Here is a 47,281-nt window from a genome sequence, read left to right on the forward strand (position 1 = left end):
GGCATCCAGCTCCAGAACATGCTCCAGCTGGGCTACGTGCTGCCGCTCGACCACTCCAAGCTGCCGAACTTCGCGGCCAACGCCGGGCAGAAGTACAAGGAACGTTCCTACGACCCGGGCAACAAGTACACGATCCCGTACACGTCCGGCGTGACCGGGATCGCGTACAACACCGAGCACGTCAAGGAAGACATCACCAGCATTCAGTCGTTGTTCGATCCCAAGTACAAGGGGCGGGTCGGCATGATGGCCGACGCCCAGGAGATCGGGAACTTCGGGATGTTCGCGCTGGGCATCGACCCGGAGAAGTCGACCGAGGCGGACTGGCGCAAGGCCGGGGACAAGCTCAAGGAGCAGCGCGACGCCGGAATTGTCCGGAAATATTACGACCAGAGCTATATCGATGCCGTGTCCAAGGGCGACGTCTGGCTGACCATGGCCTGGTCGGGCGACGTCTTCCAGCGCCAGCTCGCCGGTGAGCCCGTCAAGTTCGTGGTGCCCGAGGAGGGCGGCACGATCTGGACCGACAACATGCTCATCCCCAAGGGCGCCGCCAACCCGGTGGACGCGCTCATGCTCATGGATTACCTCTACCAGCCGGCCGTGGCCGCCGAGCTGGACGAGTTCATCCAGTACGTCACCCCGGTCCCGGCGGTGCAGGACCTGCTCAGGGAGAAGGCCACGACGGCCAAGGGCGAGGACAAGAAGGCGCTGGAGGACATGGTCGACAGCCCGCTCATGTTCCCGAGCGAGGCCGACTACGCCAAGCTGCGCGGTTACACGCCGCTGACCAACCAGACGCAGCAGGTCTTCAACCCGATCTTCCAGTCCATCACGCAGGCGTAGCGGATGCGGCGGCTCACCCCCTACCTGCTGGCGTTGCCGAGCTGGATGTGGCTGGCGATCTTCCTGGTCGTGCCCATGGTGGCGATGGCGTCGGTGTCGTTGCAGACCGGCAACGCCATCGACGGCTTCGCCATGACGTTCAGCTTCTCCAACTACGGCGACGCCATCGGCAGGTACAGCACCCAGCTGGTCCGCTCGCTGTTCTACGGCGGGATGGCGACGGCGGCCATGCTGGTCATCGGGTATCCGGTGGCGTACTGGATCGCGTTCAAGGGCGGCCGGCGCAAGTCGATCTACCTGTTCCTGATCCTGCTGCCGTTCTTCGTGTCGTTCGTGCTGCGGACGATCTCGTGGAACTTCCTTCTGGCCGACAACGGCATCCTGTTCGGCACGCTGAAGGGCTGGGGGTTGCTGCCCGACGACTTCCACGTACTGGCCACGACGTTGGCGGTGGTGGGCGGACTGACGTACAACTTCCTGCCGTTCATGATCCTGCCGATCTACGTGTCGCTCGAACGCGTGGACCCGCGGGTGGTGGAGGCGGCACAGGATCTGTATGCGACCCGCGTGGGGGCGTTCCGGCGGGTGGTGCTGCCGCTGTCGCTGCCCGGGGTCTTCGCTGGGGTGTTGATGACGTTCGTGCCCGCCACGGCCGACCCGATCAACGCGGCCATTCTCGGCGGCACCGGCAACACGATGATCGGCAATATCATCCAGACCGAATACCTGACCAACCTGAACTACCCGACCGCTTCGGCGCTGTCGTTCACGTTGATGGCGGTGCTGCTCGTGGGCATCTTCATCTACGCCAGAGCGCTCGGCACCGAGAACGTCCTCGAGGCGGCGGCCCGATGAGGACCAAGCTCGGGGACAAGCTTCTCCACGCCTACACGTGGCTGGTCATCGTCTGGCTGTCGTCGCCGATCGCCGTGATGATCCTGTTCGGGTTCAACGACAAGAAGAGCAAGTCCAACACCACGTGGCAGGGCTTCACGCTGCGCTGGTACGCCGAGCTCTTCGACATCTCCGACCTGACCGTGGCCCTGCGGAACTCGCTGGTCATCGCCGCCGTCAGCACGATCATCACGGTGGTGATCGGCACCATGCTCGGGCTGGCCCTGGGCCGGCACCGCTTCCGCGGCAAGGGGGTGACGAACTTCCTGGTCTTCGCCGCGATCTCCACGCCCGAGCTGGTCATGGGGGCGTCGCTGCTGTCGCTCTTCGTGTCGGGGAACGTGCCGCGAGACGCGAACACGATCATCATCTCGCACGTGTTGTTCTCGCTGTCGTTCGTGGTGGTGACCGTGCGGGCGCGGATCGTCACGCTCGACCCGTCGCTGGAGGAGGCCGCAAGGGACCTCGGGGCCACGGCATGGGGGACGTTCCGGCAGGTGACACTGCCGTCGATCATGCCGGGTGTGCTGGCGGGGGCCATGTTGTCGTTCGCGTTGTCCATCGACGACTACGTGGTCACCAGCTTCGTCAACGGCTCGACGATCACGTTCCCGTTGTGGATCGTCGGCGCCGTGAAGACGGGAATCCCGCCGCAGGTGAACGTCATGGGTACGCTGATCTTCGGCATCGGGGTGCTGATCGCGATCGGCAACGCGGTCGCGGCGAGGCGCCGTACCTAACATTTTCTGTAGGGATGTGGGATTTGTGGATCCGCTGAAGGCGCTTGCTGACGCGGAGCGCAAGCCGTACTGGCTGGAGAGCCCGGCCAGACCCGAGCCGCAGCCGCGGCTCGACCAGAACACCAGCGCCGACCTGGTCGTCGTCGGCGGAGGCTTCTCGGGGCTGTGGACCGCCCTGATGGCCAAGGAACGCGACCCCTCGCTGGACGTGGTCCTGCTCGAAGGGCGCAGGATCGGCTGGGCGGCCACCGGCCGCAACGGCGGGTTCTGCATGGCGACCCTCACCCACGGCCTGGCCAACGGGCTGGAGCGGTGGCCGGACGAGATCGACCGGCTGGAACGCATGGGCGTGGACAACCTCGACGAGATCGAGCGCACGCTGGAGCGCTACGGCGTCGACTGCTCCTTCGAGCGCACCGGCGAGCTGCACGTGGCCACCGAGCCGTGGCAACTCGACGGGCTCAACGAGCACCTCGACCTGATCTCCGAGCTGGGGCTCGACTACGTGCCGCTCGACCAGGACCAGGTGCGGGCCGAGATCGACTCGCCGACCTACCTGGGCGGGCTCTGGGAGCGCAGCGGCTGCGCCATGCTCGACCCGGCGCGGCTGGCGTGGGGGCTGCGGGCGGCGTGCCTGCGGCTCGGCGTCCGCGTACACGAGCGCAGCCCGGTCCGCTCCCTGCACGACGACGGCACGAGGATCACGCTGCGCACCCCGCACGGCGCGGTCACCGCGCCGAAGGTCGCACTGGGCACCGGCGTGTTCCCGCCGCTGCTGCGACGGCTCAAGCACTTCGTGGTCCCCGTGTACGACTACGCGCTCATGACCGAGCCGCTGACCGACGCGCAGCTCGCCCAGGTGGGCTGGCGGAACCGGCAGGGCGTCGGCGACTCGGCCAACCGGTTCCACTACTACCGGCTCACCGACGACAACCGCGTCCTGTGGGGCGGCTACGACGCCGTTTACTACAACGGCGGCCTGGTCAAGCCGGAGTACGACCAGCGCGACGAGACGTTCGTCACGCTCGCGCGGCACTTCTACGACACGTTTCCACAGCTCGCCGAGGTGCGCTTCACCCACCGATGGGGCGGCGTGATCGACACCTGCAGCCGGTTCAGCGCCTTCTACGGCCAAGCGCATGGCGGTCGGCTGGTCTACGCCGTCGGCTACACCGGCATGGGCGTCGGGGCCACGCGGTTCGGCGCGAACGTCATGCTCGACCTGCTGGCGGGTGAGCGTACCGAGCGGACGGAACTGCGGATGGTCAAGGAGAAGCCGATCCCCTTCCCGCCCGAGCCGGTGCGGTCGGGGGTCATCCAGTTCACCCGATGGTCGATCGCCCAGGCCGACCAGCACCAGGGCAAGCGCAACCTGTGGCTGCGCGCGCTCGACCGGATGGGGCTGGGATTCGACTCGTGACCTGAGGGCAGGATGCTGCCGACCCCCGATGAGAGCACGGGGGTTTGCAGATGCGTGCGAAATGGGTGGCCTGGGCCGGGGTGGCGCTGGTGACGGGGTGCGGGACCGCGCGGGCGCCGATCGTGCCTGCCGCGGTGAAGGCTCCGGTCAAGGTGGCGCGCTGTGTCCTGAGATTTCCGGATGTGCGTGCGGGCGCCGCCGCCCGCACCCGGCTCCTCCGCGACATCTCCCGCTACCTGCGCGGACGCCCGGGACGGATCGTCTACGCGGCGCACGACCTCGTCACCGGCGTCTCGCTGGGACAGGGAGCGCACGCGCACGACATGATCACCGCCAGCGGGGCCAAGGTGGACATCGTGATGGCGTTGCTGGCGGGCCGTACCGGCGGGATGGACGAGGGCGAGCGCGACCTCGCCGCCCGCATGATCACAGAGAGCGACAACGGCGCCGCGGACGCGATGTGGTCGCGGGTCGGCGGGAGCGGCGGCATGAGCGCCTTCTACAACCGGGTGGGGCTGCGGGAGACCACGCCGGGGCCGAGCCGCTTCTGGGGCGGCACCAACACCAGTCCGGCCGACCGTATCCGCCTGCTGAAGGTGCTGGTCCGGGGCGGCAAGGGGCTGGGCGCCGCCGACCGGCGGCTGGTGCTCGGGCTGATGGGCCAAGTGCTGAAGGATCAGGCGTGGGGCGTCAGCGCCGCGGCCCGGCCGGGTGACCGGGTGGCGCTGAAGAACGGGTGGACGCCGCGGCCGTTCATCCACAACACATGGGCCGTCACCAGCTACGGCCGTGTCGTGGGGCCCGGGCGGGACCTGCTGTTGTCGGTGCAGACGGATCGGCAGCCGGGGGAGGGGACGGGCATCCAGACCATCGAAGGGGTGGCCAGGATGATCGGCGCCCGCCTCGACGCCCTCGCTCCGACCACCGCTCGTCCCTGCCCGGCCAACCCCAGCGCCTGACCGCGCCACCGTCCCCGCCGGCCCAACCCCAGCGCCTGACCGCGCCGTCACGCGCGGGCCAGGACCTCCTCGGGGATCTCCTTCGGCACGCCGCGCAGCCCCACCAGCGCCAGCAACGCGACCAGGGCCAGCAGCACCCCCGTGACCAGCGCAGTAACGTGCAGCCCTTCGATGAAGGCCGTCTGCGCGGCCCGCATGAGCTGCCCGGCCTGCTCGGCAGGCAGCTCCGCCGCCGTGCTCACCGCCCCGGCGATCGACTCCCTGGCGCCCTCGCCGGGAACCCCGGCAGGCAAGTCCAGGTTGGTGCGGTAGGCGCTGTTCAGTACGGTGCCCAGGATCGCGATGCCGAGCGCCCCGCCCAGCTCGAACGCCGTCTCCGATACCGCGGCCGCCGCCCCCGCGCGCTCCCTGGGCGCGGTCGCCAGCACGTTGTCGTTGTTGACCGTGAAGGCGAACCCGATGCCGATGCCGCCGATCACCATGACGGGCAGCAACGTCAGGTAGTTCAGCTCGATGCCGAGGGTGCTGTAGTAGAGGAACGCGCCCGAGTTCATGGCCAGCCCCAGAGCGACCACGCCGTTCCTGCCGATGCGGGGGATCAGCCGGGCGGCCAGGACCCCGCCGACCGCGCCGCTGAGGCCGCCGGGCAGCTGGGCCAGCCCCGCCTGGAGCGGCGTCCAGCCGAGCACGAGCTGCAGGTACCAGGCGAACATCAACATCATGGCCGACATCGCGAAGATCGCCAGCAGGTTCGTGACAATGGACGCGGTGAACGCCCTGCGGGCGAAGAGCCGCACGTCGATCAGCGGCTCGGCCAGCCGCGTCTGCCGCCAGGCGAACAATGCCAGCAGCGCCAGCCCGCCCGCACCGGTCACCAGCACATCGGCGTGCTCGATGCCCTTGTGCGCGGCCTCCTTGATCGCGTAGACGACCGACACCACGCCGGCGAACGACAGGACGACGCTGACCAGGTCCAGCCGGCCCGCCTCCGGGTTGAGGGACTCCGGCAGCACCAGGACGCCGCCCACGAGCACCAGCAGCATGATCGGCACGTTGATCAGGAACACCGAGCCCCACCAGAAGTGGTCGAGCAGCAGCCCGCCGACCACCGGGCCGACGGCGAAGCCCGCGGCGCTCATGCCGCTCCAGATCCCGACGGCCGTGGTGCGCTCGCCGGGCTCGGTGAACACGTTCCTGATGATCGACAGGGTGGACGGCATGATCGTGGCGCCGGCCACGCCGAGCAGCGCTCTGGCCGCGATCAGGAGCTCGGCGTTGGGCGCGTACGCGGTCACGGCCGAGGCCACGCCGAACGCGACCGCGCCGATCAGCAGCAGGCGCTTGCGGCCGATGCGGTCGCCGAGGTTGCCCATGGTGACGAGCAGACCGGCGAGCGCGAAACCGTAGATGTCGCCGATCCAGAGCAGCTGCGTGGAGCTCGCGCCGAGGTCGGTCACCAGCCTGGGCAGGGCCAGATGCAGGACGGTGATGTCGAGCGAGAGCAGGAGGGTTGCCAGGCATGCGATCGCCAGGCAGGACCATTTGTTCCTCATGGCACCCACTGTCCGGCGGGCGCCTGACCGCCCGCCTACCGTTCGCTGACCATCCTGCTGACCTCGGTCAGCGCGGCGTCGATGCGGACGCGGGTGTCCGCGGCGCTGTACCAGCCCTCCGGGCACTCCTCGCGAGCCTGGGTCAGCACGGTACGCGCCTCCTCCAGGTCCCCGCGGCCCAGCGCCACCTCGCCCAGGCCGAGATGCGCCCACGCGGCGGTCTCCATGGAGCCGTTCCTGCGCGACAGGTCGGCGGCGACGGCGTAGTCGGTCCGCGCTCCGTCCGGGTCGCCCAGGCACTGCAGGGCGTCGCCGCGCCGGCAGAGGGCCTCGGCGATCTCGCTCTTGGCGCCCAGCTCGCGTGCCATCGTCAGCGACTCGTCGGCCAGCGCGTACGCCGTCGGGTAGTCGTGTTGCTCCTGGTACAGGGAGCCGAGCCCGGACAACACCAGCACGATGCCCCAGCGGTCGCCGATGGCCTTGAACGCGGCCAGGCCGCGCTGGAAGTGGTCCAGGGTCTCCTCCACCCGGCCGAGCGATTGCAGCACGAACGCCGTACCGGCGTAGGACAGCGCCTCCGGCCAGGGCGGGAGCACGGTGCGGGTGCGGACGATCGTCTCGTAGGCCGTGCTGAAGTCGTCGGGCGGCCCCGTGTACATCGACAGCAGCATCATGAGGAACTCCACCCGCTTCGGCAGATAGTTCCATTGCAGCAGTCCTCTGGCCGCCTCTATCAGGTCGCGCAGCTCCTCGCTGATCCCGCCATGCCAGTGGGTGACGAGCAGGCACATGACGTATTCCTCGTCCATGCCCTCGGGAGGGGCGGAGTCGAGCTTGGCAAGCAGCGCGGCGGCCAGGTGGGCGCTGGTGGCGCGGTCGCCGCGCAAATACCAGTAGCAGGCGGCGTGCGCCAGCAGCCGCAGCGCCGTCTCCACCCGTCCCGACTCGGTGGCCCAGCGCAGCGCGGCGTTGAGGTCGTCGCTCTCCTCGTCCAGTCTGGCCAGCCACTCCATCTGGGCGTGGGTACGCAGCCGCGCGTCGGCGGCCAGGACGAGGTCCAGGTAGTACGCGGTGTGCGCGTCGCGCATCGTTTCCACTTCGCCGGACTCGGCCAGCCGTTCCGCGCAGTAGGCCCGGATCGTCTCCAGCATGCGGTAACGCCCGCCGACGACCTCCACCAGCGACTTCTCCGCCAGCGAGAACAGCACGTCCTCCGGCAGCCCGCACACCCGCTCGGCCGCCTCCGGCCGCGCGCCGCCCACGAACACGCTCAGCCGCCTGGCCAGCCGCTGCTCGCTCTCGTCCAGCAGGTCCCAGCTCCAGGCCACGACCGCGCGCAGCGTCTGGTGGCGCGGCAGCGCCGTACGGCTGCCCCGCGCCAGCAGCCGGAACCGGTCGTCCAACCGCGCCGCCACCTCCGCCACCGGCAGCGTACGCAGCCGCGCCGCGGCCAGCTCGATGGCCAGCGGCAGCCCGTCGAGCGCCCGGCAGATGCGCACCACCTGCGCGGCGTTGTCCGCGTGCACGGCGAAGCCCGGCTGGACGGCGGCGGCCCGGTCGGCGAACAGCCGGACGGCCGGGTAGTCCAGCGGGTCGTCCACATCGGGCGGCGGCAGCCGCAGCGGCGCCAGGGGCAGGATGGACTCGCCCGTGATGCCGAGCGCCTCCCGCCCGGTCGCCAGCACCCGCAGCCCGGGGCAGGAGGCGAGCAGCAGGTCGGTCAGCTCCGCGGTGGCCGCGATGAGGTGCTCGCAGTTGTCCAGCACGAGCAGCAGCTTGCGGTCGGCCAGCGCGGTGACCAGCCGGGTGACCGGGTCCATGGCGGGGCGGTCGGTCGTGTGCAGCAGGGGGTCGCGGACGTCGAGTGCGGCCAGCACGGCCATGGGCACGTCCGCGTCGTCGGACACCGGCGCGAGCGGCACGAAGCAGACGTCGCCGGGCTCCTGCTCGGCCGCTTCGATCGCGAGTCTGGTCTTGCCGGCGCCACCCGGGCCGATCAAGGTGACGAGCCGGCCGATCTTTAACCTCTCGCCGACGTGCGCCAGCTCCTCGGCGCGGCCGACGAAGCTGGTGAGCTGGGCGCGCAGCCCCTGCCGCTGGGCGGCCGTCCTGGCCGCGGGGGCGCCGAGCGCCGGATCGGCCCGGAGCACGGCCAGGTGTGCGGCGGCCAGCTCCGCCCCCGGCTCGACGCCCAGCTCCTCGTCCAGGATCTTCCTGGCCTCGTCGTAGACGGTCAGCGCCTCGGCCTGCCGGCCGCTGCCGTACAGGGCGCGCATGAGCTGGGCCCGCAGCCGCTCGCGCAGCGGGTGGGCGGCGATGAGCTGGCTCAGCTCGGCGACCAGCTCCCGGTGCCTGCCCAGGTCGAGATCGGCCTGCACCCGGTCTTCCGTGGCGGCAAGCCGCAGCTCCTCCAGCGCGGTCGCGGCGGCCTCGGCGTAGGGGGCGTCGGCCAGCGGAGCGCCCCGCCACAATTCCAGCGCTTCGCGCAGCAGCGCCGCCGCGCGTGCCGGGTCGCCGCCCTCCAGCGCCTGCCTGCCCGCCTGCGCGAGCTGCTCGAACCGCCGCGCGTCCACGTCCTGCGGGTCGGCGACCAGCCGGTATCCGGCCGGGTGGAACTCCACCAGGTCCTTGCCCAGCGCCCGGCGCAGCCTGGACACCTGCGACTGCAGCGCGTTGGCCACGCCCTCGGGGGGACGGGCGCCGTACATGCCGTCCACGAGCTGCTCCGCGCCGACGATGCGTCCGGCATGCAGGGCGAGCAGCGTGAGCAGAGCACGTACCCGGGGCCCGCCGAGTGCGACGGGCTCCCCGTCCTCGCCCAGCACGGCGGTGGGCCCGAGGATCTGGAAGCGCATGCGTCGATTATCGCGGCTGGGGCAAGAACGCGGTCACTTCCGCGTATGTCGGCATCTGAGGTGCGGGCTCGCCGCGGATGCCCAGCACCGTCGCCAGCGCTCCCTGGAGGGCCGCACGGTACAGCAGAGACCCGGTGCTCACCCGGGCCACACCGGCCTCGGCGAGCTGGGCCAGGGTGGGACCACCCGGCTGGTAGAGCACATTGAGCGGCAGGGGCGTGTCCGCCGCCACCTCCGCGATCGCTGCGAGGTCGCTCAGCCCCGGCACGAAGATCCCGTCGGCGTGGCCGTACGCCCGGACCCGCTCGCGGGTGTCGCCGGTCCGCAGCCAGCACGTGTCGGTACGGGCGTTGACGAACACGCCGTGCCCCTTGGCCGCTTCGATGATGCGCTGGTGCAGGTCGATCGGGCGCAGCGTGCCGTCGGGGCGGCCGTCCTCCAGGTTGACGCCGGCCACGCCGAGCGCGGCCAGGCTCGCCACCAGGTCGGACACCTCGGCCGGGTCGTCGCTGAAGCCGCCTTCGATGTCCACGGTGACCAGGACGCCGAGGTCCTTGATCGACTCCGCCAGCTCGATCGTCTCGGCCCTGGTGGCGCCGGCCGCGTCCGGCTTGCCGTACACGGCGGACACGCCGAGGCTGGTCGTGCCGATCGCCGGGAACCCTTGCGCGGCCAGGACGGCGGCCGAGCCGTAGTCCCATGCGTTGGGCAGCAGCAGCGGGTGGCCGGGGCGGTGCAGGTCACGGAACCTCGCAGGCCCTCCTTCGTCGGGCCTGCGAGCCAACCTGCTGTGTCTATTGGTTCGCTCCCTTCGGTCGCTCACAGCAGTCCCTCCAGGACGCCGGCGGCCAGGGCGAGCGCGTGGTCGGGGGCGGGGCAGGGGCGGATGCCGTAGCCGAACGTCAGGTGCGGGGTCCGGCCGCGTGACGGGTCGAACCGGTCGGGGTCGGCGAACACGCCGGGGTCGCGGTTGGCGGCCACCAGGTCGATCGTCACCTCGTCGCCGGTGCGGGTGTCGAGCCTGCGGCTGGCCTTGAGCGGCGGGTCGTGCCTGAGCGTCTCGTGCAGCAGTGCCTCGACGTCGACGCTGGTGGCGGCGTGCTTGAGCGTGTTCTCGATGAGTCCCTCCGTGGCGGCGTATGCCTGCAGCAGCAGCGTAACGGTCGGCAGGTCGGCCTGGTCGAGCAGCGTGGCTACGGCGGCGTCGGCCTCCGGGCTTCCCTCGCCCGACAGGTAGCCGCTCGCCGCGACCGGGACGGCGGCGGTGTCCTTGACGCCGAGCGCGGCCCCGAGCACCTCCGTGGGCACGCGCCGCCACTCGCCGCCCCGCTCCAGGGTCATGGCCCTGGCGGCGGATCGGAGCTCGGCGGGGTCCAGCGAGGCCAGCCGTTCGACGACCGCGCGGCGCCGCCGGTCGTGCGGGTCGCCGGTGCTGAAGCGCGACACGTGCGCCCGCAGCCAGGCGAGCGTCCCCTCCCGGCCGTCCTGGGGTACGGGAGGCGGCACGTATCTGGGGTCGTCGAGGACCGTCCGGGCTTCGGCATGGCGGGTGATGAGCATGGAACCCACGCTAGAAGGCGGTTCTTTCGGCGGGGGTCGAAGTGTGCTCGCCCGCGGTCAGGCGGCGAGACGCTCCTCCTCCGGCCCGGTGGTCTCGGAGGCGGGCTTCGCGGGCGCGGTCTGGTTCGTCATCGCCGGCCGTTCGGCGGCGGCCGCCAGCGCCATCACCATGATGAGCACCATCTCGGCCAGCACCACGGCGCGTTCGAGCGGCCCGTAGTACGCCACGCCGTTGATCAGCGGTGAGGTGATGGTGGCAGGGTGCGCCGCCAGATACGCCGCCAGCGTCAGGGCGGAGGTCATGCTCATGGCCCGGACCGCGTTCCAGCGGGGCGCCGCCGCCCGGCCCCTCGCCAGGGTCCAGCCGGCGACGGGCAGCGAGGTGAACACCACCGCCGCCGACCAGCGGTGGATCTCGCCGGAGAGCGAGCCGACCTGGGACGTGCCGGGGTCCGTGGGGAAGATGGCGCTCATCATCAGCCCCGCGGCCCCGGCCAGCAGCAGCACCCGGGTGGCCGCCGTTCGCACCGGGTCGGAGGCCGCCAGCCCGTACGCGAGACACAGGCACGCCCCCGCCAGCGCCAGCATCCCGATCAGCACCGGCACGAGCCCGCCGGAGACGAGCGCGTAGTCGCTGAGCAGCGGCTGAGCAGGCAGGACGACCTGTGCGTACGCCAACGCGCACGCCGACACCACCGTGCCGAGTAAGGTGACCCAGACGCTCTGCCGTGGGGTCATCGCGCCACCTCGTCGTAGATCTTCTCGAACCGGGCCAGCGACGACTGGTCGTCGTGGGAGAGCGCCAGCTCCCTGCTGGCCTTGCCGAGTCTGGCCCGCAGATCGTCGTCGGCCAGGATGCCGGTCAGGTGCTTGGCCAGCCCGATCACGTCGCCCGGCTGGAACAGGTACCCGTTGCCGTCCACCAGGTGCGGCAGCGCCATCGCGTCCGCGGCCACCACGGGCAGGCCCGTGGCCATGGCCTCCAGCGTGGCGATGCTCTGCAGCTCGGCGATGCCCGGCATGGCGAACACATCGGCCGCCGCGTACGCCTGCGGCATGCTCTCGTCGGGCACGAAGCCGAGGAAGAACACCCGCTCGGCCACCCCGATGCGCTTGGCCAGCCTCTCCAGCTCGCCGCGCTGGTTGCCCTTGCCGACGAGCGCCACCTGGGCGTCGGTCTCGTTGAGCACGAGGGGCAGCGCGCGTACCAGCTCGTCGATGCGCTTCTCCTCGTCCAGCCGGCCGGCGAACAGGATCGTGTGCCGGTCGGGCAGGTCGAACAGCTTGCGCGCCCAAGCCTTGGGCTCGGCGTGCGGGTGGAACCTGTCCAGGTCGATCCCGCAGGACACCGGCTCGACGGCACGCGCGAACCCCTGATCGGCCAGGAGCTTGGCGGCCAGCGGGGTGGGCGTGGTGATGTGATCGGCCCGGTTGAAGATCCGGTTGAAGTCCCGCCAGGCCAGCCGGCCCGCCTTCACCCGCAGCCGATCCGGGATGTGCACGAACTGGAAGAGGTTGTCGGGCATGAAGTGGTTGGTGGCCACGACCGGCACGCCGGCGCGGCGGGCGGCGGCGATCGCGGCCCGGCCGACCACGAAGTGACCCTGGGTGTGCAGCACGTCGGGCTTGACGTCGGCGATCAGCCGGTCGAGCCGGGTCGGCACGGTGAACCGCATGGTGGGGTGTACCGGGATCGGGGCCGACCGCAGCCGGTGCACGACCACGCCGTCCACCACGTCGGCACTGGCCGGGCCGACCTCGGACTGGCAGACCACGTGCACTTCGTTGCCGCGCGCCGCCAGGCCCGTGGCCAGGCGGTGGGTGAAGTACGCGGCGCCGTTCACGTCGGGCGGATAGGTGTCGGTCGAGATCAGCACGCGGCGGGGGCGTTCGGGCGCGGGGGCGAGCTCGGTCCGGTCGGTAACGCTGTGTAGGGGCATGGCCATGACGGTGACTCCAAATTCACACGAGAACCCGGCTGGGGGAGGGCCGGAAGACGAACGGGTCCGAAAGAAACGAAGCGGGCGAGCATGAGATCAGGCGAGCTCGTTGCGGGCCTCCAAGGGGCTGGTCCGGGCCAGGGCGACGGTGCCCGCGGCGGTGAGCGCGGCCGCTGCGATCGGCGCGATCCCGGTCGGCAGCGGCTCGCCGAGCAGCAGCGCCCCGAACGCCACCGCGGTCAGCGGGTCGGCGATCTGCAGCGAGGCGAAGGAGACGCCGAAGTGCCCCACGGCGTAGGCCCGCTGCAGCATCACCAGCGCCAGCAGCGCGGGCACCGGCAACGCCAGCAGGTACCACCAGTTCCACGTGCCGTCCACGAGTACCCGCACGAGCGTGGCCGTGGCGCCGTACAGCACGCCTGAGCTGGTCGCCAGCAGCGCCGCCCGGCCGGCGGGCGAGACCGCCTGGGAGCCCGCCCACAGCAGCACCGCCGCGACGCCGGCCACCCCCAGCAGCGTGAGCACGCCGTTCGGGTCGAGGTGGGTGGGCCCCTCCGACTCGGGGACCATCAGCACCAAGAGGATCAGCCCGCCCGCCACCACCGCCGCCGCGCCCAGCTCCTGGCGGGAGGGCTTGCGCCCGTGCAGGGTGGCGGCGATGGGGAGGGCGAACAGCAGGCTGGCCACGCCCATTGGCTGGACGATGGTCAGCGGGCCGAGTCCGAGCGCGACGATGTGCAGGCCGCCACCCGCCAGGATGGACGCGCCGCCGATCAACCAGCGCGGCTTCCGCAGCAGGGCGAGCAGCCCCGGCGTGGCCGACCCGGCGGCCTCGAACTGCTGCAGGGCGGCTCCGAGCGCGAAGAACAGCGAACCGACCAAGGCGATCGCCGCGGCCAGCACAGTCATCAGCACTCCTTTCAGACGGATGGTTGCCAGGTTGTGTCAAACGGACGTGTCTGCTGGAAGTCGTTCTGGAGAAGCTTGGATGGCGCGTCGCTTCTTGAGCCATCTCACGAGCTCCACGGCCCCGGTGATGGACACCGCGATGCCCAGGCCGAGCAGCAGGCCCTTGATCGGGTCGTTCTCGAACGCCATCCCGCCAAAGAATCCGATCAGGCCGGAGTACACGGCCCACGAGCTCGCCGCGATCGCGTCGAAGAACGTGAACGAGCGCAGCGGGTGGCGCACCGCGCCCATGGTCAGCGTGGTCGCGGTCCGCCCGCCGGGGATGTACCTGGCCACGACCAGGACGAGCCCGCCCCGCTCCGCCAGCGCGTTCCCGGCCCAGACGAACGCCTTCTTGTTCCGGAGCCTGCCTCCGGACTTGTTGCCGATCAGATAGGAGATGTGGTCACCCGCGAACGCGCCAAGTGCCGCGACCACGATCACCAGGGCCAGGTTCGTCTCCCCGGACGCGGCGAAGACCGCCGCCGTGATCACTGATGTCTCGGCCGGCACGATGGGGAAGAACCCGTCGAGCAGGGCCAGGGCGAACAGCGCCAGGTATAACCAAGGTGACGACATGACCTGCTGGACCAGGTCGAGGACGGCATGCGACATGAGCGTGTACTCCGATCTTTAGGGCACTCACACAGCGTCTCTGTGCGCGACGGTCCGGCACATCGGGGATGCCCCGGGTCGAACGCGGACCCTTCCCCTATACGGGTCAGGGCCGCTACCCCTTGAAGGTAGAAACTCCGCAGGTCATGGCACATCGGACGATCGGCAGGCACCACCCCCGACTTTGGTCGGGGTCAGGGACGCGACCTCCGGGTGACACCATCGATCCAACCCGTTCGGGCAGCCGGACGCAGGAGTGGAGGTAGGCGCTTTCGGGGTGGGGCTAGCCATACCTGGACGGTGTCTTCCACCCCACCCTGCTCATGGCCTCACTCCGTGAGGCGGCGTTCGTTCGCCGTATGCCGCCGCCGCTCCTCCAGGCGACGGCACTCCCTCGCGGGTTCATGGCCTCACTCCGTTCGGTGGCTCGGTCGCCATATGCCGCCGCCTTCCCCCGCTCTGGTCGCTTCGCTCCCGCCGCTCCTCCAGGCGACGGCACTCCCTCGCCTGACTTTCGTCAGGGTGGCCTCCTGCCTTTGGAGGAGGGACCGCACCACGCGGCGGGGGATAGCGTCGGTGCCGTGAAGCGTCTGCGCCCGCTGCGGCGGGAGAGCCGCCGCCAGGTGGTCTACGATTTGCTGCTCTGGGTCGTCCTCGGCATCTTCATCGCCGCCATGGGGCCCGACCCGTTCGCGGATCCGGCCGCGTTCGGCACGGTGACCGCGCCCCGGCTCGCGCTTGCCGCGGTGGCGGTGCTGGTCGGGCGGCGCTGGCCGCTGGCCGCTTTGGTGCTGCTGCTGCCACTCGGGCCGTGGCGGTTCAGCGAGGGGTTCGCCACCGCGGACCTGAGCTGGTTGATACCCAGGCGCCAGGTGAAGATCCTCCCACTGCTGCCCACCTCGCCGTTCATCGTGTGGTACGCCTACCTCACGGGCCGGCGGCTGATCAGGACCTGGCCGGCGCTGGCGGCGTTCGGCCTGATCACGGCGGTCGGCGTGGGCGTGGTGCTGGCCATGGGCGGCGATCTGGCCCTGTGGGTGTCCATGGTCACCGGCTTGATCGGCACCTATCTCGTGCCGTACCTGCTGGGGCTGCTGCGACGCCGGTTGTTGCAGCAGCGGCAGCAGGCCAGGCTGTCCGCCGAGGCGCAGGCCCGGCTGCGGGAGCGGGCCAGGATCGCCAGAGACATGCACGATTCGCTCGGCCACGATCTGGCCCTGATCGCGGTCCGGGCCGCCGGGCTGGAGCTGGCTCCCGGGCTCGATCCCGCGCAGGCCATGGCGGCCGGGGAGCTGAGGGTGGCGGCGGCGGACGCCACGGAGCGGCTGCGCCAGATCATCGGGCTGCTGCGCGAGGACTCCGACGCGCCGCCGCTGTCGCCCGTCGACGAGGACGTGGCCGAGCTGGTGCGGCGGGCCAAGGATTCGGGCATGGCGATCACCCTCGACCTGGACCGGGGGCCGGTGCCTGGCCTGGCGCGCGCCGTGGTCCAGGAAGGGCTCACCAACGCCGCCAAGCACGCGCCCGGGGCCGTCGTGCGGGTCACGGTCGCACCCCACCGCGTGAGCGTGCGTAACGGGCCGCCCAGCTCTCGGCCCAGCGCGCGGCCCGGTGGCCTGGGGCTGGCGGGGCTGCGCGAACGCGTACGCCTGGTGGGCGGCACGCTGACCGCCGGGCCCGCTGCGGGCGGCTTCGAGCTGACCGTCGAGCTCCCCCGTACGGGGGAGGAGGATCCCCGCCGCTCGGGAGGGGACCGGATGCGTGGCCCGCGAAGCTCGGAGCATGAATGAACGGAGAGCGGGGATAGGGCGCAGCGCTGCCGCGATCATCGCGATCGCCGCCATGCTGCCGTATCTGACGTTGAAGGTCCTCTGGCTGACCGGTAGTTCGGTCGGGGTCGCCGACCCGACGCTGATGAGCGACCCGGCCATGGTCGGGCTCAACGCGATGACGTTCGGCATGGACGCCGTGGGGCTCGTGCTGGCGCTGGCGTTCACCATGCGGTGGGGGCTGCGGCTGCCTGCCTGGCTCGTGCTGCTGCCGCTGTGGGTCGGCACCGGCCTGCTGTCGGTTGTGGTCGTCACGGCGCCGCTGGTCGTGGTGGCGGCCGGCCTCGAGGCGTTCAGCGGGGGCCCGATCCAGCCGTGGGTCTACCTGATGGTCTACGGCGGGTTCATCGGCCAGGGGGTCGGGCTCATGACGGCCTTCACCCTGTACGCGCGTGACCGCTGGCGGGCGGCGTTCACCCCCCGCCACGTCGTCGCGGGCCCGACCAGGCCGTTCCAGGAGGTCGTCGCCTGGGGATCGTTGCTGGTGGCCACGGTGGTCGGCGGGACCCGGCTGGTATGGGCCTTCGGCGCGGAGCCCGTGCAGGCCCTTCAGAACGGAGTCAAAGGCCTGCTCGCGATCGCCGGCGCCGCCGCGCTCCTGCTCCTCGTGAGGCGGCACGGACCCGGCCCGCTCGTGGTGGCCTGGCTCGGCTCCGGCACCCTGTTCGGCTGGGGGCTCTACGCCATGATCATCAGATCGGTGGGCGGGCCGCTCAGCGGCGGGACGGCAGGGGGCGCCGCGGACCTGGTCGAGCTGTTCGGCCTGCTGACCGGGCTCGTGATGGGAATGTGCGGAGCGTTCCTGCTGGCCGAGCGGTCAGGCGTGGGCCACGTGCAGCCGATGCAGCACCCGCTTGAAGGCGAAGATCGAGAAAGCGATCGCGCAGCCGCTGATCACGGCCACCGCTGAGGTCCGAAGGATCATGAACGCGCCCAGCGACCCGGCCAGCGACTCGTAGACGGCCAGGGCGATGCTCAACGTCGAGTTCATCAGCAGCACGAACGCCCACAACAGCGTGATCCTGGCGAAGAACCTGCGGATCCGCTCGTGCTTGAGCACCGCCGACGGCAGGTGGATGTAGTCGAGCGTGAGCTTCTGCACGAGCGGCTTGTTCAGCCGCACCGAGGCGAGGAAGGCCATGCTGATGCAGATCGTGCCCATCTCCGGCTGGATGAAGAACCACATCCAGGTGCCCGTCCAGAACGACACGAGAGCCCGGATCGTGATCGCGAACGACGCCAGCCACATCGTCGCGGGCACCTTGACCCGTCTGACCAGCCGCCACGCCACACCTAGGTAGACCCAGGCGACGGTCGCGACGAGCGCCCACTTGAATCCGAGGACGACCATGGCCAGGTAGAAAACCGCCAGCGGCGCCACGACCCCTTCGAGCAGCCTGGGGGCCGCCTGCCGGGCGAGCGCGGTGAGGCGAGGGAGGGTGACGGGCGGATGGTTCAAGGCTGCTCCGCAGATAGGCCGATGATCAGCGACTACCCGGGCTTCGAGGGACCAGGCTATCCAGATGGACCGCACGCACTAACTGATGCGGCGACCCCTGCGTCCCCGGGAAGCACGCCGGTGGCCTACCGTACCCGAGCCGCGAAGGTGCGACCGCCGCTTTGTACACGTTCCATCTGTTCCTTACGAAATCAGCAGGGCCTTGAACCACGCTTTCATCCGAGTGAAGTGGTGGCCAACTTCGCGCCGAACCCCACGAAAACGGCGCCGACGCACGAGGTCAGACCGGCGCTGAGCCGTCTGCGCCGGCGGAACTGGCCGGCCAGGAACGTTCCGCCGAAGATCAGGGACGTCAGATAGAGAAAGCTGAAGAACTGGATCACCGTGCCGAGGATCAGGAACGACAGCGCCGGCGTTTCGTACGCCGGGTCCACGAACTGGACGAAGAACGAGACGAAGAACAGGATCGCCTTCGGGTTCAGCACGCTGATCACGAGGGCCTTGCGGAACGGGCGCGGCTGGTGCTCCAGCCGTGCCGGAGCCTCCTCGGCCGCCACGGCCCGCCGCGACCGCCAGGCGCCCCTGATCATCTGGAAGCCGATCCAGGCCAGGTAACCGGCGCCCGCGTACTTGACGATCGTGAACAGCGCCGGGTTCGAGCGCAGCAAGGACGCGGCGCCGGCGGCGGCCAGGACCATCAGCACCGTGTCACCGGCGAAGACGCCTGCCGCGGCCCGGTAGCCCTGCCGTACGCCGTGCTGGGCGGCGAAGCTGAGGACGTACAGGGAGTTCGGGCCGGGCAGGAGAATGATCAGCACAGCGCCGATCACGTAGGCCCAGAAGTCGGTAATGCCGAAGAACATGTAGCTATATGTACCAAAGACCGTCATTGACTTGCCGGTAGCCCAGCGCCCGGTAGGTCGCGTCCACCATGGCCTGGCCGCGCGGATTGATCCCGAGACCCGCGCCCTGCTTGTTCATGGTGTAGCCGAAGGCCAGCCGGGCCGGCGGATCGCAGAACCCGACGGATCCGCCCATCCCCGCGTGCCCGAACGCGGTCGCCGACAGCAGCGCGCCCTCGCTGTCGGACCCCGGCAGGTATCGATTGTCCGCGGCCTTCATGAACCCCAGCGAGAAGCGCGTCGGCACGGCCAGCACCGCGTCCGTGCCGGCCGACTCGGTCAGTGCCATGATCTGGACCTGCTCGCGGCTGACGAGCTCGCCCCCGCCGAGCGACAGCGGCCGGTACAGGACCGCCAGGTTTCGCGCGTTCGTGATCCCGCCGACGGCCCCCTGCTCGCCCGCGTGCGCCGCCCGGCTGTCCGACTCCCCGGGCGCCATGTAGCCGCCTTCGTTGGCCAGCAGCAGCGCCGCCACCGATGTGGGATCGGTGAACGCCCTGACGTAGAACGTGGGCGGCACCTCCGGAGGGTCGGCGGGGATCGTCGGCGCGACCCTGCCTTCCTGCTCCTCGGGCAGCCCGAGCCAGAACTCCAGCCCGAGCGGCTCGGCCACTTCCTCGCGGAAGAACGTGCCGAGCGAGCGTCCGCTCACCCGCCGGACGACCTCGCCGACGAGATAGCCGAACGTCAGCGCTTGGTACCCGTGTGCGGTGCCCGGCGCCCAGAACGGCTCCTCCTCCGCGAGCCGGTCGGCCATCAGCTTCCAGTCGTAGAACGCGCCCGGTGGCAGCGGCTCCCGGAACGCGGGCAGTCCCGCCCGGTGGGCGAGCAGGTGACGGACGAGCGTCGATTCCTTGCCCTTGGCGCCGTACTCGGGCCAGTAGCGCACGACCGGCGCGTTCAGGTCGAGCTCGCCGCGGCCGGCCAGGATGTGGGCGCACAGGGCGGTCGCGCCCTTGGTGCACGACCAGACGTGCCCGATGGTGTCGCGCTGCCAGGGGACGCCGGGCGCCGCCTGGCCGCCCCACAGGTCGACGACGACCTCGCCGCCCACGATCACGCACACCGACGCGCCGACCTCGCCGCGGGTGGCGAGGTTGGCCTCGAACTCCTCCGCGACCTGGGAGAACCTTGGATCACAGGTGCCTTGCACGCTCATTGCCCGAATGCATCACGAAAGGGGACGCCTGTAAACCGGGTCGGATGAGGCGGCTCAACAATCCTTATGGCTGGTGTCCGCGTATCGCTCACACGTTCTAGCGGGGAGGATCGAGACTGTAGTCTTAAGGTCACTCAGCGTAAAGTTAAGTGGTGCTGGCTGGCCAAGCGGCCAGGCGCGGGCAGGGGGATGGTGGTGTCCGCCTGGACAAGCTCCGGCAGGCCGACGAGACGTACGGCAAGGGCCGGGGACCGCTGGTGGCCCAGGTCAACGGGCTGGTCACGGAGTGTCCGGTGGGCGAGGGGATGCCCACCGGCAGCTCTATACCTATTGACCGTGTCGGGAATCGGTCTATATCTGGAGAGGTCACTCCCTCCCCGGTCTGACGGCCGGGCCTGCCCCCGCCACAACGGGTAGGGGCCGGAGTAACCAGACTCAGCCACCACCGATGGGGAGGTGACCTTGGTGGCAAGCGGAGAAGCCGGTCCTGAGACCGCACCCCGCGTGTTCGTCCTGGCATCGGACGGCACCTTCGCCGGCTCCAGCGAGCCGACGGCTACGCCTACATGATCAAGAAGGAAGAATACCCGTGCGCACCCTGACGGCGGTTGGCCTGGCGGTGAATCGTCTGTCCCTGTCCCGCTACGCGGGAGTCCGTTTCCTCTCCGGCCTGAAGGCCGGATCATCCACGGAGAAGGTCCGATGACGCTCTGGACTCCGGATCCCACGTTCTACCCATCGCCGCGTGACGCGGCCGATGCCCCGCCCGAGAAGCTGGCGTACGTCGCCGCCTTCGACCGTGCCGCCCAACGCCCGGACGCGCTGGCCGTCATCGACACCGATCCAGGCTCGTCCGGCTACGGCACGGTCGCGGGCTGGACTGATCTGCCGAACACCGGCGACGAGCTGCACCACTTCGGCTGGAACGCGTGCAGCAGCGCCCTGTGCCCCAACGCGCCGCACCCGCACGTCGAACGCCGCTACCTCGTCGTCCCCGGTCTGCGGTCCTCGCGCATCCACATCTACGACACCAAGGACCGGGTCAGCCCGGAGCTGGTCAAGGTCGTCGAACCGGAGACCCTGGCCCGCCGCGCCGGCTATTCGCGCCCGCACACCGTGCACTGCGGCCCCGAAGGCCTGTATGTGTCGGCGCTCGGCGGCGCGGACGGCCAGGACGGGCCGGGCGGCATCGCGGTGCTCGACCACACCTCGTTCGAGGTCGCCGGGCAGTGGGAGCTGGAGCGGGGGCCGCAGTATCTGGCCTACGACTTCTGGTGGCACATCAACCACGACGTGCTGGTGTCCTCGGAGTGGGGGACACCGTCCATGATCGAGGACGGGCTGGTCGGGGAGCTGCTGCTCGGCCGGAAATACGGCCATAAGCTGCACTTCTGGGACCTTCGCAAACGTACCCACGTCCAGGAGGTCGACCTCGGGGACCAGCACCAGATGCCGCTGGAGCTGCGCCCCGCCCACGACCCGACCCGCCTGTACGGCTTCGTCGGCGTGGTCGTCAGCGTCGAGGACCTGTCGGCTTCCGTGTGGCTCTGGTTCCACGAGGACGGCCGCTGGCAGGTGCGCAAGGTGATCTCCATTCCCGCCGAACCGGCCGACGCGGCCGACCTGCCGCCGCTTCTGCAGCCGTTCGGCGCGGTGCCTCCGCTGGTGACGGACATCGCGCTGTCGGTGGACGACCAGCGGCTCTACGTCTCGTGCTGGGGCATCGGCGAGATCAAGCAGTACGACGTGTCGGACCCGTACCAGCCGGTGGAACTGGGCTCGCTGCGGATCGGCGGCATCGTCGGGCAGGTCCCGCACCCGGCCGAACCGGGGCTCCCGCTGCGCGGCGGCCCGCAGATGGTCGAGGTCAGCCGCGACGGCCGCCGCGTCTACCTCACCAACTCCCTGTACGGCGCCTGGGACGACCAGTTCTACCCGGATGGCGTGGGCGCCTGGATGGCCAAGATCGACACCGACGGGTTCGCCTTCGACACTCGATTCTTCCCGCACGGTGAGGACTTCCGCGGCCTGCGCCCCCACCAGGTGCGCCTCCAGGGCGGGGACGCCTCCTCCGACTCCTACTGCTACCCGTGACCGTCACGACGGTGCTGCTGCTCGGGGCCTTCCACGGCCTGAACCCGGCCATGGGCTGGCTCTTCGCCGTGGCCCGCGGCCTGCAGGAACGCAGCAGGGACCGGCTGCTGCAATCGATCCCGGCGATCGCGCTGGGGCATCTGGGCTCGGTGGCCCTCGTGGCGCTCGTGGTGGCGGCCACCGGGTCCCTGGTCACCGGCGCCGTCCTGTCGATCGGCGGCGGAGCGGCGCTGGTGGCCTTCGGCCTGTGGCGGTTGTTGTCCGCCCGGCACTTCCGGTGGGTGGGCATGCGGCTGTCGTTGTGGCAGCTGACCGGGTGGTCGTTCCTGATGTCATCGGCGCACGGCGCCGGGCTGATGTTGCTGCCCGTGCTCACCGGACTGCACGTCGAGGGCCACGCGGGCCACGCCGTGTCGGGGGGACTGGGGGTTGCGGCCCTGCACACGCTGGCCATGTTCCTGGTGGCCGGAGTGGTCGCCGTGGTCGTCTACGAGATCGCCGGGCTGACCGTGCTCCGCCGCGCCTGGTTCAACGTGGACCGCATGTGGGCGGTGGCCCTGGTGGCGGCGGGCGTCTTCACGATCGTTCAGGCCTGACCGGCCGAGTCAGTTTTTGGGCCTTGTGCCTGACAGGCGATGCATCTACGCTCCCCTTGATCGTTAGTAAAGTTTCCTAATGAATTGGGAGAGCTCGTCCATGCATCGATCCCTGCGGCTCGCCACGCTGGCCGCGCTCGTCTTCGCCTCCTTACACGCGGCCCCCGCGCGGGCGGCTACCACGTACGAGGCCGAGAACGCCACGATCTCCCAGGGCGCGGTCGAGTCCAACCACGCCGGGTACAGCGGCACCGGCTTCGTCAACTACGCCAACGCCACCGGCTCGTACGTCGAATTCACCGTCGACGCCGCCACCGCCGGCACCGCCACCCTCACCTTCAGGTACGCCAACGGCACCACGACGAACCGCCCGATGGCCATCGCCGTGAACGGCGCCACGACCAACCGCGACTTCCCCGGCACCGGCGCCTGGGCAACCTGGCAGGAGACGTCGCTCACCACGACGCTGAACGCCGGCGCCAACACCGTGCGCGCGACCGCCACCACCGCGAACGGCGGCCCGAACCTCGACCGCCTGGTGCTCGGCACGCCGTCGACCGGCGGCACGCCGGTGCAGGCCAACGGGCAGCTCCGGGTGTGCGGCGTCAAGCTCTGCAACGAGCACGGCAAGCAGATCCAGCTCCGCGGCATGAGCTCGCACGGCCTGCAGTGGTACTACCAGTGCCTCAACACCGCCTCGCTGGACGCTCTGGCCGGCGACTGGAAGGCCGACGTCCTGCGGATCTCCATGTACATCCAGGAAGACGGCTACGAGACCAACCCCCGCCTGTTCACCGACCGGGTGCACAACCTGATCGAGCAGGCCACCGCCCGCGGCATGTACGCCATCATCGACTGGCACATGCTCACTCCCGGCGACCCCAACTACAACCTGTCGCGAGCCAGGACGTTCTTCACCGAGATCGCCCAACGGCACAACGGCAAGAACAACCTCCTCTACGAGATCGCCAACGAGCCCAACGGCGTCTCCTGGTCCACCATCAGGAACTACGCCCACCAGCTCATCCCCGTGATCAGGCAGTACGACGCCGACACCCCCATCCTCATCGGTACCCGCGCCTGGTCGTCCCTGGGCGTCTCCGACGGCGCCACCGAGACCGAGGTGATCAACAACCCGGTCAACGCCACCAACATCATGTACACCTTCCACTTCTACGCCGCCTCCCACGGCACCGAATACCTCAACGCGCTGTCCAGGGCGGCCGACCGGATCCCGATGTTCGTCACCGAATTCGGCACCCAGACCGCCTCCGGCGACGGGTCGAACAACTTCACCCGGGCGCAGCAGTACCTGGACCTGATGGCGCAGAAGAAGATCAGCTGGGTGAACTGGAACTTCTCGGACGACTTCCGCTCCGGTGCCGTCTTCACCGAGGGCACCTGCCCGAGCGGTCCCTTCGCCGGCACCTCACGGCTCAAGCCGGCCGGCGTCTGGGTCCGCGACCGCATCCGCACCGCTGACGACTTCTGACCTCCTCGCGGCCGGCCAGGGCCCCACCGACCTGGCCGGCCGCGCCTCTTCGCACGCCCACACCGGCTGGCCGCGCGGAAGGCTGAACGCTCCGGGCCGGGTCCCGCATCCGGCAGCGTCCTGTCGTAGATCCGGACGTCCGGAAAATTGGGTCTTTCCGAGGGCTGCTCGCGTCTTCACTCTCAGTTCAGGCGCCGGTCAACATCCGAGTCCCGAGCGTCTGAGGAGGACGTGGTGAAACGCCGATTAGTCATCCTGCTGGCAGCCCTCAGCCTGATCATCCTCACCGGCATGACAGGAGCGGGCGCCTCCGCCGAGCCGCCACCGAACAAGCAGTATCGGGTGCAGGGCCCGGCCAGTGCGCAGCAACGCAGCGCCGTCGCCGCCACCGGCGCGGCCATCGAGGAGGTGACCGCGGACTCGGTCCTGGTCACGGCCACGGAAGCCGAGGTCGCCGCCATCAAGCGGCTCGGCTACCGGGTTGCGGAGGTCCCGCGCCCGACACCCCCGTCCGCCGACGCGTTTGACTTCCCGCCGGCGGACTCCGCCTACCACAACTACGCGGAAATGACCGCGAACATCAACGCCCTGGTCGCGGCCCACCCGAACATCGTCAGCCAGACGACGTACGGCACGTCGTACGAGGGCAGGGCACTGCGGCTCATCAAGATCAGCGACAACGTGGGCGCCGACGAGGCCGAGCCCGAGGTGCTCTTCACCGCGCACCAGCACGCCCGCGAGCACCTGACGGTCGAGATGGCGCTGTACATCATGCACCTGCTCGCCGACAACTACGGCAGCGACGCCAGGATCACGAACCTGGTCAACTCCAGGGAAATCTGGATCATGCCCGACATGAACCCGGACGGCGGCGAGTACGACATCGCCACCGGCACCTATCGCTCCTGGCGCAAGAACCGCCAGCCCAATTCCGGCTCGTCGGCCGTCGGCACCGACATGAACCGCAACTGGGCCTACAACTGGGGCTGCTGCGGCGGCTCCTCCGGCTCGACGTCGAGCGAGACCTACCGCGGCGCGAGCGCGGAGTCGGCGCCTGAGGTCAGGGCGGCGGCCAACTGGGTACGCAGCCGCGTCGTCGGCGGCACCCAGCAGATCAAGGCGCACATCGACTGGCACACCTACAGCGAGTTGATCCTGTGGCCCTACGGCTACACCTTCAACGACATCGCGCCCGGTCTGACCCAGGACGACCGGGACGCGCACGCGACGCTCGGCCAGAACATGGCCTCCACCAACGGCTACACGCCCGAGCAGGCCAGCGACCTCTACATCACCGACGGCACCATCGACGACTGGATGTGGGGCGTCTACAAGATCTTCAGCTTCACGTTCGAGATGTACCCGACCGGCTCCAGCCCCGGCTTCTATCCACCTGACGAGCAGATCGTCCCGCAGACCACCCGCAACAGGGAGGCCGTGCTGCGCTTCCTCGAATACTCCGACTGCGTCTACCGGATCATCGGCAAGGAATCCCAGTACTGCGGCACCGGCAACCCGCCGGTGACCGTCTACTCCGACACCTTCGAGACCGCGACCGGCTGGACCGCCAACCCGAACGGCGCCGACACCGCGACGCTTGGCCAGTGGGAGCGCGGCGACCCCGAGGCCACCACGTCCTCGGGCGCCAAGCAGCTCGGCACGACGGTCAGCGGCACGAACGACCTGGTGACCGGCAGGCTGGCCGGCGCCTCGGCCGGCGCGTATGACATCGACGGCGGGGTCACCTCGATCCAGTCACCGCCGATCACGCTCCCCTCGACGGGCGCGCTCAACCTGTCCCTGTCGTGGTATCTGGCACACGGCTCCAACTCCTCCAGCGCCGACTACGTCAGGGTGCGCGTCGTGGGCAACACCACGACCACCGTGCTGAACCAGGCCGGCGCGGCCACCAACCGCAACGGCTCCTGGGCCACGGCCACCGCGAGCCTGAACGCCTTCGCGGGCCAGACGGTCCGCATCCTCATCGACGCCGCCGACGCCTCGGGCGCCTCCCTGGTCGAGGCCGGTGTCGACAACGTCCTGATCACGCAGCAACCGTAAACCGCGCCGCGCTCCGCCGTACGAGACCCCGGTCTTGTACGGCGGAGCCGTGTTTTTTGGGTCTTGTAAGGACGGAGTGTCAAAGCTACGATCGCGACAACTCTTAGGAAACTTTCCTATAAGTAATCTTGAATCGGACAGAACCTTACAACCTCAGCAAAGCCCTGACCCTGGGCCTCTGCCCGTGCCGTACGGCTCGCGCTCTCACCCCCCGACGCGAGCCGTGCGGCACGTCACCCCCCCAAAGGAAGAAAGCCCCGTGAAACACCGCGCGATCCTCCTGGCGGTCGCGACGTTGGCCCTGAGCCTCGTCGCCCCGCCCGCCCTGGCGGCCTCGGCCACAGCGACCTTCGTCAAGGTCTCCGACTGGGGCTCCGGCTTCGAAGGCAAGGTCACCGTCACCAACGGCACCACTACCGCCATGAACGGCTGGAACGTGCAGTTCGACGTCCCGGCCGGTTTCACGATCCCGTCCGCGTGGGACGCGGTCATGACCCGCAACGGCCAGCACTACACGTTCACCAACCCGAGCTGGGCGCCGACGCTGGCCGCCGGCGCCAGCGTGAGCTTCGGCTTCAACGGCAGCCCGGGCAACTTCCCCGGCGTCACCGGATGCACGCTGAACGGGGGCTCCTGTGACGGCGGCGGGGGCCAGCAGCCCGGGGTCCCCGGCAAGCCGGGCGCCGCCTCCGCAACCAGCACCAGCAGCTCCATCACGCTCACCTGGGGAGCGTCGTCGGGCACGGTGACCGGCTACCGCGTCTACGAGGGCTCCACCCAGCGGGCCCAGGTCACCGGCACCAGCGCGACGATCTCCGGCCTCGCCGCGTGCACGACCCACACCTACACCGTCAAGGCGTACAACGCCCAGGGCGAGTCGGCCGCCGGTGACCCCGTCACCGCCACCACCGCCGGGTGCACGGGCGGCGGCGGGACGCTGCCCAAGCACTTCCTCACCGGTTACTGGCACAACTTCGTCAACGCCGCGGCCGAGCTCAAGCTCTCGGCCGTGCCGAATGAGTACGATCTGGTCGCGATCGCGTTCGGCGAGGCCACGGCCACCGCCGGCGAGGTCGTCTTCGCGGTCGACCCGGGCCTGGCCACGGCGGTCGGCGGCTACACCGACGCCCAGTTCAAGGCCGACGTGCAGACCCTGCACCAGCGGGGCAAGAAGGTCATCCTGTCCGTCGGCGGCGAGGCCGGGCGGGTGCAGGTCGCGAGCGCCGCAGCGGCCACCAGGTTCGCCGACTCGGTGTACGCGCTCATGCAGAGCTACGGCTTCGACGGCGTGGACATCGACCTGGAGAACGGGCTCAACGCCACGTACATGGCCCAGGCGCTCAGGGAACTGCGCGCCAAGGCCGGCGCGAACCTGATCATCACGATGGCCCCGCAGACCATCGACATGCAGTCGACCGGGATGGAGTACTTCAAGCTCGCCCTGTCGATCAAGGACATCCTCACCGTCGTCCACACGCAGTTCTACAACTCCGGCTCCATGCTCGGCTGTGACCAGTCCTTCGCGTACGCGCAGGGGACCGTGAACTTCATGACCGCGCTGGCCTGCATCCAGCTCGAGAACGGCCTGCGCCCCGACCAGGTGGCGCTGGGTCTGCCGGCCGGTCCGGGCGCCGCGGGCGGCGGCGTCGTGTCGCCCTCCCTCGTCAACCAGGCACTCGACTGCCTGGCCAAGCGGACCAGCTGCGGGACCTTCGTGCCACCGCGCGCCTACCCGGACATCAGGGGCGCGATGACCTGGTCCATCAACTGGGACGCCAGCAACAACTGGTCGTTCTCCAAGACTGTCAAGCCGCACCTCCAGGGGATGCCATGAGATTTCGCAGCAAGCTGACCGCGTTACTGGCCGGCACGGCCCTCGCCCTGACCGGCGCCGGGCTCGTCACCAGCGCGCCCGCGGCCCACGGCGCGGTGCAGCAGATGGCCGCCGCGTGGGCCCCGTGGACCTCGTACGCCGTGGGCGCGGTCGTCACCTACAACGGCGTCGACTACGTCTGCCTCCAGGCCCACACCTCGCAGCCCGGCTGGGAGCCGCCGAACGTGCCCGCCCTCTGGAAGGCCTCGACCGGGGGTGGCGGCGACACCACCGCGCCGTCCGTGCCCGGCAGCCTCCGCTCGACCGGCGTCACCTCCAGCAGCGTGTCGCTGGCCTGGAACGCCTCCACCGACAATGTGGGCGTCACCGGCTACAACGTCTACCGCGGCGGCACCCTGGTCACGACGGTGACCGGCACGACCTACACCGACACGGGGCGCGCGGCCAACACCAGCTACACCTACACGGTCCGGGCCCGGGACGCGGCCGGGAACCTCTCCGGCGTCAGCAACTCCGTCACGGCCACCACGTCGGGCGGCACCGGCGCACCCGGCCAGCCGGGCGCGATCACCACGTCCGTGACCAGCTCCAGCATCTCGCTGAGCTGGGGAGCCGCCTCAGGGACGGTGACCGGGTACCGCGTGTACGAAGGCTCCACCCAGCGAGCCCAGGTCACCGGCACCAGCGCGACGATCTCCGGCCTCGGCGCGTGCACGACCCACACCTACACCGTGAAGGCGTACAACTCGGCAGGGGAGTCGGCCGGCCGCGACGCCACCGCCACCACGTCCGGGTGCAGCAATCCCACCAAGATGGCCGGCGCCCCCTACCTCTACATGGGCTGGGGCAACCCGCCCAACCCGGGCACCGTGATGGACGCGACCGGCGTCAGGTCGTTCACGATGGCCTTCATCCTGTCCAGTGGCGGCTGCACCCCGGCCTGGGACGGCAACCGGCCGCTGACCGGCGGCGCCGACCAGCAGGCGATCAACACGATCAAGTCCAAGGGCGGCAGCGTGCAGATCTCCTTCGGCGGCTGGTCGGGCAACAAGCTCGGCCCCAACTGCTCCACGCCGCAGGCGTTCGCGAGCGCGGTACAGCAGGTCATCAACGCCGTCGGCCCCGCCGTCGTGGACTTCGACATCGAGAACACCGACGAGTTCGAGAACTACACCGTGCAGGACCGCATCCTGAACGGCCTGAAGATCGTCAAGCAGAACAACCCGAACGTCAAGGTCGTCGTCACCTTCGGCACCACCAGGACCGGCCCGAATGCCCACGGCATCAGGCTGATCAACCAGTCCAAGGCGCTGGGCGTGCCGATCGACAACTACACGATCATGCCGTTCGACTTCGGCAGCTCCAACATCTACCAGGACACGGTCAACGCGTCCGAGGGCCTGAAGAACGCGCTGAAGAGCGCGTTCGGCTGGACGGACGCACAGGCGTACGCGCACATGGGCATCTCCGGCATGAACGGCCTGTCCGACCAGCAGGAGCTCACCAGCCCGGCCACGTGGACGCAGATCCGTGACTGGGCCAGGTCCAAGAGCCTGACCAGGCTCGCGTACTGGGCCGTCAACCGCGACCGCCCCTGCCCGGGCGGCGGCGTGGTGTCGAACTGCAGCGGGATCGCGCAGTCCGACTGGGAGTTCACGAGGATCACCGCCGGCTTCTGAGCCACGACCCGGCCCGCCCCCGCCGCCTCCGGGGGCGGGCCCTTGTGAGGAGCACCCCCCATGAAACTCCGAGCAGCAGCGGCCGTGCTGGCCTTGATCTTCACCGCCCTCCACGCCTCCCCGGCCTACGCGGCCAATATCCTGACAAATCCGGGTTTCGAGTCCGGTCTGTCCGGCTGGACCTGCTCGGCGTCCTCGGGCGCGCAGGCCGTGTCGTCGCCGGTGCACGGCGGCGCGCAGGCGCTGCGCGCGACCCCGCAGGGCAGCGACTACGCCCGCTGCCAGCAGAACGTCACCGTCCAGCCGAACACCACCTACCAGCTCTCCGCCTGGGCGCAGGGCACATACGTCTTCCTCGGCGCCACGGGCACGGGCATCGACGCCAGCACATGGGGCGCGCCGGGCGCCGCGTGGACCCAGCTGAAGACCTCCTTCACCACCGGCTCCGCGACGTCCGTGACGATCTACGTCAACGGCTGGTATGGCCAGGGTGCCTACCTGGCCGACGACGTCGTTCTCGACGGCCCTGGCGGCACGCCGGACACCCAGGCCCCGGCCGTTCCCGGCAATCTGTCGGCCGGCGGCGCCACCTCGTCGAGCCTGAACGTGAGCTGGTCGGCCTCGACGGACAACGTCGGAGTCGCCCGGTACGAGGTCTCCAGGGACAACGGCACGCCTACGACCACCACCTCCACCAGCTACACCGCCACCGGCCTGGCCGCGAACACCACCTACGGATTCCGGGTGCGGGCATGCGACGCGGCGGGCAACTGCTCGGCCTACTCCGCCTCGGTCAGCGGCACCACGATCAGCGGCGGCGGGGGCGGCGGTGGGCTGCCGAAGCGAGTGCTGGTGGGGTATCTGCACGCGTCATTCGCCAACGGATCCGGATATATCCGGATGAGTGATGTGCCCAACGAGTGGGACGTCATCAACCTCGCCTTCGGCGAGCCGACGTCGGTCACGTCCGGCGACATCCGCTTCCGCCAGTGCCCCGCCGCCGAGTGCCCGAACGTCGAGCCCGAGGCGGACTTCATCGCCGCCATCAGAGCCAAGCAGGCGCAGGGCAAGAAGGTGCTGATCTCGATCGGCGGACAGAACGGCCAGGTCCAGCTCACAACCACGGCCGCGCGCGACAAGTTCGTCGCGTCGGTCTCCGCGATCATCGACAGGTACGGCCTCGACGGTCTCGACATCGACTTCGAGGGCCACTCGCTCTACCTGAACCCCGGTGACACGAACCTGGCGAGCCCCACCACCCCGGTCATCGTGAACCTGATCTCGGCGCTGAAGAGCCTGAAGGGCCGCTACGGGTCGACGTTCGTGCTCACCATGGCGCCGGAGACGTTCTTCGTCCAGCTCGGCTACCAGTTCTACGGCCCCGGGCCGAACGGCACGGCAGACAACAGGAGCGCGTCGTACCTGCCGGTCATCCACGCCATGCGGAGCGATCTGACCCTGCTCCACGTGCAGGACTACAACTCCGGCGCGATCATGGGGCTGGACAACCAATATCACTTCATAGGAGGACACGACTTCCACGTCGCCATGACCGACATGCTGCTCGCCGGCTTCCCGATCATGGGCAACCCGGCCAACGTGTTCCCGCCGCTGCGCCAGGACCAGGTGGCCATCGGGCTGCCCGCCTCCGTCAACGCGGGCAACGGGTTCACGACCGTGTCCGAGGTGCAGAAGGCGTTCGACTGCCTGGCCAAGGGCAGCAACTGCGGCACGTACCGGCCGCGCGGCGTCTATCCCGGCCTGCGCGGACTGATGACCTGGTCGATCAACTGGGACAAGCACAACGGATCCGAGTTCTCCCGGAGCCATCGTGCCTATCTCAACGCCCTCACATGACGAGCTGGGTCGGCTTGAGGGGGACACCGAGGCCCGGCGGGCGGTACGTCGGCAGGGCCTCGCCGTACTCGTGCATCCAGGCGTGGTCCACCAGCAGCCGCATCCGCCCGTCCGCCCGGTCGCCGTCCGGCTCGGCCACCGCCGGGCGGCCGGCCAGCCTGGCCACTGCGCCGGCCACCAGTTCGGCGTCCGGCGGTGACAGGTCGCAGTGGTCGTCGGGTCCGATGAGCAGGTCCACGTCGGGCGGCAGCGGGTAGATCGGCCGCGGCAGGGCGAGCACGCGCGGCGGCGGCGCCATCGGCCAGCCGTCGCGCACCGCCTCCAGCAGCACCGATCGCGACGTGCGGTGCGCGAACAGCCCTTCGGCCAGCGCCCAGCTGAGCGCGCCCACGTCCGAGCGGTCCTCGCCGCAGGCGTGCAGGCACAGGTAGGGCACCAGCGGGATCCCCGCAGCGCCCACCTGTGCCCACCCGCTGCCGCACCCGGTGAGCACCAGCAGCGCCAGCATCGCCCGGTAGGCGGTGTCGGCGTGCGCGGTCTCCAGCCGGCCCGGCACGATCACGCACCGCCCGCCGGTCTTCTCCGCCGTGACGCCCAGCTCTCGCGCGATCTTCAGGGTGCGCGAGGCGGGCACGCCGGTGCAGGCCTCCTGCCAAGCCGGTGTGTACGGCTCGGCGCGGTCGTCGTACCCGGCCGGCCACGCGCCGGGCAGGCCGGGCCGTGCCACCCCGTACACGGCCAGCAGCAGGTCGAACACGGTCGTCACCAGGTCGTCGCCGTCCCGCAACACCGGCACGCCGCGCCGCAGCACTCCAGGACCGTCGTCGAAACGCGGCAGCAGCACCGCGACCGCCTCGCCGCCGTACACGCTGAGCCGGTCGCAGACCCGCCCGAGCACCCCGCCGGGCACGTACGCGTCGTGCCTGGGCTGCAGCCGCACCAGGAACGGCAGGTCCGTGCGCTCCATGGCATGCCGGGCGAACGGCGTGCGGTCCAGGAAGAACTCCTTGAGCAGCACGTGCCCCATGGCCATGGCCAGCGCCCCGTCCGTGCCCGGGCGCACGACCAGCGTCTCGTCCGACAACCGGGTCGGATGCGGGCCGATCGCGACCACCTTCTGCCCCTTGTAACGCCCGGCGATCACCCAAGGTGTGTCCGCCGTGCGGACGAGCCGGTTGTGCTCGCCCCAGAGCAGCACGTACGCTGCCCGCGCCCAGTCCTCGGCCCGCGGACCGGCGAACCGCGGCCCCAGCACCTGCTCGGGCGCGCACGGATGCTCGGTCAGCACCGCGCCGCCGAGCCCGCCGACGAGCCGCGCCAGCGGCGACGTGGCCAGCGCCGCCACTCGATCCGCGCCGTGCCGCGCGCCCGTGTGCACGATCGCGGCCGCCGCGAGCTCGGCCGCGGTGCCGTCGTCGAGCGGCACCCGCCGCTCGCCTCTAGCCCGGACGTATTGCTGAGAATTGCCTGTGAGTTTCGCCCAGGCCGCGACCGGGTCGCGCAGCCCGTCTCTCACCTCGAAGTAGAGCCTGACCAGTGCCTGGTTGACCTGCGATCCTCCCATGCAAAAAGTTGAACACAGACCGTGAGCCCGTATCGCGATACGTGTCGGCATGTCGGGGATAAGAATCGGAACCCCAGGTAGCGGCACTCGGATGGATGCGGCAGGCTAGATCTCGCCATGGATTACGCAGTCCTCACGGGGATAGTCCTCGTCGCCGGTGTCCTACTCGCTCTCATCGCCCAATGGCGCGATTGGCGGCCTCCGCTGATCGTCGCCATCGCCGTCGGCGTGGTCGTGCGGGTGCTCATCATGTACACCTCGGCGATCGATACATGGCAGCCGGTCGACTTCATGGAGAGCTTCAAGCCCGCGGGCGAGGCCGTGCTGCGAGGTCAGGACCCGGTGCTGGCCAGCGAGGGCGGCTGGCACTTCCTGCCGACCATCCCCTACGTGTACGGCATCCTGCTGTGGCTGGGCATCCCGTGGGAGTACGCCGGGCGCCTGGTCACCGTGGTCGCCGACATCGTGCTCATCCCGCTGGTGGCCAAGCTGGCCGGCGGCCCCAGGGCCTCGCTGCGCGCCCTGCAGTACGCGCTCAACCCGCTCGCCCTGCTCATCGCCTCCGTCCATGGCCAGGTCGAGCCGGTCGCGCTCGTGTTCGGCGTGGCCGCGTTCGTCGTGGCCCGCGGCCCCGGCGACCCGGAGCGCTCCGGCATGACCACGGACGTGGTCGCCAAGCTGCGCCGCGGCATGGCGGCGTACGGCCTGCGTGCCTCGATTCCGCGCGTGATCGGCCGCGGCGGCATGCTGCACCGCGCCCTCCTGCCCGGCGCCGACGACCTGGCCCACCTCAAGCGCGGCGCGCTGGCCGGGCTGCTCATGGGCCTGGCGCTGTGCGCGAAGAGCTGGCCCATCTGGTTGATCCCCGGCATGCTGCTGCTCCTGCCCAACCTGCGTTCCCGGGTCGCCGCCCTGTTCACGACCGGGCTGGTGCCGATCTTCTTCCTGGTCACGCTGCCGATCTTCGCGGGCACGTCGCTGGACCAGATCCCGGCGGTCATCCACACCATCCAGGACATCCGGCCGATCATCGGCGAATGGGGCTGGACGCCGTGGTTCACCGGCGGCGACTGGGCGCTGATTCCGGCTCTGGCCTCCTTCGGCACGAACCTCATCTACGTGTGCGTCATCGCGGTGCTCCTCGTCTGGCGGCGGGCGGACCCGATCGACCTGACCACGGCCATCCTGCTGATCTTCATGGTGGTGACGCCCCGGCTCGGCGCCCAATACCTGCTGTGGTTCATGCCGTTCCTGATCGCCCGGCCCACCAGGTTCGCCTGGCCGGCCATCCTCGGCGTCTCGCTCTGGGCCGGCTACGGCTACCTCTACATGACCCAGTTCGACGTCACCACGTGGTGGTACATGCACCAGGACTGGTCGCGGGCGTCGATCGTGCTGCTGCCGATCCTGTTGCTGGCCATGCCTTGGGGCCGGCGCGTCGCACCGGCCCCGGGACTGGCGCCCTCCGTGGAGACCACGGAGAAGACCACGGTCACCTCAGCGGCATAGCCGCTCCCACAACGTGATCCACTGATCGGGGTGCACGTGGCCCACGACGGCGTCGCGGGCCACCCCCGCGGCCGCCAGCGCCGCGTCCACTCCCTGATAGCGGGTCTTCAGCGAGGCCCGAACCGACCCGCCGACGCCGCCGAACCCCAGCTCCACCAGCTCCTGGTAGGAGCGGCGGCCGCGGACAACGAGCGGCTCCGGCCGCCGCTGGACGAGCAGGATCGCCGAGTCGACCGACGGCACGGGGCGGAAGCTCTCCCTGCCGATCGTGTCGCCGAGCCGCCAGCTGAACCACGGCCACGACTCCACCGTGACCAAGCTCCAGCGGCCGTAGTCGCCGGTGCGTTTGCGGGCGTACTCCCGCTGCGTGAGCAACGTCGCCGAGGTCATGGCCGGCGCCCGCAGGCACCAGTCCACGATCTTCGACGTCACCGAGTACGGGATGTTCCCCACGACCGCGAACGGCTCGCGCGGCGCCCGCGAGGCCGTGAAGTCGCCCCTGACCACGTCGATCCTGGGATCGCTGCGGGTGCGGGCGGCCAGCTTCCCGGCCAGCAGGGGATCGATCTCGTAGCCGATGACCCTGGCGCCCGCCTCGGCCAGCGCCAGGGTGAGCGCCCCTGGCCCCGTGCCCGGCTCCAGCACGAGCCCTTCGGGTGCGGCGGCCTTCACCATCAGGTCGATGGCATGCCTGTCGACCAGGAAATTCTGCGAGAGCGTGCGCCGCGCCCGGTCTCTGGGCGTGCGGCCGCCACCGCTGTTCCTGGCGTTCTTCTGGGTGTGTGAATAGTTTCCGTGCGCGAAATTCTGCGCCACAGCACTGCCCTTTCGGGTCCTCGAGAGTCAACGGGTCTCGAAGGGCCCTGGGCGCGCGTGCGGACGCTCAGCCTCAGATGATCGCGTCCGCTAGCGGGCCAGAGCCCGGCCGCGGCGGATGCGAATGAACATCGGGCAGGCGAACATGCATGTCATGCCCGCCACAGTAGGCAGCGGTCCGTCACCCGGGCAACGCAATTAAATGTGATGCGCGAGCGGCGCCTGGTTCGTCACCCTGGACAGCGTGCAGGCAACGGTCACGGTCACCCCGGCACAGCTCCCGGAGCTGCTGCTGCACGTCGCCGTGGTCCGGCCCGTGTTCCTGTGGGGCGCGCCCGGCATCGGCAAGAGCTCGCTGGTCCGCGAGTTCGCCGACTCCCTCGGCCTGGAGTGCGTGACGCTGCTCGGCACCCAGCTCGCCCCCGAAGACCTGATCGGCGTGCCCGAGCTGGTCGACGGGCGCAGCCGGTTCGCGCCGCCGGAGTCGATCGCCCGCGCGGAGCCCTATTGCCTGTTCCTCGACGAGCTCAACGCCTCGGCGCCGGAGGTGCAGAAGGCGTTCTACTCGCTGATCCTCGACCGCAGGATCGGCACGTACGAGCTGCCGGCCGGCTCGGTTGTGATCGGCGCGGGCAACCGGGCGACCGACAACGCCCTCGCCCGCCCGATGGCCTCCGCGTTGATCAACCGGCTGGTCCACGTCCACCTGCGGGCCTCGGCCGACGACTGGCTGAAGTGGGCGGCCGCCAACGGCATCCACCCATGGATCGTCGACTACCTCGTGCAGCGGCCCGACCACTTGTGGAGCCCGCCGCCGAAGACCGAGGAGCCGTTCTCCTCGCCGCGGGCCTGGCACATGCTCTCCGACGTGCTCCTGTCCTACGGCGACGACGTGCCCGACGAGACGATCGCCATGCTCGCGTTCGGCACGCTGACCACCACCCACGCCTCGGCGTTCCGCGCGTACGTCAAGACCGTGCGGCACGCGTACGACCTGGAGGCCGTGCTGAAGGGCGAGGCGCCCTGGCCGCGCGCGCCCGAGGAGCGCGACCTGCTCTACTTCCTGGCCGAGGCGTTCCGCGCGCGCCTGATCAAGGAGCTGCCCGCGGACCAGCGCGGCGCCTCCTCCCGGGGTCGTGACCTCGGGTTCCGCGCCAAGACGCTGCTGGTCGCGCTGGCCGAGATCTCCCTCGAGTGCGCGCAGCTCGTCATCGCCAACAACGCCGACGGCGCCCCGGCACTGCCCACCTGGTTCCTGGTCGAGGTCGGTAGGGACGTGCCGCGGCTGATGGCCGCCCGGTCATGAGCCGCCGCAAGGCCAAGGTGGACCCGTGGCGGGCCGAGCTCATGAAGGGCTGGCGCGCCACCACGAAACAGCCGCTGTTCCGCGTCTTCTACCCTCACCTGGAGGAGGCCGACGACGGCGAGCTGACGAACGACACCTGGGCGGTCGTCACCGACGACGGCGACGTGCGCTTCCACCCCAAGCGCCGCGCCCCGGCCGAGGAGTGGACCTGGGTGTTCGCCCACCTCCTGCTGCATCTCGGCTTCGGCCACGCCGACCCGCGCACCTGCGCGCCCAAGGACATCGACGGTGACCGCCCGCACCCCGCCTACCACGCCGCCTGCTGCCTGGCCGTGGAGCGGTTCCTGCGCACGCTGAAGATCGGGAGCTGTCCCTGGCTGCTGCCCGCCGAGCTGCCGGAGAACGACGAGGTGACGCTGTCCGAGCGGTGGCGCAGGCTCGGGATCCCGGCCCCGGTCAAGCCACTGGGCGAGCCCGACTTCCGCATCGGCTCGGCGAAGCTGGCCGAGGACATGGACTTCCAGCGGTCGTTCGCGATCGGCGTCGCCGAGGCAGCCACGAGCGCGCTCGATCAGGCCGGCGAGCCGCGCACCCCGGTCGAAGGGCACGTCAAGGGCCCGTGGGACCTGGCGCTGCGCTGGTTCACGTCCTCATACCCGCTGCTCGGGGCCCTGGCCGCCGGCATGAAGATCGTCTCCGACGCGGAGCTGGCCAGGGGTTGGTCCATCTCGATCGCCGCGGTCAGCGCCGAGGCGGGGGAGATCTACATCAACCCGCTCGCCCAGCACTCCGAGGACGAATGGCGGTTCGTGCTGGCCCACGAGATGCTGCACGCCGCGCTGCGCCACGGGGAGCGGTGCGGCATGCGCGACCCGTACCTGTGGAACGTCGCCTGCGACTACGTGATCAACGGCTGGCTGGTCGAGATGGGCGTCGGTCACATGCCGGAGGGTCTGCTGTTCGACCAGTCGCTGAGCGGCATGTCCGCCGAGGCGGTCTACGACCACATCGCCACCGACCTGCGCCGCCTGCGCAAGCTCGCCACGCTGCGCGGGCGCGGGCTCGGCGACGTGCTCGACCGCCCGCCCCGCCGCGTCGGCGGGTACGTCGACCTCGACGATTACTACCGCAACGCGCTCTGCACCGGCCTGGCCTACCACCAGAGCAGCGGGCGGGGCCTCCTGCCTGCCGGGCTCGAGGAGGAGATCCGCGCGCTGGACCAGCCGCCGCTGCCCTGGGACGCCCAGCTGGCCCGCTGGTTCGACGAGCACTTCCAGCCCGAGGAAAAGCGCCGCTCCTACGCCCGCGCGTCGCGCCGGCAGGCGTCGAGTCCCGGCATACCGCGCCCCGGCTGGGTACGCCCGGAGGAGGTCGTGCGCAAGGCCACGTTCGGGGTCGTCCTGGACACCTCGGGCTCCATGGACGTGAAGCTGCTCGGCAAGGCGCTCGGCGCGATCGCCTCCTACGCCGCGGCCCGCGACGTGCCCCGCGCCCGCGTGGTCTTCTGCGACGCCGCCGCTTACGACGCGGGCTATCTGCCGGTCGAGGAGATCGCGGGCAAGGTCAGGGTGCGCGGCCGCGGCGGCACGGTCCTGCAGCCGGGCGTCAGGCTGCTCGAGCAGGCCGACGACTTCCCACCGGACGGGCCCATCTTGGTGATCACCGACGGTGGGTGCGACGTGCTGCGCATCCGAAGGGAGCACGCGTTCCTCGTGCCGCAGGGCGCATCGCTGCCGTTCAGACCGCGTGGTCCCGTGTTCTTCGTGAAGTGACGCCTTTGAGCCGGCATTGAGGTGGCTCGGGTATTCCTTTAACCATGGATCGACCCGCCAGGGTGCTCGTCGTGGACGACGAGCCCAACATCCGCGCCCTGCTCTCGCAGACCCTGCGACTGGTCTCCTTCGAGGTGCGGACCGCGGAGACGGGCGCGGAGGCGGTGACGGCCGCCAGGGAGTTCAAGCCCGACATCGTGGTGCTCGACGTGATGCTGGCCGACTTCGACGGGTTCGAGGTGGCCAGACGGCTCGGCGAGCGGATCCCCGTGTTGTTCCTGACCGCCCGCGACCAGGTCGAGGACCGCGTGCAGGGGCTCACGCTGGGCGCCGACGACTACGTGGCCAAGCCGTTCAGTCTGGAGGAGGTGGTGCTGCGCATCCGCGCCATCCTGCGCCGCAGCCGCGCCGTCCCGCGCGACGACGTCCTGCGCTACGCCGACCTGGAGCTGGACCCGCAGGCCCACGAGGTACGCCGGGCCGGGGTGCCGGTCGAGCTGTCGCCCACCGAGTTCAACCTGCTCGAATACCTGCTGACCAACGCCGGCCGGGTGGTGAGCAAGGCGCAGATCCTCGACAGCGTCTGGCGCTACGACTTCGACGGCGACTCCAGCATCGTCGAGTCGTACGTCTACTACCTGCGCAAGAAGATCGACAAGTGGGAGCCGCAGCTCATCCACACCGTACGCGGGGTCGGCTATACGCTGAGGACCCCACGATGAGACCCGCCACCTGGACCTTGCGCACCCGGCTGGTCATGGCCATCCTCGGCCTCACCACGGTCGCGCTCGTGCTCTCCAACGTCGTCGGCGTCATGCTGCTGCGCGACAATCTGATGAGCCGCGTGGACGCCCAGCTCACGCAGTTCACCAATGGCATCACCGCCAGGACCATCCACGCGTTCACGCAGCGGGCCATGGGGACCGACCTCTTCAGCATGCTCGGAAAGCGGGCCACCGCCCACCAGCACATCATGCTCTACAAGCCCGACGGCTCCCTGCAGTTCACGACCGCCGACCCCGGCCAGGACGCCCCCCTCATCGGCGACCTCAGAACCGGTGTGACGTACACCGTTCCCGGTACCTCAGACGCTTCCTGGCGAGTGCGCGCCGCCGAGTGGCCCGACGGCAGCATCTTGGCGGTCAGCCAGTCGCTGGCCGAGCTCGAGCAGACCCAGACCGCGGCCATCGCCATCGCCGTCGCGGTCAGTGCGCTGGTGCTGCTCCTGCTCGGACTGGCCGCCGCCGCCGTCGTACGCCTCGGCCTGCGCCCGCTCACCAGGATGGAGGCCACCGCCGGGCATATTGCCCGCGGCGACTTCTCCCGCCGCGTCCACGCCCACGACCCGCACACTGAGCCCGGCCGGTTGGCTGGAGCCATGAACGTCATGCTCGACCGCCTGGAGTCCGAGATCGCCGCCAGGACCGACTCCGAGGCCCGCATGCGGCGCTTCCTCGCCGACGCCTCCCATGAGCTGCGCACCCCGCTCACGTCCGTACGCGGCTTCGCCGAGCTCCACCGCAGGGGCGGCGGCGACGCCGATGAGGCGATGCGCAGGATCGAGGACGAGGCCGCAAGGATGGGCGTGCTGGTCAACGACCTCCTCACCCTGGCACAGCTCGACGAGGAGCGCCCGCCCGACCGCCACCCCGTCGACCTGCTCGAAGTGGCCGCCGACACGATCAGGGACGCCCGCGTCCGCGTACCGGACCGGCAGGTCAGGCTGGCCGGGCTGGACGGCCCGCTCGCGCCCGTGTCGATCGTGGGCGACGAGGCCCATCTGCGCCAGGTGGCCGCCAACCTCGTCGGCAACGCGCTGTGTCACACGCCGCCCGACGCCGCGATCACCGTCAAGGTCGGCAGGTCGGACGGCATGGCCGTGCTGGAGGTCGCCGACACCGGGCCCGGCGTCCCGCCTGAGCACGTGCCGCACCTGTTCGACCGCCTCTACCGGGTCAGCGAGGGAAGATCCAGGGCCGACGGCGGTGCGGGGCTGGGTCTCGCCATCGTCTCGGCCATCGTGCGCGCGCACGGCGGACGCGTCGAGCTCGACACCGCTCCGGGCAAAGGAGCTGCCTTCCGTGTGCTCCTACCTGACTCCGAGGCGGCTCCCAGCTCGCATTGAAGCGCGCTCGGCACATTCGGAGCATGAGACGGACAATCGTCGCGACGGTCCTGCTCGCCGCGCTGGCCACAGGATGCGCCGGCCAGCAGGGCAGCACCGGAGTCGCCTCCGTAGCCAGCAGCTCATCCCCGCCCTCGGCGGGCGCGAGCGCCACGCCCACCGCCGACCAGGAGGAGCAGGGCAGGAAGTTCGCCCAGTGCATGCGCGAGCACGGCATCCCCATGGAGGATCCCGATCCGAACGGGGGCGGCGGCCTCGCACATCTCGCTCAGAACGCCGACAGCAGCAAGTTCCGGGAGGCTTTCGAGGCCTGCCGCGACTCCGCGCCGTCCAGGGTCCGCGCGCAGCATGACCCCCAGCAGGTCGAACAGATGCGGCAGTTCGCCCAGTGCATGCGAGACAACGGCGTCGACATGCCCGACCCCAACCCCGACGGCACCATGGGCACCGGTGAAGGACGCAACTTCAACCGCGACGATCCGCAGTTCCAGAAGGCGTTCGACGCGTGCCAGGACAAGTTCCCCAGGACAGGGGAGACCAAGTGACCCAGATCGAGGAGAAGTCCGCACGGGCCACGCGTGCCTTGCCGCCGCGCCGCCGCAGCCCAGTGCGTGCCCTGGCCTGGACGGGCGGGGCCGCGCTGCTCGCCGCCGCCGTCGCGGCCGCCGCCGTGGGCTTCGGCGGCAACGGCGCCGGCACGACCACCGCCGGCCGCACGCCCCCCGCCACCGCCACGGTGAGCCGTACGACCCTCACCGAGACCACGACCGTGGACGGCACCCTCGGCTACGGCGACGCGATCACCATCGCCGCCAAGTCCCAGGGCACGATCACCTGGCTGCCCGGCGAGGGCTCCACCATCACCCGAGGCCACGGTGTCTTCAGCGAGGACGCCGACCGCCGCCCCCTCCTGTACGGCGACATGCCCCTCTACCGCACCCTCCAGGACGGCGTCACGGGCAGTGACGTCGAGCTGCTGGAGCGCAACCTCGACAAGCTCGGCTACACCGGCTTCGACGTCGACAACGAGTTCACCTGGGCCACCAGGGAGGCCGTCGAGGACTGGCAGGAGGACCTCGGCCACGACGTCACAGGCGTGGTCCAGCCAGGCGACGTCGTCGTCGCCGACGGCCCCCTGCGCGTCGCCGAGCTGAAGAAGGCCCTCGGCGACACCGCGAGCGGCCCCGTGCTCACCGCCACCGGCACCACCCGCGAGGTGCTCGTCAACCTCGACGTGGCCGATGAGCACCTGGTCAAGAAGGGCCGGCAGGCCACCGTCGAGCTGCCCGACGGCAGCACCGTGAAGGGCAAGGTCGCGAGCGTCGGCAAGGTCGCCACCGAGACCGGCAGCGGCAACGACACCGCCACCACGGTCGAGGTCACGGTGTCGGTGAGCGGGCTGAAGAAGTCGTTCGACGCCGCCCCCGTGGACGTCACGATCGTCGCAGAGCAGCGCGAGAACGTCCTGGCCGTGCCCGTCGGAGCGCTGGTCGCGCTGGCCGAGGGCGGCTACGGCATGCAGGTCGTGGAGGGCTCGGCCACGCGCTACGTCCCGGTCGAAACCGGCATGTTCGCCGACGGCAAGGTCGAGGTCACCGGCGTGGACGAGGGCGTGACCGTGGCGGTGCCCAAGTGATCGTCGAACTGCGTGATGTCAGCAAGCTGTACGGCGGCGTCGCCGCCCTCCGCGGCGTCTCGATGGACATCGAGTACGGCGAGCTCGTCGGCATCGTGGGCCCGTCGGGCTCGGGCAAGTCCACCATGCTCAACATGATCGGCACACTGGACCGCCCGACCGGCGGCACCGTCCGCATCGCCGGGCACGACGTGAGCGCGCTCACCGACAAGCAGTTGTCCGCCCTGCGCGGCAACGTCATCGGCTTCGTCTTCCAGCAGTTCCACCTCGCCGCCGGGGTGCCCGCGCTGGACAACGTGGCCGACGGCCTGCTGTACGGGGGACCGTCGCTGCGCGAGCGGCGGCTGCGCGCCTACGAGGCACTGGAACGCGTCGGTCTCGAGCACCGGATCGACCACCGCCCGCACGAGCTGTCCGGCGGCGAGCGTCAGCGCGTGGCCATTGCCCGCGCCGTCGTGGGCAACCCGGAGCTGCTGCTGGCCGACGAGCCGACCGGCAACCTGGACTCCCGCTCCGGTGCCGGCGTGATGGAGCTGCTGCGCGAGCTGCACGCGGCCGGCACCACTGTGGTCATCATCACCCACGACCGCGGCATCGCCGCCTCCCTGCCCAGGCAGGTCGAAATGCTCGACGGTCGCGTCGTGCCGGAGGCGCGCAGTGGACTCGTTGAGGGAGCCAGGACATGACGGTGCTCACCACATCCCGCCTGCGCCCGCGCGACGTGGTCAGAGTCGGAGGAGCCGGACTGCGGGCCAGACCGCTGCGGGTGTTCCTGTCCGCGCTGGGCATCGCCATCGGCATCGCCGCCATGCTCGGCGTCGTCGGCATCTCCGCCTCCAGCCAGGAGGACCTCAACCGGCAGCTGGAAGCGCTCGGCACGAACCTGCTCACCGTGTCGCCGGGGCAGACCCTGTTCGGCGAGGCGTCCCATCTGCCCGCCGAAGCCGAGGGCATGATCGGGCAGATCGCCCCTGTCACGTCGGTCACCGCGACCGGCACGACGCCCGCCAAGGTCTACCGCAACGACCGCATCCCCGCGGCCGAGACTGGCAGCATCTCCGTCACCGCCGCCCGGCTCGACCTGCTCCAGGACACCGGCGTCACCGTGGTCAGCGGCGCCTGGCTGAACGCGGCCACCCACCGCTACCCGGCCACCGTGCTCGGCGCCAAGGCCGCCGACCGGCTCGGCGTCGTGCAGGCGGGCCCCGACCAGCGGGTGTGGCTGGGCGGCCAATGGTTCACCATCGTCGGCGTGCTCGCCCCCGCGCCGCTGGCGCCCGAGCTCGACACGGCCGCCCTCGTCGGCTGGCCGGTCGCGGAGGAACGGCTGGACTTCGACGGATACGCGACCACGATTTACGCCAGAGCGCAGGAAGACCACGTCGTCGCGGTCAGCGACGTACTCGGCGCCACCGCCAACCCCGAGAAGCCGAACGAGGTCGAGGTCTCCAGGCCCTCCGACGTGCTGGCCGCTAAGCAGGCCACCGACGCCACGCTCAACGCCCTCCTGCTCGGCCTCGGCGGCGTCGCACTGCTGGTCGGCGGCGTGGGCGTGGCCAACACGATGGTCATCTCGGTCCTGGAGCGGCGTGCCGAGATCGGCCTGCGCCGCTCCCTGGGGGCGACCAAGGGCCAGATCAGGCTCCAGTTCCTGGCCGAGTCGCTGCTGCTGTCGGCCATCGGCGGTGTCGGCGGCGTGCTGCTCGGCATCGGAGTGACCGGGGCGTACGCGGGTTTCCAGGGCTGGCCGGCGATCGTGCCCGTCTGGGCCATGGCCGGCGGAGTGCTGGCCACGCTCGTGATCGGCGGCATCGCAGGCTTCTACCCGGCCGTACGCGCCGCCAGGATGTCGCCGACCGAGGCGCTGGCCACTCCGTGACCTCCTCGGCGACCTACTCCGTCCTCGAGCAGCCGCGCGCCCGGCACCTCCCAGCCGGGCGCGGCGGGCAACATCGCCGCCGCGTCGCTCGCACCGGTGAACCGCTCGTCGTTGTCCCATCGCCGCTGCTCTTCCATGCGTCCGATTCTTACAAGTGAGCTGCCGGGCGGCGAGGGTAGCGTCGCGCGGAAGGACCACGAGGGAAAGGAAGCGACTCATGGACGTGCTGGATCGGGCAGAGAGATATCTTCAACTGCACGGAAGGCTGATCGACCGATTGCGCTTCGAGGCGCTGTTCCGGGATGGCTCGCGGGAGCGGGCCCTGGACGTGCTGCGCTGCTACCAGAACCCCGACGGCGGCTTCGGCCACGCGCTCGAACCCGACCTGCGAGGCGCGGGCAGCCAGCCCGAACCGGTCGAGGTCGCGTTCTGGATCCTGGACGAGCTCGCCGCCTTCGACTCGCCGATGGTGCCGGCCGCCTGCGACTACCTGGCCGGCGTCACGGCGGCCGACGGAGGCGTGCCGTTCGTCCTGCCGTCGGTCAGGGACACCTTGAGGGCGCCGTGGTGGCAGACCGATGACGATCCGCCTGGAAACCTCATCCCTACGGCGTCGATCGCCGGACTGCTGCACAAGCACGGCATCACACACCCCTGGCTCGCCACCGCCACGGACTTCTGCTGGTCGCGGATTGCGGCCGTCCAGGAGACCAGCCCGTACGAAGCCCGCGCGATCGTGACCTTCCTGAACCTGGTCACGGAGCGGGATCGGGCGGAGGCCGAATTCGCCCGGTTGCGCGAGGCCATCCTGGCCACGGTCGCGTTGGATCCGGACACGCCGGGGGACGTGCACTTCCCGCTGGACTTCGCGCCGGAGCCGCTGCGGCTGCCGCTGTTCACCCAGGACGTCCTGGACGCCCATCTCGACGCCTTCATGGACCCGCGATTCGAGGACGACAAGTGGGGCCTCAACTGGCTGATCTGGACACCGGTGGTCGAGCACGAATGGGGCGGATACCTCGCCGTCCAGAGGCTGAAGACGCTGCGCGCGTACGGGCGGCTGCCCTGAGGTTCTGTCGGTGGGGTGGCATACGTTGGAGTCATGTACGAGGAACGGCCTCCCGGCCCGGACCTCGCCGGGCGCGTCGCCTGCGTGTGGCACCAGGTCAGCGAGACGGACACCACCCAGCTCGTGGTGCCCGACGCCTGCGTCGACCTCATCTGGGGCCCCGAGGGCCTGTTCGTGGCCGGACCTGACACGGGCCCCATGCCCACGGCCATGGCGGCAGGCGACACCTTCATCGGCATCCGGTTCAAGCCTGGCGCGGTCGGCGACGTCTTCGGGGCCCCGGTCCACGAGCTGCGTGACCAGCGGGTCCCGTTGTCCGCTCTCCCCGGTCTGCCGATCGACGAGTCCTGCGCCCCCCGGTCCGAATGGCGTCTGGAGGCCATGGGCGCGGCCGTCGAGCGGCGCCTGTCCCGTTCGGCCGCCGACCCCGCCGCGCCCGCCATCGCCAGGGCGCTCATGGCCGGGCGCACGGTGACCGAAGTGGCCTGGGACCTCGGCTTCAGCGATCGCCACCTGCACCGCCGCGCCGTGGCCGCCTTCGGCTACGCGCCCAAGACCCTGCAACGCATCGTCCGATTCCAGCACGCGCTGCGGCTCGCCCGCGCCGGCATGCCCCTCGCCGAGGTCGCCGCCACGAGCGGCTACACCGACCAGGCTCACCTGTCCCACGACGTCAAGCGGCTGAGCGGGGTGCCCATGGGACGGCTGGTCTCACCGGTTCGGGAGTCTGCCTGACACGAGCGCCTGCGCCCATGCGGCGCTGGGGTCGCTGTCAATCAGCAATGCCCGGGCGAGCAGGCTCAACGGGATGGCCAGAATGGCGCCGAGCGGCCCCAGCACAAACGTCCACACGAGCAACGAGACGAACGTCATCGTCGTCGTGAGCCCGACCGCGTCCCCCAGGAATTTGGGCAGGATGAACGATTGGGTGACGACGTTGATGACGATATAGGCGATGACGACGAGCACCATGGTCCGCACGCCGCCGTCCAGCAGCGCGAGCATCGCGGGCGGCAGCAATGCGATGACGAACCCGATGTTCGGGATGTAGTTGGCGATCAGCGCCAGCACACCCCAGAGCAGCGGCAACGGCACGTCGAGCAGCGACAGCGCGAGCACGTCGAGAATCGCGCTCAAGAGCCCGAAGACCGTGGAGACGATGAGATAGCGCCGCGTCTTGTGCGCGAAGGTGGCGAGCGCCGTCACCAGTTGGGGTCTTTTCCCTTCCCCCGCGGTAAGGATTCTGGCCATCACCGGCGCGTCGAGGCACATCGCCAGCAACAACACCACGACGAGAAAGCTCGCCGAGAGCACGCCGATCAAACTCCCGAGCAGGCCCTGCGCCAGCTCGAACAACCGGTTCGGATCGAACGCGTCCAACGCCCGGTTGAACGCGTCGGTGCCGAGCCCGTACGTGGCGGCCAACCGCTGCGTGTCGGCGAGCAACTGCTCGAATTCGCTCGCGTACGCCGGCAGCAGCGACGTCAGCTGGGTGACCGAGATGGTCAGGATGCCCACCATGCCCAGCAGCACCAGCACGACGACGAGGAACGGCACCGCGACCTGCACCCAGATGGGCATCCCTTGCGCGGCGAGCCAGCCGCGCACCGGGGCGACGGCGATGACGAGGACCAGGGCCAGCACGAAGGGGCCGACGACCGAGGCGACCTCCCGGAGGCCGAACAGGGTGATGACCGCGCCGGCGATGCCCACCAGGATGACGAGTGCCCTGGGCAGAGTGTTCACGTGCGCTCCCTTGCGATTACTGACTGTGAATGCCCGGGAGGCGGATGGCGGAACCGCCGATTTGACGGTTCCAGGAGGCGCACATACAGTTCATCAGTCCCGAGAGGACGGCATGATCGCCGGCCTCACTCAGGGGACAACCTCCAGACTCCTCCACTCCGGTGGACGTTCGCGTCCACTCTCAAGGGCTGGTAAGTTAGAGGGGTTGTCCCGGAAACGGGGCCGAGCTTAATTCCTGCAGTTCTAGCGAGTCCGGTCAATTTGACAGGGAATCGGGTGGCTGTAAGAATTAAGACATAACGCAAGACCGAAACGAAACGCCGGAAAACGCGTCCGTTTCTTGAGAACTCAACAGTGTGTTAAAAGCCAGTGCATGTGCATCACACATGTATGACCCCGTCATTATTGACGGTTTTGCTTGGATGATTCATCCGGACAGACATTGTTTGGAGAGTTTGATCCTGGCTCAGGACGAACGCTGGCGGCGTGCTTAACACATGCAAGTCGAGCGGAAAGGCCCTTCGGGGTACTCGAGCGGCGAACGGGTGAGTAACACGTGAGCAACCT

41 protein-coding genes and 1 rRNA gene (1 of these 42 cut by a window edge) are annotated in these 47,281 nt (G+C 70.1%); 27 read left to right on the plus strand and 15 right to left on the minus strand.

The features are described 5' to 3' along the window. The 5 genes in view from ACTWPT_RS02155 to ACTWPT_RS02175 are tightly spaced (at most 50 nt apart) and all read left to right on the plus strand, a layout consistent with a single transcriptional unit that may run on beyond the window. Positions 1–846, plus strand: partial view of a polyamine ABC transporter substrate-binding protein gene (locus ACTWPT_RS02155; protein WP_443175490.1) — the 3' portion only. Its footprint begins 351 nt before the window's first position; the window shows 846 of its 1,197 coding nt (coding positions 352–1,197); its start codon lies beyond the left edge, outside the window; it ends in the stop codon at positions 844–846. Positions 847–849: 3 nt separating this feature from the next. After that, complete coding sequence (locus ACTWPT_RS02160; RefSeq protein WP_443175491.1) at positions 850–1,701, plus strand: ABC transporter permease; 852 nt, start codon at positions 850–852, stop codon at positions 1,699–1,701. After that, complete coding sequence (locus ACTWPT_RS02165) at positions 1,698–2,480, plus strand: ABC transporter permease (protein WP_443175492.1); 783 nt, start codon at positions 1,698–1,700, stop codon at positions 2,478–2,480. The genes ACTWPT_RS02160 and ACTWPT_RS02165 overlap by 4 nt, the downstream gene beginning before the upstream one ends. 25 nt (positions 2,481–2,505) lie before the next feature. Further along, entirely contained in the window at positions 2,506–3,900 is a 1,395-nt protein-coding gene (locus ACTWPT_RS02170) for an NAD(P)/FAD-dependent oxidoreductase (RefSeq protein WP_443175493.1), read from the plus strand. 50 nt (positions 3,901–3,950) lie between these two features. Next, positions 3,951–4,859, plus strand: coding sequence for a serine hydrolase (locus ACTWPT_RS02175; protein ID WP_443175494.1), 909 nt, complete (start codon positions 3,951–3,953; stop codon positions 4,857–4,859). Positions 4,860–4,906: 47 nt separating this feature from the next. Here ACTWPT_RS02175 and ACTWPT_RS02180 read toward each other — a convergent pair whose 3' ends face one another. From ACTWPT_RS02180 to ACTWPT_RS02215, 8 genes are all read right to left on the minus strand, one after another. Then, positions 4,907–6,412, minus strand: coding sequence for a DHA2 family efflux MFS transporter permease subunit (locus ACTWPT_RS02180; protein WP_443175495.1), 1,506 nt, complete (start codon positions 6,410–6,412; stop codon positions 4,907–4,909). A 35-nt stretch (positions 6,413–6,447) separates the two neighbouring features. Then, a complete protein-coding gene (locus tag ACTWPT_RS02185; protein WP_443175496.1) occupies positions 6,448–9,267 on the minus strand; it encodes a BTAD domain-containing putative transcriptional regulator in 2,820 nt (939 codons plus the stop codon). Between the two features lie 7 nt (positions 9,268–9,274). Beyond that, the gene (locus ACTWPT_RS02190) at positions 9,275–10,051 is read right to left on the minus strand and encodes an isocitrate lyase/PEP mutase family protein (protein ID WP_443175497.1); all 777 of its coding nucleotides are present in this window, start codon (positions 10,049–10,051) and stop codon (positions 9,275–9,277) included. Positions 10,052–10,086: 35 nt separating this feature from the next. Next, positions 10,087–10,827: a cytochrome P450 gene (locus ACTWPT_RS02195; RefSeq protein ID WP_443175498.1), complete on the minus strand. Its 741-nt coding sequence runs from the start codon at positions 10,825–10,827 to the stop codon at positions 10,087–10,089. 57 nt (positions 10,828–10,884) lie between these two features. Next, positions 10,885–11,565 carry a DUF998 domain-containing protein gene (locus ACTWPT_RS02200; protein WP_443175499.1) on the minus strand — a complete coding sequence of 227 codons (681 nt, stop codon included), beginning with the start codon at positions 11,563–11,565 and terminating at the stop codon, positions 10,885–10,887. Continuing rightward, entirely contained in the window at positions 11,562–12,773 is a 1,212-nt protein-coding gene (locus ACTWPT_RS02205; RefSeq protein WP_443175500.1) for a glycosyltransferase, read from the minus strand. The genes ACTWPT_RS02200 and ACTWPT_RS02205 overlap by 4 nt, the downstream gene beginning before the upstream one ends. Positions 12,774–12,863: 90 nt before the next feature. Further along, on the minus strand, positions 12,864–13,676 hold the full coding sequence (locus tag ACTWPT_RS02210; RefSeq protein ID WP_443175501.1) for a DMT family transporter: 813 nt from the start codon (positions 13,674–13,676) through the stop codon (positions 12,864–12,866). Between the two features lie 36 nt (positions 13,677–13,712). Beyond that, positions 13,713–14,330 (minus strand): DedA family protein, encoded by a 618-nt coding sequence (locus ACTWPT_RS02215; protein WP_443175502.1) that lies wholly within the window; start codon positions 14,328–14,330, stop codon positions 13,713–13,715. Between the two features lie 581 nt (positions 14,331–14,911). Here ACTWPT_RS02215 and ACTWPT_RS02220 point away from each other — a divergent pair. Together ACTWPT_RS02220 and ACTWPT_RS02225 are read left to right on the plus strand one after the other, a co-directional pair. Then, positions 14,912–16,120 (plus strand): sensor histidine kinase, encoded by a 1,209-nt coding sequence (locus ACTWPT_RS02220; RefSeq protein ID WP_443175503.1) that lies wholly within the window; start codon positions 14,912–14,914, stop codon positions 16,118–16,120. Then, on the plus strand, positions 16,113–17,069 hold the full coding sequence (locus ACTWPT_RS02225; protein WP_443175504.1) for a hypothetical protein: 957 nt from the start codon (positions 16,113–16,115) through the stop codon (positions 17,067–17,069). The genes ACTWPT_RS02220 and ACTWPT_RS02225 overlap by 8 nt, the downstream gene beginning before the upstream one ends. On the opposite strand, the gene ACTWPT_RS02230 is transcribed toward ACTWPT_RS02225, so the two are convergent. The 3 genes from ACTWPT_RS02230 to ACTWPT_RS02240 all read right to left on the minus strand — a co-directional run bounded on the left by ACTWPT_RS02230 (position 16,977) and on the right by ACTWPT_RS02240 (position 19,679). Next, positions 16,977–17,618, minus strand: a complete 642-nt coding sequence (locus ACTWPT_RS02230) for a VC0807 family protein (RefSeq protein ID WP_443175505.1) — start codon at positions 17,616–17,618, stop codon at positions 16,977–16,979. The two genes, ACTWPT_RS02225 and ACTWPT_RS02230, sit on opposite strands and share 93 nt — an antisense overlap. 215 nt (positions 17,619–17,833) lie before the next feature. Further along, a complete protein-coding gene (leuE, locus tag ACTWPT_RS02235; protein WP_443175506.1) occupies positions 17,834–18,481 on the minus strand; it encodes a leucine efflux protein LeuE in 648 nt (215 codons plus the stop codon). A gap of 4 nt (positions 18,482–18,485) precedes the next feature. Beyond that, positions 18,486–19,679 (minus strand): serine hydrolase domain-containing protein, encoded by a 1,194-nt coding sequence (locus ACTWPT_RS02240; protein WP_443175507.1) that lies wholly within the window; start codon positions 19,677–19,679, stop codon positions 18,486–18,488. A 152-nt stretch (positions 19,680–19,831) separates the two neighbouring features. Here ACTWPT_RS02240 and ACTWPT_RS02245 point away from each other — a divergent pair, with 152 nt between their 5' ends. From ACTWPT_RS02245 to ACTWPT_RS02280, 8 genes are all read left to right on the plus strand, one after another. After that, positions 19,832–20,065 carry a hypothetical protein gene (locus tag ACTWPT_RS02245; protein ID WP_443175508.1) on the plus strand — a complete coding sequence of 78 codons (234 nt, stop codon included), beginning with the start codon at positions 19,832–19,834 and terminating at the stop codon, positions 20,063–20,065. Between the two features lie 316 nt (positions 20,066–20,381). Next, positions 20,382–21,773, plus strand: coding sequence for a selenium-binding protein SBP56-related protein (locus tag ACTWPT_RS02250; protein WP_443175509.1), 1,392 nt, complete (start codon positions 20,382–20,384; stop codon positions 21,771–21,773). Positions 21,774–21,823: 50 nt separating this feature from the next. After that, positions 21,824–22,369 carry a hypothetical protein gene (locus ACTWPT_RS02255; protein WP_443175538.1) on the plus strand — a complete coding sequence of 182 codons (546 nt, stop codon included), beginning with the start codon at positions 21,824–21,826 and terminating at the stop codon, positions 22,367–22,369. 100 nt (positions 22,370–22,469) lie between these two features. Further along, positions 22,470–23,861: a cellulase family glycosylhydrolase gene (locus ACTWPT_RS02260; RefSeq protein WP_443175510.1), complete on the plus strand. Its 1,392-nt coding sequence runs from the start codon at positions 22,470–22,472 to the stop codon at positions 23,859–23,861. Between the two features lie 234 nt (positions 23,862–24,095). After that, on the plus strand, positions 24,096–25,922 hold the full coding sequence (locus tag ACTWPT_RS02265) for a M14 family zinc carboxypeptidase (protein WP_443175511.1): 1,827 nt from the start codon (positions 24,096–24,098) through the stop codon (positions 25,920–25,922). 259 nt (positions 25,923–26,181) lie between these two features. Then, a complete protein-coding gene (locus ACTWPT_RS02270; RefSeq protein WP_443175512.1) occupies positions 26,182–27,756 on the plus strand; it encodes a chitinase in 1,575 nt (524 codons plus the stop codon). Further along, positions 27,753–29,435 (plus strand): carbohydrate-binding protein, encoded by a 1,683-nt coding sequence (locus tag ACTWPT_RS02275; protein ID WP_443175513.1) that lies wholly within the window; start codon positions 27,753–27,755, stop codon positions 29,433–29,435. Before ACTWPT_RS02270 ends, ACTWPT_RS02275 begins: the two co-directional genes overlap by 4 nt. 60 nt (positions 29,436–29,495) lie before the next feature. Further along, positions 29,496–31,292 (plus strand): chitinase, encoded by a 1,797-nt coding sequence (locus ACTWPT_RS02280; protein WP_443175514.1) that lies wholly within the window; start codon positions 29,496–29,498, stop codon positions 31,290–31,292. Here the strand turns inward: ACTWPT_RS02280 and ACTWPT_RS02285 are convergent. Further along, a complete protein-coding gene (locus ACTWPT_RS02285; protein WP_443175515.1) occupies positions 31,285–32,856 on the minus strand; it encodes a molybdopterin-dependent oxidoreductase in 1,572 nt (523 codons plus the stop codon). The genes ACTWPT_RS02280 and ACTWPT_RS02285 overlap by 8 nt on opposite strands. A gap of 117 nt (positions 32,857–32,973) precedes the next feature. Here ACTWPT_RS02285 and ACTWPT_RS02290 point away from each other — a divergent pair, with 117 nt between their 5' ends. Then, complete coding sequence (locus tag ACTWPT_RS02290) at positions 32,974–34,365, plus strand: hypothetical protein (protein ID WP_443175516.1); 1,392 nt, start codon at positions 32,974–32,976, stop codon at positions 34,363–34,365. Here the strand turns inward: ACTWPT_RS02290 and erm are convergent. Then, the gene (gene erm / locus ACTWPT_RS02295) at positions 34,354–35,181 is read right to left on the minus strand and encodes a 23S ribosomal RNA methyltransferase Erm (protein WP_443175517.1); all 828 of its coding nucleotides are present in this window, start codon (positions 35,179–35,181) and stop codon (positions 34,354–34,356) included. The genes ACTWPT_RS02290 and erm overlap by 12 nt on opposite strands. A gap of 244 nt (positions 35,182–35,425) precedes the next feature. Here erm and ACTWPT_RS02300 point away from each other — a divergent pair, with 244 nt between their 5' ends. Genes ACTWPT_RS02300 through ACTWPT_RS02335 form a run of 8 tightly spaced genes read left to right on the plus strand, consistent with a single transcriptional unit; the run spans position 35,426 to position 43,899 of the window. Next, positions 35,426–36,487 carry an AAA family ATPase gene (locus tag ACTWPT_RS02300; protein WP_443175518.1) on the plus strand — a complete coding sequence of 354 codons (1,062 nt, stop codon included), beginning with the start codon at positions 35,426–35,428 and terminating at the stop codon, positions 36,485–36,487. After that, on the plus strand, positions 36,484–38,259 hold the full coding sequence (locus tag ACTWPT_RS02305; protein WP_443175519.1) for a vWA domain-containing protein: 1,776 nt from the start codon (positions 36,484–36,486) through the stop codon (positions 38,257–38,259). Before ACTWPT_RS02300 ends, ACTWPT_RS02305 begins: the two co-directional genes overlap by 4 nt. A gap of 44 nt (positions 38,260–38,303) precedes the next feature. Then, positions 38,304–38,981 (plus strand): response regulator transcription factor, encoded by a 678-nt coding sequence (locus ACTWPT_RS02310; protein ID WP_443175520.1) that lies wholly within the window; start codon positions 38,304–38,306, stop codon positions 38,979–38,981. Further along, positions 38,978–40,384 carry an ATP-binding protein gene (locus tag ACTWPT_RS02315; protein ID WP_443175521.1) on the plus strand — a complete coding sequence of 469 codons (1,407 nt, stop codon included), beginning with the start codon at positions 38,978–38,980 and terminating at the stop codon, positions 40,382–40,384. Before ACTWPT_RS02310 ends, ACTWPT_RS02315 begins: the two co-directional genes overlap by 4 nt. Before the next feature lie 23 nt (positions 40,385–40,407). After that, a complete protein-coding gene (locus ACTWPT_RS02320) occupies positions 40,408–40,929 on the plus strand; it encodes a hypothetical protein (protein WP_443175522.1) in 522 nt (173 codons plus the stop codon). Further along, complete coding sequence (locus ACTWPT_RS02325; RefSeq protein ID WP_443175523.1) at positions 40,926–42,020, plus strand: peptidoglycan-binding protein; 1,095 nt, start codon at positions 40,926–40,928, stop codon at positions 42,018–42,020. The genes ACTWPT_RS02320 and ACTWPT_RS02325 overlap by 4 nt, the downstream gene beginning before the upstream one ends. After that, complete coding sequence (locus ACTWPT_RS02330; protein WP_443175539.1) at positions 42,020–42,706, plus strand: ABC transporter ATP-binding protein; 687 nt, start codon at positions 42,020–42,022, stop codon at positions 42,704–42,706. The genes ACTWPT_RS02325 and ACTWPT_RS02330 overlap by 1 nt, the downstream gene beginning before the upstream one ends. Beyond that, positions 42,703–43,899: an ABC transporter permease gene (locus ACTWPT_RS02335; protein ID WP_443175524.1), complete on the plus strand. Its 1,197-nt coding sequence runs from the start codon at positions 42,703–42,705 to the stop codon at positions 43,897–43,899. Before ACTWPT_RS02330 ends, ACTWPT_RS02335 begins: the two co-directional genes overlap by 4 nt. Here ACTWPT_RS02335 and ACTWPT_RS02340 read toward each other — a convergent pair. Next, positions 43,842–44,036, minus strand: coding sequence for a hypothetical protein (locus tag ACTWPT_RS02340; RefSeq protein ID WP_443175525.1), 195 nt, complete (start codon positions 44,034–44,036; stop codon positions 43,842–43,844). The genes ACTWPT_RS02335 and ACTWPT_RS02340 overlap by 58 nt on opposite strands. 80 nt (positions 44,037–44,116) lie before the next feature. Between ACTWPT_RS02340 and ACTWPT_RS02345 the strand changes: the two genes are divergently transcribed. After that, on the plus strand, positions 44,117–44,968 hold the full coding sequence (locus ACTWPT_RS02345) for a hypothetical protein (protein WP_443175526.1): 852 nt from the start codon (positions 44,117–44,119) through the stop codon (positions 44,966–44,968). 33 nt (positions 44,969–45,001) lie between these two features. Continuing rightward, a complete protein-coding gene (locus ACTWPT_RS02350) occupies positions 45,002–45,703 on the plus strand; it encodes a DUF6597 domain-containing transcriptional factor (protein WP_443175527.1) in 702 nt (233 codons plus the stop codon). Here ACTWPT_RS02350 and ACTWPT_RS02355 read toward each other — a convergent pair. Further along, positions 45,680–46,681 (minus strand): AI-2E family transporter, encoded by a 1,002-nt coding sequence (locus ACTWPT_RS02355; RefSeq protein ID WP_443175528.1) that lies wholly within the window; start codon positions 46,679–46,681, stop codon positions 45,680–45,682. The genes ACTWPT_RS02350 and ACTWPT_RS02355 overlap by 24 nt on opposite strands. A gap of 476 nt (positions 46,682–47,157) precedes the next feature. On the opposite strand from ACTWPT_RS02355, the gene ACTWPT_RS02360 reads away from it, so the two are divergent. Continuing rightward, positions 47,158–47,281, plus strand: a 16S ribosomal RNA gene (locus ACTWPT_RS02360); the annotation flags it as partial.

This window comes from Nonomuraea sp. 3N208 (assembly GCF_052245935.1).
In the GTDB taxonomy this organism is placed as follows: Bacteria; Actinomycetota; Actinomycetes; order Streptosporangiales; family Streptosporangiaceae; genus Nonomuraea.

Coding starts and splice junctions, on each gene's coding strand:
- ACTWPT_RS02320 (WP_443175522.1), top strand. CDS start 40,408: ATGAGACGGACAATCGTCGCGACGGTCCTGCTCGCCGCGCTGGCCACA.
- ACTWPT_RS02275 (WP_443175513.1), top strand. CDS start 27,753: ATGAGATTTCGCAGCAAGCTGACCGCGTTACTGGCCGGCACGGCCCTC.
- ACTWPT_RS02350 (WP_443175527.1), top strand. CDS start 45,002: ATGTACGAGGAACGGCCTCCCGGCCCGGACCTCGCCGGGCGCGTCGCC.
- ACTWPT_RS02180 (WP_443175495.1), bottom strand. CDS start 6,412: ATGAGGAACAAATGGTCCTGCCTGGCGATCGCATGCCTGGCAACCCTC.
- ACTWPT_RS02200 (WP_443175499.1), bottom strand. CDS start 11,565: ATGACCCCACGGCAGAGCGTCTGGGTCACCTTACTCGGCACGGTGGTG.
- ACTWPT_RS02290 (WP_443175516.1), top strand. CDS start 32,974: ATGGATTACGCAGTCCTCACGGGGATAGTCCTCGTCGCCGGTGTCCTA.
- ACTWPT_RS02160 (WP_443175491.1), top strand. CDS start 850: ATGCGGCGGCTCACCCCCTACCTGCTGGCGTTGCCGAGCTGGATGTGG.
- ACTWPT_RS02175 (WP_443175494.1), top strand. CDS start 3,951: ATGCGTGCGAAATGGGTGGCCTGGGCCGGGGTGGCGCTGGTGACGGGG.
- ACTWPT_RS02205 (WP_443175500.1), bottom strand. CDS start 12,773: ATGGCCATGCCCCTACACAGCGTTACCGACCGGACCGAGCTCGCCCCC.
- ACTWPT_RS02210 (WP_443175501.1), bottom strand. CDS start 13,676: ATGACTGTGCTGGCCGCGGCGATCGCCTTGGTCGGTTCGCTGTTCTTC.
- ACTWPT_RS02315 (WP_443175521.1), top strand. CDS start 38,978: ATGAGACCCGCCACCTGGACCTTGCGCACCCGGCTGGTCATGGCCATC.
- leuE (WP_443175506.1), bottom strand. CDS start 18,481: ATGTTCTTCGGCATTACCGACTTCTGGGCCTACGTGATCGGCGCTGTG.
- ACTWPT_RS02250 (WP_443175509.1), top strand. CDS start 20,382: ATGACGCTCTGGACTCCGGATCCCACGTTCTACCCATCGCCGCGTGAC.
- ACTWPT_RS02335 (WP_443175524.1), top strand. CDS start 42,703: ATGACGGTGCTCACCACATCCCGCCTGCGCCCGCGCGACGTGGTCAGA.
- ACTWPT_RS02280 (WP_443175514.1), top strand. CDS start 29,496: ATGAAACTCCGAGCAGCAGCGGCCGTGCTGGCCTTGATCTTCACCGCC.
- ACTWPT_RS02240 (WP_443175507.1), bottom strand. CDS start 19,679: ATGAGCGTGCAAGGCACCTGTGATCCAAGGTTCTCCCAGGTCGCGGAG.
- ACTWPT_RS02215 (WP_443175502.1), bottom strand. CDS start 14,330: ATGTCGCATGCCGTCCTCGACCTGGTCCAGCAGGTCATGTCGTCACCT.
- ACTWPT_RS02310 (WP_443175520.1), top strand. CDS start 38,304: ATGGATCGACCCGCCAGGGTGCTCGTCGTGGACGACGAGCCCAACATC.
- ACTWPT_RS02185 (WP_443175496.1), bottom strand. CDS start 9,267: ATGCGCTTCCAGATCCTCGGGCCCACCGCCGTGCTGGGCGAGGACGGG.
- ACTWPT_RS02345 (WP_443175526.1), top strand. CDS start 44,117: ATGGACGTGCTGGATCGGGCAGAGAGATATCTTCAACTGCACGGAAGG.
- ACTWPT_RS02255 (WP_443175538.1), top strand. CDS start 21,824: ATGGGCTGGCTCTTCGCCGTGGCCCGCGGCCTGCAGGAACGCAGCAGG.
- ACTWPT_RS02195 (WP_443175498.1), bottom strand. CDS start 10,827: ATGCTCATCACCCGCCATGCCGAAGCCCGGACGGTCCTCGACGACCCC.
- ACTWPT_RS02260 (WP_443175510.1), top strand. CDS start 22,470: ATGCATCGATCCCTGCGGCTCGCCACGCTGGCCGCGCTCGTCTTCGCC.
- ACTWPT_RS02225 (WP_443175504.1), top strand. CDS start 16,113: ATGAATGAACGGAGAGCGGGGATAGGGCGCAGCGCTGCCGCGATCATC.
- ACTWPT_RS02285 (WP_443175515.1), bottom strand. CDS start 32,856: ATGGGAGGATCGCAGGTCAACCAGGCACTGGTCAGGCTCTACTTCGAG.
- ACTWPT_RS02165 (WP_443175492.1), top strand. CDS start 1,698: ATGAGGACCAAGCTCGGGGACAAGCTTCTCCACGCCTACACGTGGCTG.
- ACTWPT_RS02305 (WP_443175519.1), top strand. CDS start 36,484: ATGAGCCGCCGCAAGGCCAAGGTGGACCCGTGGCGGGCCGAGCTCATG.
- ACTWPT_RS02340 (WP_443175525.1), bottom strand. CDS start 44,036: ATGGAAGAGCAGCGGCGATGGGACAACGACGAGCGGTTCACCGGTGCG.